The 55,059-nt window shown below is 62.3% G+C and carries 57 protein-coding genes (2 of these 57 running past the window's edge); 25 read left to right on the plus strand and 32 right to left on the minus strand.

Annotated elements, in window-relative coordinates; translation table 11 throughout:
* On the plus strand, positions 1 to 809 hold the 3' portion of the coding sequence (locus tag AC1DTQ_RS10390; protein WP_477849686.1) for a polyhydroxyalkanoate depolymerase. Its footprint begins 436 nt before the window's first position; the window shows 809 of its 1,245 coding nt (coding positions 437–1,245); its start codon lies off the left edge, out of view; the stop codon is at positions 807 to 809.
* 117 nt (positions 810 to 926) lie between these two features.
* On the opposite strand, the gene AC1DTQ_RS10395 is transcribed toward AC1DTQ_RS10390, so the two are convergent.
* Complete coding sequence (locus tag AC1DTQ_RS10395) at positions 927 to 1,850, minus strand: sensor domain-containing protein (RefSeq protein ID WP_477849504.1); 924 nt, start codon at positions 1,848 to 1,850, stop codon at positions 927 to 929.
* Positions 1,847 to 2,212, minus strand: a complete 366-nt coding sequence (locus tag AC1DTQ_RS10400; RefSeq protein ID WP_310094518.1) for a PadR family transcriptional regulator — start codon at positions 2,210 to 2,212, stop codon at positions 1,847 to 1,849. The genes AC1DTQ_RS10395 and AC1DTQ_RS10400 overlap by 4 nt, the downstream gene beginning before the upstream one ends.
* A gap of 146 nt (positions 2,213 to 2,358) precedes the next feature.
* On the opposite strand from AC1DTQ_RS10400, the gene AC1DTQ_RS10405 reads away from it, so the two are divergent.
* On the plus strand, positions 2,359 to 3,285 hold the full coding sequence (locus tag AC1DTQ_RS10405) for a peptidylprolyl isomerase (protein WP_477849506.1): 927 nt from the start codon (positions 2,359 to 2,361) through the stop codon (positions 3,283 to 3,285).
* Between the two features lie 118 nt (positions 3,286 to 3,403).
* Here AC1DTQ_RS10405 and AC1DTQ_RS10410 read toward each other — a convergent pair whose 3' ends face one another.
* On the minus strand, positions 3,404 to 3,631 hold the full coding sequence (locus AC1DTQ_RS10410; RefSeq protein WP_477849507.1) for a cyclase: 228 nt from the start codon (positions 3,629 to 3,631) through the stop codon (positions 3,404 to 3,406).
* The gene (locus AC1DTQ_RS10415) at positions 3,628 to 4,536 is read right to left on the minus strand and encodes a DMT family transporter (RefSeq protein WP_477849508.1); all 909 of its coding nucleotides are present in this window, start codon (positions 4,534 to 4,536) and stop codon (positions 3,628 to 3,630) included. The genes AC1DTQ_RS10410 and AC1DTQ_RS10415 overlap by 4 nt, the downstream gene beginning before the upstream one ends.
* A 115-nt stretch (positions 4,537 to 4,651) precedes the next feature.
* On the opposite strand from AC1DTQ_RS10415, the gene AC1DTQ_RS10420 reads away from it, so the two are divergent.
* Entirely contained in the window at positions 4,652 to 5,578 is a 927-nt protein-coding gene (locus AC1DTQ_RS10420) for a LysR substrate-binding domain-containing protein (RefSeq protein WP_477849509.1), read from the plus strand.
* Positions 5,579 to 5,634: 56 nt separating this feature from the next.
* On the opposite strand, the gene AC1DTQ_RS10425 is transcribed toward AC1DTQ_RS10420, so the two are convergent.
* A complete protein-coding gene (locus AC1DTQ_RS10425; protein ID WP_477849511.1) occupies positions 5,635 to 6,555 on the minus strand; it encodes a DUF2785 domain-containing protein in 921 nt (306 codons plus the stop codon).
* Positions 6,552 to 6,902: a GFA family protein gene (locus AC1DTQ_RS10430; RefSeq protein ID WP_477849512.1), complete on the minus strand. Its 351-nt coding sequence runs from the start codon at positions 6,900 to 6,902 to the stop codon at positions 6,552 to 6,554. Before AC1DTQ_RS10430 ends, AC1DTQ_RS10425 begins: the two co-directional genes overlap by 4 nt.
* Positions 6,903 to 7,025: 123 nt before the next feature.
* On the opposite strand from AC1DTQ_RS10430, the gene AC1DTQ_RS10435 reads away from it, so the two are divergent.
* Positions 7,026 to 8,837, plus strand: coding sequence for a DUF885 domain-containing protein (locus AC1DTQ_RS10435; RefSeq protein ID WP_477849688.1), 1,812 nt, complete (start codon positions 7,026 to 7,028; stop codon positions 8,835 to 8,837).
* 170 nt (positions 8,838 to 9,007) lie between these two features.
* Here the strand turns inward: AC1DTQ_RS10435 and AC1DTQ_RS10440 are convergent, their stop codons facing one another.
* From AC1DTQ_RS10440 to AC1DTQ_RS10450, 3 genes are read right to left on the minus strand one after another with little or no spacing between them, the layout of a single operon-like run.
* Positions 9,008 to 10,843, minus strand: coding sequence for an ABC transporter ATP-binding protein (locus AC1DTQ_RS10440; RefSeq protein ID WP_477849513.1), 1,836 nt, complete (start codon positions 10,841 to 10,843; stop codon positions 9,008 to 9,010).
* Between the two features lie 10 nt (positions 10,844 to 10,853).
* Complete coding sequence (rraA, locus tag AC1DTQ_RS10445; RefSeq protein ID WP_477849514.1) at positions 10,854 to 11,336, minus strand: ribonuclease E activity regulator RraA; 483 nt, start codon at positions 11,334 to 11,336, stop codon at positions 10,854 to 10,856.
* A 30-nt stretch (positions 11,337 to 11,366) separates the two neighbouring features.
* Positions 11,367 to 12,398 carry a lipid A deacylase LpxR family protein gene (locus AC1DTQ_RS10450; protein WP_477849515.1) on the minus strand — a complete coding sequence of 344 codons (1,032 nt, stop codon included), beginning with the start codon at positions 12,396 to 12,398 and terminating at the stop codon, positions 11,367 to 11,369.
* 183 nt (positions 12,399 to 12,581) lie between these two features.
* On the opposite strand from AC1DTQ_RS10450, the gene AC1DTQ_RS10455 reads away from it, so the two are divergent.
* From AC1DTQ_RS10455 to AC1DTQ_RS10465, 3 genes are all read left to right on the plus strand, one after another.
* Complete coding sequence (locus AC1DTQ_RS10455) at positions 12,582 to 13,391, plus strand: helix-turn-helix domain-containing protein (protein WP_477849517.1); 810 nt, start codon at positions 12,582 to 12,584, stop codon at positions 13,389 to 13,391.
* 73 nt (positions 13,392 to 13,464) lie between these two features.
* Entirely contained in the window at positions 13,465 to 13,893 is a 429-nt protein-coding gene (locus AC1DTQ_RS10460) for a VOC family protein (protein ID WP_477849518.1), read from the plus strand.
* The gene (locus tag AC1DTQ_RS10465) at positions 13,890 to 14,762 is read left to right on the plus strand and encodes a DUF72 domain-containing protein (protein WP_477849520.1); all 873 of its coding nucleotides are present in this window, start codon (positions 13,890 to 13,892) and stop codon (positions 14,760 to 14,762) included. Before AC1DTQ_RS10460 ends, AC1DTQ_RS10465 begins: the two co-directional genes overlap by 4 nt.
* Here AC1DTQ_RS10465 and AC1DTQ_RS10470 read toward each other — a convergent pair.
* Positions 14,759 to 15,145: a TfoX/Sxy family protein gene (locus AC1DTQ_RS10470; protein WP_477849521.1), complete on the minus strand. Its 387-nt coding sequence runs from the start codon at positions 15,143 to 15,145 to the stop codon at positions 14,759 to 14,761. The genes AC1DTQ_RS10465 and AC1DTQ_RS10470 overlap by 4 nt on opposite strands.
* Positions 15,146 to 15,199: 54 nt before the next feature.
* Here AC1DTQ_RS10470 and AC1DTQ_RS10475 point away from each other — a divergent pair, with 54 nt between their 5' ends.
* A complete protein-coding gene (locus tag AC1DTQ_RS10475) occupies positions 15,200 to 16,147 on the plus strand; it encodes a DMT family transporter (RefSeq protein ID WP_477849523.1) in 948 nt (315 codons plus the stop codon).
* Between the two features lie 7 nt (positions 16,148 to 16,154).
* On the opposite strand, the gene AC1DTQ_RS10480 is transcribed toward AC1DTQ_RS10475, so the two are convergent.
* Genes AC1DTQ_RS10480 through AC1DTQ_RS10495 form a run of 4 tightly spaced genes read right to left on the minus strand, consistent with a single transcriptional unit; the run spans position 16,155 to position 18,174 of the window.
* Positions 16,155 to 16,877, minus strand: coding sequence for a pseudouridine synthase (locus tag AC1DTQ_RS10480; RefSeq protein WP_477849524.1), 723 nt, complete (start codon positions 16,875 to 16,877; stop codon positions 16,155 to 16,157).
* 48 nt (positions 16,878 to 16,925) lie between these two features.
* Positions 16,926 to 17,240 carry a metalloregulator ArsR/SmtB family transcription factor gene (locus tag AC1DTQ_RS10485; protein ID WP_477849525.1) on the minus strand — a complete coding sequence of 105 codons (315 nt, stop codon included), beginning with the start codon at positions 17,238 to 17,240 and terminating at the stop codon, positions 16,926 to 16,928.
* A complete protein-coding gene (locus tag AC1DTQ_RS10490; protein ID WP_477849526.1) occupies positions 17,237 to 17,761 on the minus strand; it encodes a hypothetical protein in 525 nt (174 codons plus the stop codon). The genes AC1DTQ_RS10485 and AC1DTQ_RS10490 overlap by 4 nt, the downstream gene beginning before the upstream one ends.
* Positions 17,758 to 18,174: a hypothetical protein gene (locus AC1DTQ_RS10495; protein ID WP_477849528.1), complete on the minus strand. Its 417-nt coding sequence runs from the start codon at positions 18,172 to 18,174 to the stop codon at positions 17,758 to 17,760. The genes AC1DTQ_RS10490 and AC1DTQ_RS10495 overlap by 4 nt, the downstream gene beginning before the upstream one ends.
* A 219-nt stretch (positions 18,175 to 18,393) precedes the next feature.
* Between AC1DTQ_RS10495 and AC1DTQ_RS10500 the strand changes: the two genes are divergently transcribed.
* Positions 18,394 to 19,221, plus strand: coding sequence for an acyl-CoA desaturase (locus AC1DTQ_RS10500; RefSeq protein WP_477849529.1), 828 nt, complete (start codon positions 18,394 to 18,396; stop codon positions 19,219 to 19,221).
* Between the two features lie 17 nt (positions 19,222 to 19,238).
* Here the strand turns inward: AC1DTQ_RS10500 and AC1DTQ_RS10505 are convergent, their stop codons facing one another.
* The 3 genes from AC1DTQ_RS10505 to AC1DTQ_RS10515 all read right to left on the minus strand — a co-directional run bounded on the left by AC1DTQ_RS10505 (position 19,239) and on the right by AC1DTQ_RS10515 (position 24,306).
* Positions 19,239 to 21,266 (minus strand): DEAD/DEAH box helicase, encoded by a 2,028-nt coding sequence (locus tag AC1DTQ_RS10505; RefSeq protein WP_477849530.1) that lies wholly within the window; start codon positions 21,264 to 21,266, stop codon positions 19,239 to 19,241.
* A gap of 255 nt (positions 21,267 to 21,521) precedes the next feature.
* Entirely contained in the window at positions 21,522 to 23,087 is a 1,566-nt protein-coding gene (locus tag AC1DTQ_RS10510; protein WP_477849531.1) for a methyltransferase regulatory domain-containing protein, read from the minus strand.
* A 193-nt stretch (positions 23,088 to 23,280) separates the two neighbouring features.
* Complete coding sequence (locus AC1DTQ_RS10515) at positions 23,281 to 24,306, minus strand: fatty acid desaturase family protein (RefSeq protein WP_477849532.1); 1,026 nt, start codon at positions 24,304 to 24,306, stop codon at positions 23,281 to 23,283.
* A gap of 207 nt (positions 24,307 to 24,513) precedes the next feature.
* Here AC1DTQ_RS10515 and AC1DTQ_RS10520 point away from each other — a divergent pair, with 207 nt between their 5' ends.
* Positions 24,514 to 25,014 (plus strand): RNA polymerase sigma factor, encoded by a 501-nt coding sequence (locus tag AC1DTQ_RS10520; RefSeq protein ID WP_477849534.1) that lies wholly within the window; start codon positions 24,514 to 24,516, stop codon positions 25,012 to 25,014.
* Positions 25,015 to 25,029: 15 nt separating this feature from the next.
* A complete protein-coding gene (locus AC1DTQ_RS10525; protein ID WP_477849535.1) occupies positions 25,030 to 25,698 on the plus strand; it encodes a serine/threonine protein kinase in 669 nt (222 codons plus the stop codon).
* 66 nt (positions 25,699 to 25,764) lie between these two features.
* On the opposite strand, the gene AC1DTQ_RS10530 is transcribed toward AC1DTQ_RS10525, so the two are convergent.
* The 3 genes from AC1DTQ_RS10530 to AC1DTQ_RS10540 form a co-directional block, all read right to left on the minus strand.
* The gene (locus AC1DTQ_RS10530; protein ID WP_477849537.1) at positions 25,765 to 26,262 is read right to left on the minus strand and encodes a DUF4019 domain-containing protein; all 498 of its coding nucleotides are present in this window, start codon (positions 26,260 to 26,262) and stop codon (positions 25,765 to 25,767) included.
* A gap of 93 nt (positions 26,263 to 26,355) precedes the next feature.
* Positions 26,356 to 27,174: an OmpA family protein gene (locus tag AC1DTQ_RS10535; RefSeq protein WP_477849539.1), complete on the minus strand. Its 819-nt coding sequence runs from the start codon at positions 27,172 to 27,174 to the stop codon at positions 26,356 to 26,358.
* A 55-nt stretch (positions 27,175 to 27,229) separates the two neighbouring features.
* Positions 27,230 to 32,245 (minus strand): ESPR-type extended signal peptide-containing protein, encoded by a 5,016-nt coding sequence (locus AC1DTQ_RS10540; protein WP_477849540.1) that lies wholly within the window; start codon positions 32,243 to 32,245, stop codon positions 27,230 to 27,232.
* 260 nt (positions 32,246 to 32,505) lie between these two features.
* Here AC1DTQ_RS10540 and AC1DTQ_RS10545 point away from each other — a divergent pair, with 260 nt between their 5' ends.
* The 4 genes from AC1DTQ_RS10545 (at position 32,506) to AC1DTQ_RS10560 (ending at position 35,386) form a co-directional block, all read left to right on the plus strand.
* Entirely contained in the window at positions 32,506 to 32,733 is a 228-nt protein-coding gene (locus AC1DTQ_RS10545) for an RNA-binding S4 domain-containing protein (RefSeq protein WP_477849542.1), read from the plus strand.
* Between the two features lie 72 nt (positions 32,734 to 32,805).
* Entirely contained in the window at positions 32,806 to 33,366 is a 561-nt protein-coding gene (locus tag AC1DTQ_RS10550; protein ID WP_477849543.1) for a LemA family protein, read from the plus strand.
* A complete protein-coding gene (locus AC1DTQ_RS10555; RefSeq protein ID WP_477849544.1) occupies positions 33,363 to 35,081 on the plus strand; it encodes a DUF2207 domain-containing protein in 1,719 nt (572 codons plus the stop codon). The genes AC1DTQ_RS10550 and AC1DTQ_RS10555 overlap by 4 nt, the downstream gene beginning before the upstream one ends.
* Entirely contained in the window at positions 35,078 to 35,386 is a 309-nt protein-coding gene (locus tag AC1DTQ_RS10560; protein WP_477849546.1) for a GIY-YIG nuclease family protein, read from the plus strand. The genes AC1DTQ_RS10555 and AC1DTQ_RS10560 overlap by 4 nt, the downstream gene beginning before the upstream one ends.
* Positions 35,387 to 35,529: 143 nt before the next feature.
* On the opposite strand, the gene AC1DTQ_RS10565 is transcribed toward AC1DTQ_RS10560, so the two are convergent.
* The 5 genes from AC1DTQ_RS10565 to AC1DTQ_RS10585 form a co-directional block, all read right to left on the minus strand.
* Positions 35,530 to 36,597, minus strand: coding sequence for a COG3904 family protein (locus tag AC1DTQ_RS10565; RefSeq protein ID WP_477849548.1), 1,068 nt, complete (start codon positions 36,595 to 36,597; stop codon positions 35,530 to 35,532).
* A 160-nt stretch (positions 36,598 to 36,757) separates the two neighbouring features.
* The gene (locus AC1DTQ_RS10570; protein ID WP_477849549.1) at positions 36,758 to 37,267 is read right to left on the minus strand and encodes a DUF1697 domain-containing protein; all 510 of its coding nucleotides are present in this window, start codon (positions 37,265 to 37,267) and stop codon (positions 36,758 to 36,760) included.
* A 91-nt stretch (positions 37,268 to 37,358) separates the two neighbouring features.
* On the minus strand, positions 37,359 to 38,048 hold the full coding sequence (locus AC1DTQ_RS10575) for a GNAT family N-acetyltransferase (RefSeq protein WP_477849550.1): 690 nt from the start codon (positions 38,046 to 38,048) through the stop codon (positions 37,359 to 37,361).
* A gap of 23 nt (positions 38,049 to 38,071) precedes the next feature.
* Entirely contained in the window at positions 38,072 to 38,959 is an 888-nt protein-coding gene (bla, locus tag AC1DTQ_RS10580) for a class A beta-lactamase (protein ID WP_477849551.1), read from the minus strand.
* A 149-nt stretch (positions 38,960 to 39,108) separates the two neighbouring features.
* Positions 39,109 to 39,804: a TetR/AcrR family transcriptional regulator gene (locus tag AC1DTQ_RS10585; RefSeq protein WP_477849553.1), complete on the minus strand. Its 696-nt coding sequence runs from the start codon at positions 39,802 to 39,804 to the stop codon at positions 39,109 to 39,111.
* On the opposite strand from AC1DTQ_RS10585, the gene AC1DTQ_RS10590 reads away from it, so the two are divergent.
* On the plus strand, positions 39,803 to 40,768 hold the full coding sequence (locus tag AC1DTQ_RS10590; protein ID WP_477849554.1) for an oxidoreductase: 966 nt from the start codon (positions 39,803 to 39,805) through the stop codon (positions 40,766 to 40,768). The genes AC1DTQ_RS10585 and AC1DTQ_RS10590 overlap by 2 nt on opposite strands.
* Positions 40,765 to 41,343, plus strand: coding sequence for a class I SAM-dependent methyltransferase (locus tag AC1DTQ_RS10595; protein WP_477849555.1), 579 nt, complete (start codon positions 40,765 to 40,767; stop codon positions 41,341 to 41,343). The genes AC1DTQ_RS10590 and AC1DTQ_RS10595 overlap by 4 nt, the downstream gene beginning before the upstream one ends.
* Positions 41,344 to 41,382: 39 nt before the next feature.
* Here AC1DTQ_RS10595 and AC1DTQ_RS10600 read toward each other — a convergent pair whose 3' ends face one another.
* On the minus strand, positions 41,383 to 42,177 hold the full coding sequence (locus tag AC1DTQ_RS10600) for an MOSC domain-containing protein (RefSeq protein ID WP_477849557.1): 795 nt from the start codon (positions 42,175 to 42,177) through the stop codon (positions 41,383 to 41,385).
* 211 nt (positions 42,178 to 42,388) lie between these two features.
* Between AC1DTQ_RS10600 and AC1DTQ_RS10605 the strand changes: the two genes are divergently transcribed.
* The gene (locus tag AC1DTQ_RS10605; RefSeq protein WP_477849558.1) at positions 42,389 to 42,760 is read left to right on the plus strand and encodes a DUF1428 domain-containing protein; all 372 of its coding nucleotides are present in this window, start codon (positions 42,389 to 42,391) and stop codon (positions 42,758 to 42,760) included.
* A gap of 124 nt (positions 42,761 to 42,884) precedes the next feature.
* Here AC1DTQ_RS10605 and AC1DTQ_RS10610 read toward each other — a convergent pair whose 3' ends face one another.
* The 4 genes from AC1DTQ_RS10610 to AC1DTQ_RS10625 all read right to left on the minus strand — a co-directional run bounded on the left by AC1DTQ_RS10610 (position 42,885) and on the right by AC1DTQ_RS10625 (position 46,594).
* The gene (locus AC1DTQ_RS10610) at positions 42,885 to 43,754 is read right to left on the minus strand and encodes a glycoside hydrolase family 16 protein (RefSeq protein ID WP_477849559.1); all 870 of its coding nucleotides are present in this window, start codon (positions 43,752 to 43,754) and stop codon (positions 42,885 to 42,887) included.
* Positions 43,755 to 43,794: 40 nt separating this feature from the next.
* A complete protein-coding gene (locus AC1DTQ_RS10615) occupies positions 43,795 to 44,706 on the minus strand; it encodes a hypothetical protein (protein WP_477849561.1) in 912 nt (303 codons plus the stop codon).
* 65 nt (positions 44,707 to 44,771) lie between these two features.
* A complete protein-coding gene (locus AC1DTQ_RS10620) occupies positions 44,772 to 45,386 on the minus strand; it encodes a hypothetical protein (protein WP_477849562.1) in 615 nt (204 codons plus the stop codon).
* A 338-nt stretch (positions 45,387 to 45,724) separates the two neighbouring features.
* Positions 45,725 to 46,594 carry a TolB family protein gene (locus AC1DTQ_RS10625; RefSeq protein WP_477849563.1) on the minus strand — a complete coding sequence of 290 codons (870 nt, stop codon included), beginning with the start codon at positions 46,592 to 46,594 and terminating at the stop codon, positions 45,725 to 45,727.
* A gap of 188 nt (positions 46,595 to 46,782) precedes the next feature.
* Here AC1DTQ_RS10625 and AC1DTQ_RS10630 point away from each other — a divergent pair, with 188 nt between their 5' ends.
* The 3 genes from AC1DTQ_RS10630 (at position 46,783) to AC1DTQ_RS10640 (ending at position 49,776) form a co-directional block, all read left to right on the plus strand.
* Entirely contained in the window at positions 46,783 to 47,229 is a 447-nt protein-coding gene (locus AC1DTQ_RS10630) for an SRPBCC family protein (RefSeq protein ID WP_477849564.1), read from the plus strand.
* 227 nt (positions 47,230 to 47,456) lie between these two features.
* Complete coding sequence (locus AC1DTQ_RS10635; RefSeq protein ID WP_477849565.1) at positions 47,457 to 48,590, plus strand: DUF1615 domain-containing protein; 1,134 nt, start codon at positions 47,457 to 47,459, stop codon at positions 48,588 to 48,590.
* A 121-nt stretch (positions 48,591 to 48,711) separates the two neighbouring features.
* Positions 48,712 to 49,776, plus strand: a complete 1,065-nt coding sequence (locus AC1DTQ_RS10640; protein WP_477849567.1) for a hypothetical protein — start codon at positions 48,712 to 48,714, stop codon at positions 49,774 to 49,776.
* A 48-nt stretch (positions 49,777 to 49,824) separates the two neighbouring features.
* On the opposite strand, the gene AC1DTQ_RS10645 is transcribed toward AC1DTQ_RS10640, so the two are convergent.
* Positions 49,825 to 51,273, minus strand: a complete 1,449-nt coding sequence (locus AC1DTQ_RS10645; protein ID WP_477849568.1) for an MATE family efflux transporter — start codon at positions 51,271 to 51,273, stop codon at positions 49,825 to 49,827.
* A gap of 352 nt (positions 51,274 to 51,625) precedes the next feature.
* Here AC1DTQ_RS10645 and AC1DTQ_RS10650 point away from each other — a divergent pair, with 352 nt between their 5' ends.
* From AC1DTQ_RS10650 to AC1DTQ_RS10665, 4 genes are all read left to right on the plus strand, one after another.
* Positions 51,626 to 53,263, plus strand: coding sequence for a trehalase family glycosidase (locus tag AC1DTQ_RS10650; protein WP_477849569.1), 1,638 nt, complete (start codon positions 51,626 to 51,628; stop codon positions 53,261 to 53,263).
* A 263-nt stretch (positions 53,264 to 53,526) separates the two neighbouring features.
* Entirely contained in the window at positions 53,527 to 53,955 is a 429-nt protein-coding gene (locus AC1DTQ_RS10655; protein WP_477849690.1) for a helix-turn-helix domain-containing protein, read from the plus strand.
* A complete protein-coding gene (locus AC1DTQ_RS10660) occupies positions 53,952 to 54,368 on the plus strand; it encodes a VOC family protein (protein WP_477849570.1) in 417 nt (138 codons plus the stop codon). Before AC1DTQ_RS10655 ends, AC1DTQ_RS10660 begins: the two co-directional genes overlap by 4 nt.
* Before the next feature lie 59 nt (positions 54,369 to 54,427).
* Complete coding sequence (locus tag AC1DTQ_RS10665; RefSeq protein ID WP_477849571.1) at positions 54,428 to 54,655, plus strand: hypothetical protein; 228 nt, start codon at positions 54,428 to 54,430, stop codon at positions 54,653 to 54,655.
* 15 nt (positions 54,656 to 54,670) lie between these two features.
* On the opposite strand, the gene AC1DTQ_RS10670 is transcribed toward AC1DTQ_RS10665, so the two are convergent.
* Positions 54,671 to 55,059: the 3' portion of a winged helix-turn-helix transcriptional regulator gene (locus AC1DTQ_RS10670; protein ID WP_477849573.1), read on the minus strand. 52 nt of this gene lie beyond the right edge of the window; only the last 389 of its 441 coding nucleotides appear in the window; the start codon falls outside the window, past its right edge; its stop codon occupies positions 54,671 to 54,673.

Here is a 55,059-nt window from a genome sequence, read left to right on the forward strand (position 1 = left end):
CGCGCCTGGTGCCTGCGGAAGAAGGCGAGTTCGGCCTGGACGATTACGTGGCGACGATAGAGGACTTTATCCGTCATATCGGCGCCGACAGCCTGCATGTGATCAGCGTCTGCCAGCCGACCGTGCCGGTGTTGGCGGCGGTATCGCTGATGGCCGCGCGCGGAGAAGCCACGCCACGTTCGCTGGTGATGATGGGCGGACCTATCGATGCGCGCCACAGCCCGACCCAGGTCAACGACCTGGCCACGAAGAATCCGCTGTCCTGGTTCAAGAACAACGTCATCCATACCGTGCCTTCGGCGTATCCCGGTCATGGCCGTTCGGTGTATCCCGGCTTCCTGCAACACGCAGGCTTCATCGCCATGAACCCCAGCCGGCATTTCATGTCGCACTGGGATTTCTATGCCGACCTAGTCAAGGGCGACCTGGAAGATGCCGACTCGCACCGCAGGTTTTACGACGAATACAACGCGGTGCTAGACATGCCGGCCGAGTACTACCTGGACACCATCCGCACCGTGTTCCAGGAATTCCTGCTGCCGCGCGGCAAGTGGAAGATCAAGGGCGAGCTGGTGAACCCTGCGGCGATCAAGAAGACCGCGCTGTTGAGCATCGAAGGCGAACTGGACGATATCTCCGGCTTGGGCCAGACCGCCGCCGCGCACGATCTGTGTACCGGTATTCCGAAGACCAAGCACCAGCACATGACAGTGAAGGGTGCGGGCCATTACGGCATTTTCAGCGGGCGCCGTTGGCGTGAAGTGGTTTATCCGGATGTTCGGGACTTTATCGCCAAGTACGCGGCGTAGATTCTTTCGCCGTAGGAGCTGCGCAAGCTGCGACCGAAAACTGAAAAGGCCTACGGATAATCTCCGTAGGCCTTTGTTTTTATGGTCGCAGCTTGCGCAGCTCCTACAGTTTCCAAATCAAACCACTGCGTTGCGCACCAGCAGATGCTTGGCCAGCAGCCCGTGCAGCTTGCCGATACCGCGCGCCAGATGCAGGGTGGCGAACAGCAGCAGGACTCCAGCCACGCATATCAGCGGCAATAACCAGGGCGCACTGGCGATCACGTTGTAATTGTCGATAGTGAAAGCGTAGTGCTCACCTGCGAAAAGGTACCCGATCGGAGCGCCGATGAAGGCCAAAGACACGCTCAGCAAGGTCACCGCTACCGTGAAATAAGCGGTGCCCAGCGGCAGCATCAACAGGAAGTACAGCATCGCGGTCCAGGTGCGGCCATCGGTGAACATCTCTTTGATGCGCTCCAGCCAGCCCTTGCCACGCTGCGTGTAAAGAGGCCTGCGCGGCATGCGTTCGCCCAACAGAACTTCTACGATGCGTCCTTCCACCAGCGACAGCACGCGGATCAGGCCCAGAAACAGCACCAGCAACGGGATGCCGATGATCAGGATCATCAGCCCGGCCGACAGACTGACGCCGGTCACCACGAAGGTGAAGTAGACGATGCCGGTAGCCAGCGACAGCAACATGTAGAACAACGCGCCGTAAGTATGCGGGTCGGCGATGACGCCGAAGAACTTGCCGATCGCGGACTTGCGTTTCTGCGGGACCGGTGCGCGCAAGGCGCGATTCACCGTCACCTCGGTGTCGCGGTAGATTTCAGCCACTTCCTCCGGCGCGCCGTAACTGCCAGCGACCGAGGCGATGACTTCGGCTTCGCTCTTACCGCTTTGTTCGGCGAGTTCTGAGCGCAGGTATTCTTCCGCGTCGTAGACCGCGTCCTGGATCATGGCCGGATCGGCGCCGCGCAACGCGGCGCGCAATTGCTCCAGGTATTCGGGAATCGTGGTGGGCAGGCGGCTTTCGGGAGGCATGGGAGCGTTCATTCGAGTATCCCCAACAGGACGGAATCTACGGAGTCGCGGGTGGCGCGCCAGGCGCTTACCCATTCGCGCAGGGTGTGCCGCCCTGCTTCGGTGATGCGGTAGTAACGACGTGGCGGACCGGACATGGAAGGCTCGACGAAGCTGTCCAGCAACCCCGCGCCCTCCAGATTGCGCAAGACCGGATACAGCGCGCTCTGCTTGCCGCTGAGCACGCCTTCCCCTACGCGCTCCAGCTGTTTGGCGATCAGATAGCCGTACATAGGCTCCTCCGCTTTTGACAGCACCGCCAGCAGAGCCAGCGACACGGTGCCGGCACTGAGCTCTTTCTGGAACTTTTTCAGATGGACATCGGAATCGTTCATGGCCTCCCCTTTCGGCAGAGGCCGCTAGGTTGGAGGGAATACTAGTATTGAGTTAGGTATAGCGAATGTGCCATTAGTCACCAGGCGCTTGGTCATGGGCTCCAAGTCCGGCGAGAATCGGGGTTCACCTCCTTCCGGCTATCCATATGACCCTGCGTCCCGCCCTGCTCGCCTGCGCCATCGCCCTGCTTTCGTCGCCGCTGGCGGCTGCGGAACAACCCAAAGGCGAGCCGCCCAAGTACAAGAGCGCGCAGGAAATCATCGACGCCTCGCCTGCCGATGCCTGGCGCGCCCTGGATCCCGCCAACACCCTGTATCTCGAATTGGAAACAGGCCGCGTAATCATCGAACTGGCACCACAGTTCGCGCCCGAGCATGTGGCCAATATCCGCACGATGGCTCGCGAGCATTTCTGGGACGGATTGAGCATCTATCGCTCGCAAGACAATTTCGTCGTGCAGTTCGGCGATCCGGACGGAGACGACCCTGCCAAGGCCCGTCCGCTGGGCACGGCGAAGAAGAAGCTGCCGGCCGAATTCCACCGCGCCTCCGCCGGCCTGAAATTCGACCGTCTACCCGACCCCGACGGCTGGGCGCCGCGGGTCGGATTCGTCGATGGCTTCCCTGTCGGGCACGATCCCAAGGCCAGCACGACCTGGCTGGCGCACTGCTACGGAACCTTGGGTGCGGGCCGCAACAACGACGCCGACAGCAGCATCGGCGCGGAACTGTACGTGGTCGATGGGCAATCGCCGCGCCAGCTGGACGACAACATCACGGTGGTGGGTCGTGTGGTCCAGGGTATGGAATTGCTCAGCGTCATCCCCCGCGGACCTGCGCCGATGGGCTTCTACGAGAAGCCCGAGCTGCGCACCACCATTAAGTCGATCAAGCTGGCCAGCGAGTTGCCGGAAGCCGAACGCGTCCCGCTGCAGCTGTTGCGCACCGACAGCAAGACCTTCGTGGAAGCCACCGAGGCGCGCCGCAACCGCCGTGATGATTTCTACAAGCGTCCCGCCGGGCATATCGACCTGTGCAATGTGCCGTTGCCGGTGCGAGTGGCTAAGAACTAATTCTCGCGGCTTGAAAACGTACAAGTAAGAATCGTCATCCCGGCGAAAGCCGGGACCCAACTCAAAGTTGTCGGATAGTTGGGTCCCGGCTTTCGCCGGGATGACGACCTTCAATACTTCAGATGCGTTTGTGTGCTTCTTCGATGATCCGCTTGTTGCGGATACGCACCGCGCCCACCATCAGCAAACGCATATCGCTGACGATGTAATCCGCCAGTTCGGCATCGGAAATATCCTCGCCTTCGATGTCCAGCCGGAATCCCTGCCCCTGCAACCCGCCGCCGTTGCTGAAGTCGATCTCGAAATCGAACACCACCCGCTTCTGCGTCGTCGCGACGGCGCTCATTTCTTGTTCCCTGCGCGTTGGCTCACCGCCACGCTGCCCAGGATCAGCAGGCCGGCGGCGATCATGGTGGGGGTGACCGGCTCGCTCAAGAACAGCCAGGCGAAGGCGGCGCCGAACAGCGGCACCAGATAGGTCACCACCGCCGTGCGAGTGGGGCCGATGCGCTGGATCAAGCGGTAATACATCAGGAAGGCGAAACCGGTGCACAGCACGCCCAGTGCGATGGCGCTGAACCAGGCCGCTGCCGAAATCGGTCCCGTCGGCCAATGAGTAGCCGCGAACGGCGCCAGCAACAAGGCCGAGCAACTCAAGGTGCTGCCTGCCGATGCCGCTGGCGGCAGATGCGCCATGTGCCGACGTACCAGGTTCAGACCCACGCCGTACAACAATGCCGCGCTGGCGCCGGCCACCACCGCCCAGCCCACGCTAAGGCCGGCCACTTTGCTGGTCGCCAGCACCACCACGCCCGCAAAACCCACCAGCAAAGCCAGAGCGCGGCGCACGCCGATCTTTTCGCCGAAGAACAGAAACGCCACCAATGCCGCGAACAACACAGTCATGGCATTGCAGATAGCGCCGATCGCTGCCGGCGAACGCTGCGCCGCCCAGGCGAACAGCAGGAAGGGAATCGCGGAATTGATCAGTGCGATCAGGGCCAGCTTCGGCCAGATTCCCAGAGTGAAGGCTGCCCGGTCGCGCCAGAGAAACGGCAGCATTACCAACGCGCCCAACGCCAGCCGGATATCCACTAGCGCGAATGCGCCGAACGGCTTGGCCGCTACCCGCATAAACAGGAACGAGCCGCCCCAGATGGCGCCCAGCAATAGCAACTCCAGCGGCGTGCGCCAGTCGCGCGTGGCTGCCACAGTCCCGCTGCTCGTCGCTACCACACCGTTGGCCGCCATCGCACTACTCCTGCTTTTTGTTGTCTGCCTCCATTTTCCTTGAACTACGCGGGCCCACAAGCGCGTACTATCCGGGTCAGTCACAAATCTGGCTTGTGTCTCCCAGGAGTTCAGAATGAACCTGCGCCCGGCCCTGCTGCCTGCCCTTGGCGTTTTCGCCGCCGCCGCGCGTCACCAGAATTTCGCCCATGCCGCCGAAGAGTTGCACCTGACCGCCAGCGCAGTCAGTCACCATGTGCGCAAGCTCGAAGCCAACCTCGGCGTGGTGCTGTTCCAGCGCAATGCTCGCGGGGTGACTTTGACCCCAGAAGGGCGCCAACTGGCCGATGCCGCCACCGCCGCGATGACCGACATCGCTGCCGTTGCCGCCAACCTGCACCACAGCGGCAGCATCACCTCACTACGTATTTCTACCCTGCATTCGCTGACTTATTGCTGGCTGCTGCCGCGCCTGCCGCGCTTCTGCGCCGCGCACCCCAACATCCGCATACATATCGACGCCAACATCGCTTTGACCCGTTTCGACGACGACGGCCCCGACTTGGCTGTCCGCCACGGTGCTGGGCAATGGACAGGCCTGACTTCCCATCACTTGATGGACGACGAACTATTTCCCGTGGCCTCGCCCGCGCTGGCAGGCGTCGACAGGATCAGCGAGCCACGCCAGATCGCCACACTACCGCTGGTAAGCGACATGGCCCTGCAGGGCTGGCGCGACTGGTTCCGCGCTGCCGGAGTGCGCGGTCTGAATCTGCCGCCCATGCACATCTTCAGCGACAGCACCGACGCCATGCGCGCGGCGGTGTACGGCATCGGCGCCGCCCTGGCGCGCAAGCAGATCGTGATGCCCTACCTGCAACGCTACGAACTGATCCGCTTACCGGGGCCGGCGTTGAAAGCGCGCTTCGGCTACTACGCGGTCTATCCCACTCATCGTCCGCTCAACCCCGCCGCCGCACTCTTCATCGACTGGATGAAACAAGAAGCGCCGGACGAACGCACGCCGATGCCGGCCATTCCTGCCGCGCTGCTAGGAAGATAAGGCCCGCACGGCTGCTGTAGATCCGAGCTTGCCCGGCTCAACATAAGCGAGAGTAATCAGGGAATGATCTTCAGCGCCAACACCGCCGGAGCTTTCAACGCCTTGATCTGAGCGTCGGCGGTCTGGTCGGCCTCCAGATAAATACTGGTCAGGAACGCGAGCAGATCGTGTCGGCGCGCTAGCCAGGCCGTGTCGGAATAGGCTTTTTCGCGCTCGCCGATGCGTTCTGGCAGACCCAGGAACCAGGCCGACCAGTCGGCGTCGACCAGCACGCCACGCTTGGCGATGTACAGCACCGGCCGGGCAAGCCGGCCCGGTTCGCCGAACACGTAGGCGTGCGCGCTTTCCGGTACCGCCTGGGCGGCGATCGCGGTGAGCATGCTCTCCAGCTGCGGACGCTCCAACGCGGGATTCAACGCGAGTTGCATCAACCAGTCGCTGCCGTGCGCCACGCCATGGCGCCAGCCCTGCGCATTGTCGAAACCGCGGTAGTCCTGCACCGAACGCAGATAGGCCACGGCGTGGTCCACCATGGCCACGCGTTCGGCCGACGTCATCCAGGGAGCGATGCGGTCGGTGCGCGCGACTTCGGAGAGCACCAGCGCCGCGAAGGGCCGCGAGAAGCCTTCCGCATCGGGAGTCTGCAACATCGCGTAAAGATCATCTCGCAATCGCACGCGCGTGTCGGCTTCCAGTCCATTGCCGCGCAGCCACGCAGTGATCGCCTCGTAAGCGATGCCGTCGCGCAGCGTCGGATCCGGGCTGGACAGGCAACCGAGCAGCCTGATCGCAAGCGTGTTGCGCGTGGTCGCATCAGCGACCACGAAATCCTGTTGCTTCAACAGCTGCAGCGACCCGGCATCGGTGCCCTCCGGTGGACAGGCGCCTTCGGCCCAGGCCGACAACGGCGACAGCAATGCGAAACCGAGCAGCGCGCGCGGCAGCCACCGGCATTGATCGACGCGCTCAGTACTCACAGGCTTGCGCCATCGAATTCGTTCACCTTGAGCGTCTTCAGGTCCACGTCCGGCAGACAGCGCACATTGACCGCGAGCATCTTCGTGCCGGTCTTGGGATTGTCGGCTTCACCGAACACGGCTACGCCACAGGCCGCGCAGAAACGATGCTGGATATGGTGCTTGTTGAAGGTATAGGTGGACAGATCGGATTCGGGCGTCTTCAGCGTCAACGCCTCGCGCGGGCCGAACCAGAGCAATCCGCCGCGGCGCCGGCATAGGGAGCAGTTGCAGTCGGTGACTTCCTGAATGTCGCCCTCGATGTCGAAGGCGACCTTGCCGCAATGGCAGCTGCCGGAGTGTTTCATGAGCGTCTTCCCCTCGCTGGTGTGGACGCGAGCATAAGCCATAGGCACATGCATCGGCTGGCGGGATTGCCTATGCTTTCGGTCTTCGTGCGATGCCGCACTGCAACGGGAACTATAGGAATGATGCGCCACAGCCTGCTCGCCCTCGCCCTGCTCTCCTCTCTCGCCGCCTGCCAGAAGGCCGACGCGCCCACCGCTCCGGCAGCGACCGAAACGGCCGCCGTCGCAACCGACACCGCCGAAGCCGATGCGAAGTTCGCCGACCTGTCCAAGCGCGCGCTGGACGGCTGGTTCCAGCTGTCGCCGGTTTCCGCCACCCAGATCGGTGAGCACAAGTACGACAGCGAGATCGATGATCTGAGCGCGGCCGGAAGGCAGAAAGCGTTCGACTTCGGCAAGAAGACCCTGGCCGAACTCGATACGCTCGACGTCAGCAAACTGTCGCGCGAAAACCAGGTGGATGCAGCGATCTTGCGCAACCAGTTGCAGTACGACATCTGGGGCAGCGAAACCCTGCAGAGCTGGGCCTGGGATCCGCAGGTGTACAGCGGCCTGACCGGCGGCGCCATCTACAACCTGATGGCACGCGAGTTCGCTCCCTTGCCCGACCGCATCCGTTCCGCTACCGCTCGCATGGAGAAGATCCCGGCCTTGCTGGCGCAGGCACGCGAGAACCTGGATCCGGCGCGCGTTCCTAAGATCCATGCCGAAACGGTGGCCAAGCAGAACAGCGGAATTCTCAGCATCGTCGACATGTTCATCACTCCACACTTGAAAGAGCTGCCCGAAGCGGATCGCGTGCGCACCGAGAATGCTGTCGAAGGCCTGAAGAAGGCGATCGCCGAACACCAGACGTGGCTGGACAAGACCCTGGTACCGAACGCCAAGGGCGACTTCCGCATCGGCCAGAAACTCTATGACCAGAAGCTGCAATTCGCGTTGCTGTCTTCGTTGTCGCGCGCCGACATCAAGCAACGCGCCGAAGCCGAGCTCAAGCGCGTGCGCGGGGAAATGTACGGCATCGCCCGCACCGTGCTGAAGGACAAGGCCGGTGCGCCGCAGATGCCGGACGCGCCCAGCGACGACCAACAGCAGAAAGCGATCGAAGCTGCGCTGGAACTGGCCTACGCCGACAAGCCTTCGCGCGACAAGGTGGTGGAAACCGCCGAGACCGCACTGAAATCGGCTACCGACTTCGTCCGCGAGAAGGACCTGGTCACCCTGCCCGATGCGCCGGTCAAGATCATCCTGATGCCGGAATTCCAGCGCGGCGTGGCCGTGGCTTACTGCGATTCCCCCGGTCCGCTGGACAAGGGCCTGGATACTTTTTATGCGGTGTCGCCGATTCCCGACGAATGGGACGCCAAGCAGGTCGATTCGTTCCTGCGCGAATACAACACCCGCATGATCCACCTGCTCAGCATCCACGAAGGCACGCCGGGCCATTACCTGGAAGGTTGGCATTCGGCCAAGTTCCCCTCGACCCTGCGCGGCGTACTGCGCTCGGGCATGTTCGCCGAAGGCTGGGCGGTGTACACCGAGAAGATGATGACCGACGCCGGTTACATGAATAACGATCCGCTGTTCCACCTGGTGCAACTGAAGTTCTACCTGCGCGCGATCTCCAACGCGATCCTGGACCAGGGCGTGCATGTGGATAACTGGACCAAGGAACAAGCCATGGACCTGATGGTGCGCCAGACCTTCCAGCAGGAACGCGAGGCCGATGGAAAGTGGAAACGCGTGCAGCTGACCTCGGCGCAGTTGCCCACCTACTTCGTCGGCGTGCAGGAACACTTCGACACCCGTAAGGCCGTGGAGGCGAAGCTGGGCGACAAGTTCAACCTGAAAGCCTACAACGACCAGATCCTGTCGTATGGCGCGCCGCCGGTGCGCTTCGCGCGTGAGCTGATGTTGGACCAGCCGATCGAGTAATGCGCTGTTCCTTCTCCCATTGGGAGAAGGTGGCGCGCAGCGACGGATGAGGGCATGAGAATGATGTGTTAGCGAAAGATTGCCAGCACGGATTTCCCTTCCTCATCCGTCCCCGTATTAAGTGCGGGCGCAGACTCTTCGGGCACTCTTCCCCGAAGAGAAAGGAAAAATCAAAGATTAGCTGCGACGAACCCACCCGTCTGCCGCTGCCACAAACGCGCATAAAGCCCTTCGCGCGCGATCAGCTCGGCATGCGTGCCGGTTTCCACCACTTCGCCGCGATCCATCACCACCAGCCGGTCCATACGCGCGATGGTGGACAGGCGATGGGCGATGGCGATCACCGTTTTGCCCTGCATCAGCGTATCCAGACTGTCCTGGATGGCGGCTTCCACTTCCGAATCCAGTGCGGAAGTCGCCTCGTCGAGCACCAGGATCGGCGCGTCCTTCAACAACACGCGCGCAATGGCGATGCGCTGCCGTTGCCCACCCGAAAGCTTCACGCCGCGCTCTCCGACTTGTGCGTCGTAGCCGCGTCGCCCCTGTCCATCCACCAGATCGGCGATGAATCCGTCGGCGCGCGCGCTGCGCACTGCGGCGATCACTTCGTCCTCGGTCGCTTCGGGGCGTCCGTACAGCAGGTTCTCGCGGATGGATCGGTGCAGCAGCGAAGTGTCCTGGGTGACCACGCCGATCTGCCCACGCAGACTTTCCTGGCTGACGGTCGCGATGTCCTGCCCATCGATGAGGATGCGTCCCGACTCCAGGTCGTACAAACGCAGCAGCACGTTGACCAGGGTCGACTTTCCCGCGCCCGAGGGACCGATCAGGCCGATCTTCTCGCCCGGCCGTACGTGCAGGTCCAGACCTGCGATCACGCCGCCCTGCTTGCCGTAATGGAAATGGATGTCCTGGAACTCCACCTCGCCGCGGGTTATCGCCAGATTGCCTGCTTCGGGCGCATCCATGACGGCATTCGGCTTGGCCACGGTCTCCATACCGTCCTGTACCGTTCCTATGTCTTCGAAGATGCCGTTCACCACCCACATGATCCAACCGGACATGTTCTCGATGCGAATCACCAGGCCGGTGGATAGCGCGATGTCACCTACCGTGATCAGCCCCTTCTGCCATAACCACAGGCCCAAACCCGCGGTGATCACCACCAGCAGTCCGTTGAGCACGGTCAGGGTGACATCCATGCCAGTGGTCATGCGGGTCATGGTGCGTACCTTGGCCACATTTTCCTGCACAGCCTCGGCCACGTACGCATCTTCCTGGCGCGTATGCGCGAACAACTTCAACGTGGAGATGTTCGTATAGCCGTCGACGATGCGGCCCATCAACTGCGAACGCGCTTCCGAAGCTTTCCAGGACCGCTCCTTCACTCGCGGCACGAAGAACGCCAGCGCGCCGATATACAGGAACACCCAGACGATCAGCGGCAGGGTCAAGCGCCAGTCCGCCTGCGCAAACAGGATCAACGCGCTGCCGGTGTAGACGCTGACGTACCACAGCGCATCCACGATCTGCACCGCCGATTCGCGTAGCGAGGCGCCAGTCTGCATGATGCGGTTGGCGATGCGGCCGGCATAGTCGTTCTGGAAGAACGAGAGGCTTTGCCGCACCACGTACTGGTGCTGCTGCCAGCGGATGCGCGCGGTCAGCCCCGGGGTCACCGCCTGGTGCATTAGCAGATCGCTCAGTCCGATCAGCATGGGCCGGGCGATCAGCGCGACGAAGGCCATGAACAGGAGTTCGCGCCCGTGGCGTGCGAAGAAATCGGGCGCAGGCACGTCTTTGGTCAGGTCGACCAACCGACCGAGGAAATCGAATAGCGCCACTTCCACCAGCGCGACCACGAAACCCAATGCGCACATCACCCCCAGCACAGGCCACGCCTGGCGTAGGTAGTGCACGTAGAAACGCCACACCCCACGTGGCGGCATGCGCAGGTCCGGTTTCCCGAACACATCGATCAGCGATTCGAACCAGCGGAAGATCATGCACGCATTATTACGTAGGAAGCAGATCCCTGTGCGCTACGATCACGCCATTGCCATCGGCGTACAGCCACTGCCCTGGCGAGAACGTGATGCCTGCGAAGCTCACTTCTACATCCACCTCGCCAGCGCCAAGCTTCTCGGTCTTCACCGGACAGGCCGCCAGCGCCTTTATGCCAAGAGGAAGTTCCGCCAGTGCTTCCACATCGCGCACGCAACCATTGATCACGAAACCGTTCCAGCCATTGGCGACGGCTTTTTCAGCCAGCATGTCGCCCAGCAAAGAGCGCCGCAACGAACCACCGCCCTGCACCACCAGTACCTTGCCCCGCCCATCGGTGGCGACCAGGTCGCGTACCCGCGAGTTGTCCTCGAAACAGTCGATGGTGACGATGCGTCCACAGAACGCCGGGGTGCCGCCGTAATCGCGGAAAATCGGATCGGCGACGGTGACTTCAGGGTGGCTATCGCACAGGTCGGGCGTGGTCCAGTTCATGGCGATTCCGAAACGTGGAGTCACCGCATTCTAGAGCGCCCGGCTGATGGTGAAACTGCCGAACACCGGCGCCTCCACCTGGCCCTCGAATTCACGGCTTCGGTTGTAACGGGCCAATGCGAACTTCCAACGCCCCTTGGTGAGCGCGAAACCGTAGCCCACCTCGCCCACCAGCGCCTTCTTGTCCACGCTGTGGCTGTGCCGGAAGGTGTTGCCGTCCAGGGTGATGTCGCGAAGCACCCAGCGCGCATCGAAGGTCAGGAACATGTGGATGCCGAAAGGACCTCCCACCTGCCGGCTATGCGTGGGCGCGGTGTTTTCGCCGGCCGGACGCAACGGCGTGCTGCCGAAGTCGTCGGGCAGATGGCGGCCGAAGCGCACTTCCGCGCCGGCATTGGCGTAGGTGGCCAGGTTTCCCAGGCTGCCGCCGTAGTGGGTGATGGCGTCCCAGCCCCAGTCTCCGTTTTCGGGCGAAAAGCGACGCATGCGTTCGTGCACGAGTCGGATCACTGGTTCGTCGTGGAGCTGATTGTCCCAACCTTCGAACCGCGGATCGCCAAGGATGCGGTGCACTTCGTTTTGGACCTGCTCGCCCAATGCCGAAGGACCCACGATGCCGAACTGCAGCTGGGTGGTGCGCAGGTGGTCGCCGTTGCGGGCGTTGTAGCCCAGGCCGACCAGCAAAGCCGCGGCATAAGGCCGATCCTCAACGATCAGGTCGCTGCGCGTGTAGTCGGTCGGGGTGAAGATGCCCTGAGCGAAGGTCACCACCATGTTCTGCTGCTCGAAGCCTTCCGGGGTCAAGGCGTCCAGATGACGGTTCATCCATCGCGCCAGTCGCGGCAGGCAGGGATCGTCGGTGTAGTCGACCAGATTGGGCGACACCAAGGTCAGCTGCACGCCGTTGCTGTAACCCTGGTCTTGTTTTCCGAACAAGTCGTTGTCGATACGGAAATTGACCGTGGGCGGCAAGTCGGTGCGTTTGTCGCATGTCTCTGCGTCGGCGGCCAGCGCGTTGCCGCAGGCGAGCGCGGCCAGGAACAGCCATCCTGTTCTCAGCATCGTGTTTACCATAGGGATGTGGGGGGTGCCGCCTACATGTAGATGGAAGCGGTTAAAAGCAATGTGAAGAACCCTCTTTTCTTAGCTTCCGCAAACGCGATCGCAGGCTCTGCGACCTCCATCACGAAAGATGGCAGCGGTCTCATTCCTGGACTATCCTGCAGCGAGGCCGAGGAGAAACACGTGCAATTCCTGTCGCTGATCCCGCAGGCACCGCTCAGCCATCTGGTCGAAATGATCTGGGACTGGGAAGCTGCGTTCCATTCCCACCGACTGGAACGGGTGCTGCCGGTCGCCAACGCCGGGCTCATCATCAATCTCGCCGAAGACCAGACCCGCGTCTACGACGAACAATACCGCTGCACCCGCTTCAGCGGATCGACGCTCGACGGCCCCCGTACCCGCAGCAACATCATCGATACCGAGGAGCAGGTCGCGGTCATGGGCGTGGTATTTCGTCCCGCCGGCGCGGCGAGGTTTTTCCGCGAAAGGATGGATCGGCTCGCCAACGATAGCGTCGATCTGGAAAACCTTGCGGGCAACAACGCCATTCTGCTCCGCGAGCGATTGCTGGAAGCCGATAGCCCGCGTCGCCGCTTGGCGTTGCTCATGCAGTGGCTGGAAAAACGCGCCTCGCCGGCTGCATCGACGAACCCTATCCAACATGCGCTCACCGTGCTCGATTCGGATCCGCGCATCGGCGCGTTGACTGCCGCAGCGCGCGATCTGGGCTGGTCGCCGCGCCAACTCGGCGAACGCTTCCGCCAACAGGTCGGCATCACCCCAAAGCGCTACCTGCGTCTCAGACGTTTCCATCGGGTCATCGCGACGACCGGAGCCCGCGAACGCATCGACTGGGCCGGCGTATCACTGGACTGCGGCTACCACGACCAGGCCCACATGGCCCACGAATTCCGTGAATTCGCCGGCCTCAGTCCCGCCGCTTTCAGCCGTCAGCGCGGCGCCTACGGCCACCATATCGCCTTGCCGTGACCGCGGAAATCTACAAGACCCGCGCTGCAGAATGACCCAGGATGCGCGCACACCAACACCAGGAGCCAATCCGATGTCGCTTGCCGCCGATACCACCAGCACCGTCATTCCCTGTCTGCGTTACCGGGACGCGCACGCCGCGATCGACTGGCTATGCAAGGCGTTCGGTTTCCGCAAGCATGCCGTCTACGCCGATGGCGATGTCGTCCATCATGCGCAACTGGTTTTCGGAAACGGCATGATCATGCTGGGTTCGGCCGACAATCGAAGCGAATGGGGAAAACAGATAGCGCAGCCGCAGGACGTCGGCCTGCGCGAAACCCAGAGTCCTTGCGTGATCGTCACCGATGCCGATGCGCATTACGCGCAAGCCAAGGCCGCCGGCGCGGTCATCGTCATGGAGATCGCCGACCAGGCTTACGGCGGCCGCGGTTATTCTTGCCGCGATCCGGAAGGACATCTCTGGTGGTTCGGCAGCTACGATCCCTGGAAGGCAGAATGAGTCCCCGCAACGACAAACCCACGGCCGATCTGTTTTCCTCGCTTCCGACGGCAATGCCGTCTCGCATCCGCGTCGGCATCGGCGGTTGGACCTATGTGCCTTGGCGCGGCGGCATGTTCTATCCGGTCGGACTGGTGCAGCGGCGCGAGCTGGAATACGCCAGCAGGCAGCTCACTTCCATCGAGGTCAACGGCACTTACTACGGCGCGCAGAAACCGGCCACCTACGCCAAATGGCGCGACGAAACGCCGGACGGTTTCGTTTTCTCGGCAAAAGCGCCGCAGCGGATCATGGAATCGAAGGCGCTGTCGAAAACCGGCCATCAGATCGAGGACTTCATCGGTGGGATCGTCGAGCTTGGCGACAAATTAGGGCCGTTGGTCTGGCAGTTCGACAAGGGCAAGCGCATCGACGCTGCGGAGTTCGAGGCATTCGTCGAACTGCTGCCCGCCGAACACGCCGGCCGCAAGCTACGGCATGTGCTGGATGTACGGGATCCGGCATTCGTGGACAAGGACTATCTCGCGTTGGCCCGCGAACACGGGATGGCCACAGTATTCACCGACTCGAAGGAGCACCCCTCCTTCGCCGACCTCACCGCCGACTTCGTCTATGCGCGCCTAATGCGTTCGCAAGCCCGCATCGAGACCGGTTATCCGAGCGTAGAACTCGACCAATGGGCCGAGCGCGCCGTGCTCTGGTCGGAAGGCGGCGATTCCGCCGATCTTCCACATATAGAGGCCGGCGCCCGGGCGAAGCGTCCACGCGACGTCTTCCTCTATTTCATCAGCAGCGCCAAGGAGCGCAATCCGGCCGCCGCGATGGCGCTGCTTGAGCGCCTGGGCGCTATCGCCAAGTCGGGCAGTTAACTCTTGCGCTTCGGCCCGGTCGTTTTCTTCGCGGATTTCTTGCTCACGGGCTTTTTCTCGGAATTCTTCCGCACCGCGGCTTCATAAGCCAGCTTCGCCCAGGGGCGCATCGCCTGCGCCGACTCCATTGCCTCGGCAGGCGGCAACCAATAACTCGTCGTCACCGGCTTGCCCTTGCCCTGATAGACGAAAGGATGCCCGCCCGCCTGCTCGAACGCGCCGACGGTGGCCGCATCGGTCTTGAGATAAAGCTCTTCACCGATGACAAGCCCGATGATCAGGCCATCGTGATAAAGCCCTTGTCCGCCGAACATCTTGCGCAGGACCACCGGTCCCAGCTCCGAAAACAGATCGCCCAAATAACTGGTGAAGGATTCGCTCATGGCACTCTTGGTTTCGTATCGCCAGCGCACGCCGGCTTCGGCGACAATAGTGGCATGCCTCTATCGTCTACCGCCAAAGCCCAGCTGCAGATCCACTTCTGCGTGCTGTTATGGGGCTTCACTGCCATCCTGGGAAAGATGATCACCCTGCCTGCCTTGCCGCTGGTGTGGTGGCGCATGTTGCTGGTAGTGGCGGTGCTGGCCGCACTGCCCGCTGTCTGGCGTGGCCTGCGGGCCATGCCCGCCAGGACGATGCTGGCTTATGCCGGCATAGGCGCGTTGGTGGCGCTGCATTGGCTGACCTTCTATGGCGCGGTCAAACTGGCCAATGCTTCGGTAGCCGCCACTTGCATTGCCCTGGCCCCCGCCTTCACCTCGGTGATCGAGCCCTGGCTGACGCGCAGGCCGTTTTCCATGCGCGAACTCGCCTTCGGTCTGGCCGTGCTGCCCGGCGTGGCGCTGGTGGTCGGTGGCGTGCCCGATGGCATGCGTATGGGAATCGCGGTGGGAGCATTGTCCGCGTTACTGGTCGCGATCTTCGGTTCGCTCAACAAGCATATGGTCGACGGAGGCGATCCGCTGACCGTTACCGGCGTGGAGCTGGGCGCCGGTACGCTGCTGTTGACTCTGCTCGCGCCGCTGATGCCGATGCTGTTTCCCGCCTTCGCCGGCGACCTGCTGATTGTTCCCAGCCTGCACGATGGCCTGCTGCTGTTGTTGCTGTCGCTAGCTTGCACGCTGCTGCCCTTCGCCTTGTCGCTGGTCGCGCTGCGGCACCTCAGCGCGTACGCGGTGCAACTGGTCACCAACCTGGAGCCGGTCTACGCCATCCTCCTGGCGATCGTGCTGCTGGGCGAACAGCGCGAACTCACGCCGCTGTTCTATCTGGGCGTGGCGATCATCCTGGTAGCGGTGTTCCTGCATCCGCTGCTGGACCGCAACAAGCGCGTCCAGCATCCCGAGGTGATCGGCATCTCCGAGGCCAAGGGCATCGTCGAATGAATGCCTCTCACCACTCGGTGCGCTGAGGCAGCAGTCCCCGCAATTCGATCTCGGTGAGGTTGCGCCACTGGCCGGGCTTCAAAGCGCCGAGTTTCAGATTGTCGATGCGCACCCGGCGCAGTTGCTTGACCCGGTAGTCGAACGCCGCCGACATCAGCCGGATCTGCCGGTTCAAACCCTGGGTCAGCACGATGCGGAAGCCGAATTTCGCGAGCTTCGCGGTCTTGCACGGCAGCGTCGTCTGGTTGTGCACGCGCACGCCGCGCGCCATGCCGCGCAGGAACTCGTCGGTGACCGGTTTGTTCACCGCGACGTGGTATTCCTTTTCGTGCTTATTTTCCGCACGCAGGATCTCGTTGACGATATCGCCATTACTGGTCAGCAGGATCAGGCCTTCGGACTCCTTGTCCAGGCGGCCGATCGGGAAGATGCGTTCCTGGTGATCGATGAAGTCGATGATATTGCCTTCCACCGCCTGCTCGGTGGTGCAGGTAATGCCCACCGGCTTGTTCAACATGATGTACACATGCTTGCGGCCGCCAGCCTTCTTTTGGCGCGTGCGCAGCTCCTGCCCGTCCACCTTGACCTCGTCGCCCTCGCCCACCACCGCACCCATGCCGGCGGGCATGCCGTTGACGGTGACGCGCCGATCCGCGATCAGACGATCGGCCTCGCGGCGCGAGCAGAAGCCGGTTTCGGCGATGTGTTTGTTGAGACGGGTGGTGGTCATAGCGTCATTATCCCGGATAAATCCTGGGACGCGGCCGGCACAGACCGATCAGGACGCCGCTTTCTTCGCTTTCTTGCTTTCGCGCTTGATCGGACCCGCCACCGGGCAGATCTCGAAGGCGAACTGGGTCAACGTATTGACCAGATTGTCCGGAATCAGCCTGTAGACCACGAACTGGCCACGCCTCTCGCCGACTATCAGACCCGCGTTCTCAAGTACCGCCAGATGACGCGAGATGGCCGGCGAACTCATGTCGAAGCGCGCGGCGATGTCGCCCGCCGGCAGCTCCTGCTCGGAGAGATAAGCCAGTATCTGGCGCCTTGGCAGGGAGGCCAGGGCTTCGAAGATCTTATCGGTGCTCATTTCACTAGTTGTTTTCGACCATGCTGGATCGGCCCCAGTACCTTGCAGGAATATACCCATGCATACCAGAACGCTAGCGCACTGATTACGCCAAATGCACCCCATATTGCCATGAACCCTGAAGTTCGAAGCCACTCGTCGGACGTAGGCCAACCTGCCTGCAGGTAGATCAGCAAACCGCCCAGCGGTACCAGCGCACCCGCGAAACCGGCAAGCGCCATTGTGAAGGGACTAGCGCGATCGGTGTGCCTGAGCAATGCGAATGCCGGCAAGCCAATCGCTAAGACATGCAACAACGAAACCATCGTGACCGCGATGAGCGTTCGTACGTCGCTAATCGCCGGCTCCCATCCACTGACCACCAATGTGATGACTGACAAGAGAACCGGCGCTATGAAAACCGAGGCCGCGGTCGCCGTCAGGAGAGGCCATATGCCGTACTTTGCGGAACGCGCGAACTCCTGGCCTGCCGAGGCAGGCACAGGAACAGGTGAATCTGCGGCGTGCATCTTCTTGCTCAACGATATGAACGCGGAATCGGCGGAATGCCTAACGCAACCTCAGCCTGCGCAGCGCGGTTATCCGCGGCCCAGGCGGCGACCGTGCGGCCATAGCGCGCGATCATCATCATGTTGAAGAAATGCATCGCGCCCAGCACCAACACCGACAATCCCACCTTGCTGCCGACGTAGGGAATCATCGACACCACGGCCTTCTGCGCATCCCAGCCATCCAGGCGCAGGGCGATGAAACCTATGTTGATGAGATAGAAACCCACCACCAGCAGATGGTTGGTCGACTTCGCCAGCACTTCGTTCTGTCCGAAACACATCACCAGGAAGACTTCCCCGTTCTTGGACAACGTGCGCGCCACCCAGATCGTCATGGCGATGGAAATGCCCAGGTAAAGCAGATAGCTCAGTTGCAGCGTCATGGTCTTGCCCTCTTTGTTGAATTAGGCTATTGCATATTTAACTATATTGTTAATATATTAAACGCACCTGTCAAGCCCCTAAGTAGCCGCGGAAAGGAAACCTCCATGAATTCGTTGCCAGCAAGCCTAAAACACCACCGGGTGCGATCCGATTCGATCCGAAACGCCAGCGAGGGCCGGGTTCTGTGGGAGCCAGTCCGCTCGATTTGGTTCGCTTCCATGACCCTGGGCGCAGCGGCAGGCGGCACGCTCGCTTTCAGCTGGAGTGGCGTGGCCTTGTTCCTGATTTCCACGGCCGTCGTGCTGTTGCTGGGGCACTCGCTGGGAATGCACCGAAAACTGATCCATGGCAGCTACGACTGCCCCCTATGGCTGGAATACCTGCTGGTGTACTGCGGCGTGCTGGTGGGTTTGAATGGACCTCTCGGCATGATCCGCGCGCACGAGTTGAGGGACTACGCTCAGCGCCTGCCGACCTGCCACGACTTTCTTCGCCATCAGAGCCCATTATTGAAAGACGCTTGGTGGCAGCTCAACTGCGAACTGCGATTGGAAAATCCGCCGCTGATTGCGATAGAGGAGCGCATCGCCAAGGATCGTTTCTACCGATTCATGCAAAGCACATGGATGGCGCAGCAGTTGCCGTGGGCATTGCTGTTCTTCGCTCTCGGAGGCTGGAGTTGGGTGCTCTGGGGCGTCTGCGCACGGGTCACGGCCGGCGTGTTCGGCCATTGGCTAGTCGGCTATTTCGCCCATAACCATGGTGGGCAACACTATGAGATACGCGACGCTGCGGTTCAGGGCCATAACGTGCGTATGACCTCACTGTTGACCATGGGCGAATGCTGGCACAACAACCATCATGCGTTTCCCGGCTCGGCCAGGCTGGGGCTGCATCTGGGCGAGTGGGATCCGGGCTGGTGGGTGCTGTTGGGCCTGCGGAAGGCCGGACTGGTGTGGAATATCCAGCTACCCGGCGACCTGCCGTATCGTGCGGAACTGCTGGCGCTGGAGCCGCCCCATCGCGCGCGGCAAGCCGCGCGCTGACAACTACTTCCCGCTACTCAAGGACGCGGCTTCGGTGGTCCCTTGCGATGCAGCTTGCCCGGCGGGCCCGGCTTGAAACCCGATGGTTTCCCGCCGGTGCGCGCGCCAGCCGGCTTGAACTTGCGCGGCGCCGTATCGCCACCGGCGTCGCCCTCGCCCACCTTGTGGATGCGGAGCTGCTGACCGGACACCCACACCTTCTTCAGGTGCATCAGCAGTTCCTTGGGCATGCCCTCAGGCAGGTCCAGCACGGTGTAGTCGTCCTGGATGTCGATGCGGCCGATGTACTTACTGTCCAGACCCGCCTCATTGGCGATGGCGCCGACGATGTTGGCCGGCTTCACGCCGTGCGCGTGGCCCACTTCGATGCGGAACGATTCCATGCCGACGTCGGGTTTCTCACGCGGCGGCGCCTTGTCGAAGCGCGGGCGTTCGCTGGCCGGAGCGTCGAAGCTGGGACGCTCGATGCGCGAAGTCTCGCGTGCGGGCTTATCGAAACTGCGCGGCGCGGGACGCTCGAACGGAGTTGCGCTTTCCTCGCGACGGGGCGCCGAACGCTCCTCGCGAGCAGGCCGCGCTGCAGGCGCAGGCCGCTCGCCATAGGCCGGGCGTTGTTCACCCTGCGAAGGACGTTCGCTGCGCTGCGGACGCATGGGACGTTCGCTGCGTTCATGACGCTCGTTGCGTTCGTACGCCTGCGGTGCCGCCGGCGTGCGGTCCGGTCCCAGCAGTAAAGGCGTATCGCCCTGCAGCAGACGCGCCAGCGCGGCGGCGATGTCGACCATCGGCACGTTGTTTTCCTGCTCATAGCGCTCCACCAACGAACGGTATTCGCCGGGTTCGCCGGTCGCCAGCGTGTCGGTGATGCGGCCCAGGAATTTCTCGACCCGCTTGTCGTTGACCGCTTCCACGCTGGGCAACTTCATTTCGTCGATCGGCTGGCGGGTGGCGCGCTCTATCGAGCGCAACATGCCCTTCTCGCGCGGAGTGACGAACAGGATCGCGTCGCCGCTGCGGCCGGCGCGGCCGGTGCGGCCGATACGGTGCACGTAGCTTTCGGTGTCGTAGGGAATGTCGTAGTTCAGCACGTGGCTGATGCGCTCGACGTCTAGGCCGCGGGCGGCCACATCGGTAGCCACCAGAATGTCCAGTTTGCCGTCCTTTAACTGCTGGATCGTGCGCTCGCGCTGCTGCTGCTGGATATCGCCGTTGATGGCGGCGGCGGCCAGCCCGCGCGCCTGCAGCTTCTGCGCCAGCTCTTCGGTGCCCAGCTTGGTGCGGGCGAACACGATCATGGCTTCGTACGGCTCGGCTTCCAGGATGCGGGTCAGCGCGTCCAGCTTGTGCATGCCGCTGACGAACCAGTAACGCTGGCGGATGTTGGTCGCCGTAGTGGTCTTGGAAGTGATGGTGACTTCCTGCGGATCGCGCAGATAGGTCTGGGCGATGCGGCGGATGACCGCCGGCATGGTCGCCGAGAACAACGCGACCTGGCGCTGGGGCGGAGTTTTCTTCAGTACGGCTTCGACGTCGTCGATGAAGCCCATGCGCAGCATTTCATCGGCTTCGTCCAGCACCAACGTGGTCAGCTCGGACAGGTCCAGGGTGCCGCGGTCCAGATGGTCGATGACCCGGCCCGGCGTTCCCACCACCACATGCACCCCGCGCTTCAGCGCGGTCAGCTGCGGCGCATAGCCCTGACCGCCGTAGATCGGCAGCACCACGAAGCCGGGAATCTTGTTGGCATAGCGCTGGAAGGCTTCGGCCACCTGGATAGCCAATTCGCGCGTCGGCGCCAGCACCAGCGCCTGCGGCTTCTTCTGGTCCAGCTTGAGCCGGGACAGGATCGGCAAGGCGAAGGCCGCGGTCTTGCCGGTGCCGGTCTGGGCCTGGCCCAGCACGTCCTTACCGGCCAGCAACGCCGGAATGGTGGCCGCCTGGATGGGCGAAGGGGACTCGTAACCCACCTCGGTGACCGACGCCATGACGGGCGCGGAAAGACCAAGATCGGCGAAAAGCAGTGGGGTATCGGATTCGTTGGACATGCAAAAAACTCCGGCGCGCCAAGGAAAATGGCCTACGCAAGGCGATATTGTGCGCTCTGCGGTAAGAGCTGTCGCCCTAAACCCAATCCGCCAGGGCTTGGCGGGGCGGTGTTTCCACCCTGCCAGCGGGCTATCCGCCCGGTTTTCGACCCCTGTTTGGCGGAACCGCGGGACCTCCGAGAAGGCCCGACCGGGCTGCGGCCAGGACCGAAATCCGGCGCCCGATTTAACATTCGGGCAGCCAGCCATTTTCAACTAGGGCAGAAGAACAGCTTGGCCCGGCAATCGCGCCAACATGCGATCGACGTCCGTGGACGCCTCACCTTTGCCGCTTCCAGAAGCACTTGTAAGGTTTTGTTGATCGACCAACAGGCGGATCAGACCCTCTCGATCGAGACTGCCGTCCATCGACGGGTACAGAGCCCGCTCCACTGGCGACAGTTCGATGCTTTCGTGCCAAGCGTTGGCAACGTACGAGTCCGCCCCTTCCAGTGCCGCCGTCATCCGCCGCACCAGCGGGTCCACGCAAGGATGGGACACCGAGACGTCGGCACTCGCAAGTACTGGAGCGAGCCGGATGCGTGCAATACCGCGCAGGATCAAAAACTCGAGCAACTCGTCGATAGCCGCTTCCACCAAAGTACGTGGTGCGCTGCCGGCATCGAGCGATGTTTCGACGCAGGCCACCAGTTCATTCCGGCCTATCGTCATCGGCCACGCCTGGGTAAGCAGATCCAGGGCCCGCTTCACCGCATCCGAGGAGGTGCTGACGCTGGGCTCGCCCTGCATTCCGTACTCCTGGGTGCTGCCGTCGAAACGAGTGCCGCCTGCGACACAGGGAAGCCTCGCCGCGAAATGAACGGATTGCAGACGTTGTCGATCTAGTCGATAGCGGATGTCGGCGGCACGGGAAGCGTGCACCAGCAGGGTCTGGCGGAATCCCCGGTTGATGGCGAAATCCAAATATTGCTCCATCCGCGCCTGATCGTGACCGAACGCTCTTAGCAATGGCTCGGCGATGTCGTTGCCGTAATTCCCCGGGATCATCATCGCCGGCTGCGCTTCGCCCAAGTACGACAGGCCATGGCCGCTTGCCCGTTCCAGGAATTGATGGAAGTAACAAGGCAGGTTGTAGGGCTCCAGGTATTCGTGAGCCAGATAATGGTCATCGCCCTTGCGCAGGTAAGGCAGGTTCTCCTCCAGCGCCCGAGCCAGCATCCCGTCTTTGCGCGCGACCTGCTGCAGGAACCCGACCATGCCGCGCGCATAAGCGATCTGCTCTTTGGGATCCGAACGCGTACTGCCATGCAGCAGCATGGCGTCTCGGATCATCTCCTTCGCTTTCCAACCCGGATAAGTGTTGTAGCTGACGTACGCCACGCCGTTGGGCGCAAGATTGCGGCTGCAAATGCGCAACAGCGCATCTTGTACGTGCGGCGGCACCCAACTGTAGACGCCATGGCAGACGATGTAATCGAACTCGCCGAGCGATTCGCTGTCGATCTCGGCGAGGTCCGCCTGACGCAGAACTATATTGTCCAGTCCCAGCCGGTCGGCCTGCCGCGTGCCTAAATCGATCTGTACCGGCGACAAATCCAGTTCCAGCGCTTTGAGTGCTGGATAACGCAGCGCCAACGGAATCAGGTTTCCGCCGGAAGCGCCTCCAAGCTCGAGCACCCGGGCCGTAGCCACCGGCGGCGCCGAAAGTCCGAAGATATGCGCCACCGCCGCCGATTGTTCGGGCGAGCTATGCATGTAGGCGTGCGAGGTGTAAGGCACGCTGTCGTAGTAGGCGCGGACATGCGCAAGAGTAGTGGTCATCAAGGGCCCGATTGCGAGCGCGTGACCCGTGTAGGCCAGACGATCCGGCCCTACTCCGCGCGCCGGCCGCCAGGGGCAGCTGGCCGTGCGCGATCTCTTCGGATGCAAACGCTTAGGGCTGGAATTCTCTCACAGCCCCGGATGACGGAGTGCCGACAGGTAAGCACGGCGTCCGAACAACGACGCGCCGAACTCAGGCGAGCGCTTTGGCCCGATAGCCGAAGCCGACCATACGCCGGGACTGCTCGTCCCACAGCTTGAGGCGGGCGCACTTCAGGCTGGACCACAAAGTCAGGCGCGGGGCCGATTGCAGCAGCTCGCTGGATTCGAACGCCTCGCGCAAGCGGTAGTTGGGAATGCGGCTGGCTAGGTGGTGGATGTGGTGGTAGCCGATGTTGCCGGTGAACCAATGCAGCACGGCAGGCAGGTCGAAGTACGAACTGCCGGAGACGGCGGCCTTGCCGGCGTCCCACTCTTCCTTGTTGGTCCAGTACGCGCCTTCGAAGGTGTGCTGCACATAGAACAGCCATACGCCAATGGCGCCGGCCATCAGCACGATGGGCAGGTGCACCAGCAGCACGGTGTGCCAGCCGATGGCGAAACCCAACGCGCCGCCCACGACCAGCAGCATCAGGTTGTTGAGCATCACGCTGGCCCATTCCTTCTTCCAGCTGAAAGGAAGGTCGAACGGGAAACGATGCTTGATGACGAACTGGTACAGCGGGCCGATGCCCAGCAGCACTGGTGTGCTGCGGTAGAAGCGGTAACAGAAGCGGCCGAACCACGAGCGCGATTCGTACTCGGCCACGGTCAGCGTCTCGATGTCGCCCATCTCGCGGCGATCCAGGTTGCCGGAGGTGCCGTGATGGATCGCGTGGGTCTTCTTCCAATAGCCGAACGGGAACAGAGTGATCAGTCCCAAGCTTGCGCCGACGATATGGTTGGCGCGCTCGCTGGCGAAGAAAGAACCATGCCCACAGTCGTGCTGGATGATGAAAAGACGCACATAGAAGCCGGCGGCGGGAAGAGCCATCAACAACGTCCAGCCATAGCCCCATTGATCGACCACGCTCCACGCCATCAACGCCCAGATCGCCAGCAACGGCGGCAAGGTATTGAGCAGCTGCCAGATGGCGCGGCTGAGGCGGGGTTTGGCGAAGTGCGAGCACAGCTTGCGCAGCTGAGCAGCCGTGGCGGATGCCTGAAGGTCGGAACTCAAGAAAATATCTCCCATGGGAGTCACGATTGTCAGGGACACGTGAAGTCAGCGCAATGACATGCGCTGGCGTATGGCCGGTTTTGTTCATCCCCGCCCACTTTCCGTCCGCATTGGGCACAACGGACCGTGATTATTCCCGTGCCGGCGCGAATCATGAGGGCAGACAAGCACAATCGCGTAGGCAGCTGAATGGGGCACACGGCAATCATGGCAAGGGATACGCAACCCCAGCAGCGCTTCGGCGAGCTGCTGGACCAGCATCGCGGGGTCGTATTCAAGGTCGCCAATACCTACGGTTTCCATGCGGAGGACCGCGCCGACCTTGCCCAGGAGATCGCCGCCCAGCTGTGGCGCGCTTTTCCCGCCTACGACGCCGAAAGGCCGTTCTCGACCTGGATGTATCGGATCGCGCTGAACGTGGCGATCTCGCATGTGCGTACTACCGTCCATCGGGATAAGCACTCGATTCAGCTGGACGAAGCCGTGCATGACATCGCCGACGACAACGGCGCCGACCAAGAAACCGACCAGCAGGTGCGCGCCCTGCACCGCTTCATCGCGCAGCTGGACAAGCTCAATCGCGCCTTGCTGCTGCTGTACCTGGAAGACCAGAGCTATCGCCAGATCGCCGAGATCCTGGGCATCAGCGAAACCAACGTAGCCACCAAGCTCAGCCGACTCAAGCAACGCATCCGCTGCGAAATCTGAACCGAAAAGACAATCATGGAAAACATCATGGAACTCGACGAACTGAAAGCCACCTGGCAGGCGCTCGACCGCCGCCTAGCCCGGCACGACCGCATCAATCTGGAACTGTTCAAGGAAAAGAAGCTGGAAAAGGCCCGCACCAACCTGCGTCCGTTGTTCTGGGGTCAGATGTTTCAGCTGCTGCTCGGCATTGGCCTGATCGTGCTGGGCGTCGCCTGCTGGACCCGCAACACCGGCGTTCCGGGCCTATTCGTGGCCGGCATCCTCGTCCATGCCTTCGGAGTCATCACCACCGGCGCCGCCGGGATCACACTGGGCTTGATGGGCAACATCGACTATTCCGCACCGGTACTGAAGATCCAGAAGCGGATGGCGATGCTGCTGCGCTTCTACACCATCAACTCCAATATCTGCGGCCTGCCGTGGTGGATCATGTGGGTGCTGGTGGTCGTTGCCTTCGCCGGACTGGGCCAGATCGATCCACAAGCGACCACGCCAGCGTGGATCTGGATCAGCCTGGTCATCGGCGTGGCGGGTCTGCTGGGTACCTGGTGTTTCCATCTATGGAAGCGGCGAACACCGGCGCAGCACGCGCGCGAGACCGTCTGCGTCGCCGATGGCGGGGACGGCATCCGCCGCAGCCAGCGAATCCTCGACGAGATCACGCAGTTCGAGAAGGAATAGCGCGGCGAACCCGCAATGATCGCGGCTACCCGAACAGCGTACGCCGCGACAGCTACACCCGGCCCCTCAACGCAAACTGTAGCCGGACACGCGCCAGGTCTTGTCTTCATCCAGGCGGAAGGACACCAATTCACGCACTGGTCCCGGCGCGTCGGTGAACTTGGTGGCGAAGACCACGTTGATGTAGTTGCCGGCAGGCACTTGGTTGCCCGCAGCGTAAACAGCACGGGTAACCGCGACTTGCGAGCGCGTCATCGGCGCGCCGAGCTTCTGGCGATCAGCGGATATCTGCTGGACGAAGCTGTCTTTGGTCACCACGCTCTTGGCTACGGAAGAGGCGCCCTCCCATACTTCGCCGCCCTTGTTCTGATCCACCCATTGAATGACCAGCCCCGCGGCCTTGGACATTTCCGCACTCTGGCGCGCGATCTGCACCCGCTGTTCTGAGGTGAGCTGCTGTTGCTGCAGGACTGTCGCGCGCGCGGGCGAGGCAGGTTGTTGCGCAAGGCCAACACCGGTGGATGCCAGCGAGGCAGCGAATAGAATGGAACGGCAAGTCTTCATGGGTCCTCCGGAGTTCTGAGGCGGTACGCGCCCGCGCCCTCAATCTATGGCGGGCGCCATAAGGTCGTGTTATTGCGGTTTTAAGTCGAGTTTTCAGCCGCGCGAATTGGCTGTCACCTGGATCTCGACACGACGATTGGGTGCCAGACACGCGATTAGAGCGTCCCGGGGTTGTTCGGCGCATTCCGTGACTGGCTCGCTTTCGCCGCGCCCTTCCGCGGCGATGCCCGCTGCAGCCACGCCATGCTGCACAAGGTATCCACGGACCGTCGCAGCGCGACGTTCCGAAAGCAGCTGGTTAGCCGCTACGCTGCCGATACGATCGGTATAGCCGATCACGGCGATCGAAGCGGTGTCGGCATCCTTCAGCTTTGCGGCGATGGCCGACAGCTGTTCGCGGCCTTGGGGAAGCATGTCGCCGGCTTCGTATTTTCCGAAGGCGAACAACGCATCGGCCGACAGATCGAAACGCGTTCCGGTGGCTAGGACGGCTGGGGCAGCGGGAGCCTGCTCGACCAGTAGATCGGCACACGACTGCGGCGACCAGTGAAAGCTCTGCGCACGGTAATCTTCGTCGAAGATGGACTTGTACTGGCAGGTGACGATCTTGCCGTTCTTGCGGAAATGGAAGAGATAATCCCACTCGCGCACGCCCGCATAGCCTTCACGGAAATGCGGGTGCCCCAGCAGCTGCGACAACTGATCTTTGGTCATGCCGGGTGCGATCAATCGCAGGTCGGCCGGATTGGGGAAAGTACCGTCCTTCAACGTGGCGCTATCGGCGGCCGGGAAGATCACCTCGCCCGCGATTCCCTGTGCGCTGATATCGCGGCTGACGTGGCGGGTGCCGCATGCCGCGAGCGCGGCGCTCAACGACAACAACAGAAATGCGGTTTTCGGATCGTGTTTCATCGTTTTGTTACCCCTAGATATGCATACGGAACGCGGCGCAAAGGTCGGCGGACCGTTACCACTGGATACCCGCGCCGACCGAGAAGCCCCAATCGCGTGCCGTGTTGCCGCTGGCCTGCGCCTTGTACACGTAGCGACCGTTCTCGGTGATGCCCGACAAACCCACCGCCATGCCGTACTCGCCCTGGTAGCCGCCCAAAGCCGCCGACAGCATGCTTTTGCCCGGCAGGTACGCCTGTGGCAAGCCGGCCATCGCCATCGCCGACGAAGTCGCACCGCGATAGCCGCGCTCCATCGTCCAGACGTCGCTTTGCAGTCCGGTGATGCGGCTATCGGTGTACTGGTTGGCCGTGTTGATGGCGTAGTTCACGCCTGAGTTCAACTGGCTGACGTTGACCGCATCGGTGCCGGCGATGCCCGGCGCCACGCCGGTGATCGTGCGACCGCCGACATTCACTTCACCAGTGGAGCTGCTGCTGCCCACATAGGCGGCGTTGTAGCCGCTCTGTGCGCCGACGGTGGTGGCCGAGCCCGCGCCTAGCGCCACGCTGTTGCCGTGAGTGGCCGAGGCGTTGTTACCCAGCGCGGTGCTGTTGGTGGCCGACGCAGTGGAACCAGTACCGATCGCGGTGCTGTTGTCGCCGCTGGCGGTGCTCTGGTTGCCCACGGCCAGTGCGTTGTCGCCGCTAGCGACGGCGCCGTTGCCGCCGGCGGAGGAGTTGGTGCCGGTCGGCAGTGGTTTGACAATCGCGCCTTCCTGGCTGACCTGGAACATGCCATCGGCGCCGTTCTGCACGTTGGCGATGTCGGTGGTGATGTTGTTGACGGTGTCGGTCAGGTTGGTGATATCGCCCTCGATGTCCACGATGTCGCTCTGGATGTCGGTGATATCGCCTTGAATATCGACAATGTCGCCTTCGATGCTGGTGACCCGGTTGTCCAGATTGGTAATAGCGGTGTTGACGGTGCTGATCTGGGTGTCGGTGTACTGGTTGGACGTCGCAGTTGCGGAGTTCACGCCAGCGGTCAGCTGATCGACATTGACGCTGTCGGTGCCGGCAATACCCGGCGCCACGCCGGTGATCGTACGGCCGCCGATGTTCACTTCGCCGGTCGAATTGCTGCTGCCCACATACGCGGCGTTATAGCCGGTCTGTGCGCCCACCGTAGTTGCAGAACCCGCGCCTAGCGCCACGCTGTTGGCATGCGTGACGGTGGCGCCGGCACCTAGAGCCGTGCCGTCGGCAGCGCTGGCCACCGCTCCGCTGCCCTGGGCGATGGCGTTGGCGCCTGTGGCCGAAGCGTTGGAACCTATCGCAACGGCGTTGATGCCCAGCGCCGAAGCGCCCAAGCCCGCGGCATAGGAAGCATCGCCCACGGCCACGCTGTTTACGCCGATCGCCACGGCGTTAACGCCGCTGGCACCGTCATTGACGTAGTTGCCTCCCGCGACGCCGTTGTCGTTGACGCTGTAGTAATGCACTGCTCCGGCTGCAGCCTGAGATGCCACGGCATACAGCTGCGAACCGTTGATGGCGTCGGTGGAGGTCGCGGTCACTTGACCGGCAGCCACGTTCTGGATCTGGCGTTCCGCGCCGATTGCGCCGACGCTGAAGGCGCTGGCCGGTGCATTGCCCGCAAAGGTGCCATAGGTTATGCCACCCACGGTAGCGGTGCTGGTCGGAACAACCGCAGAAGTCACACTGTCGCTGCCCAGGGCGACATCACCTGCCGCCGTGTTGGCCACGGCATTGGCCCCCATCGCGATGGCGCCGTTCTGGTTTGCCAACGAATTGGTTCCGAGGGCAATGACATCACTGGCGGTGGTAGCAATGCCTGCGATCAAGTCGGCACCGGCATTCTGGCCCATGAAAATATTGCTTTGCCCGGTATTCAGGGCACCGGCGAATCCGCCAATCGCAATGCTATTGCTGCTCGACATCGCAAGACCGGAGTTTTCGCCGATCGAGACATTGGAACTGCCTGTAACGTAAATTCCGGCGTTGGAACCCATCGCGACATTGGAGAGTCCGACCGTGTTCTGACCGGCTCCCGGGCCGACCGAGGAGTTCAGATCGCCCACAATATTGGAACCTGCGTTATTGCCCAAAGCCGCGTTGTTATTGCCCGCGACATTTGCACCCGCGCTCACGCCTACTGCCTGATTGGCGTTACCGACTACGTTAATTCCGGCAGCATCGCCAAGGGCCAAATTTTGCATGCCCGTGGTGCCCGTGCCTGCGCCGGATCCGAAGGCCGAGTTATTGACCCCCGTGACATCCCTCCCTGCAAAGGCGCCGAGAGCGGTATTAAACATTCCGGTGGAATTATCTCCGGCTCCGCTACCAATCGATGTCGACAGAAGACCATTGGCGGTTGCACCATTACCGATCGCGGTGCTTTGGTTACCTGTAGCCGTCGCGTTCGTTCCCGCCGCCAAGGCGTTGATGCCCGTCGCCCCATCGTTGTTGTAGTTGCCCCCAACCACGCCATTGTCATTGACGCTGTAGTAATGCGTGGTGGCTTCCGCTGCAGCCGCCTTCAACTGAGCCACATTCACCCCGTCGGTGTCCAGGGCGCCGGCGGCCACATTGTTGATCTGGCGGGTCTGGCCGTTGCCGCCCACGCTGACCGCGCCCAGGGTGCTTACCCAGGTGGACGACGTATCTGTCGACGGCAGGCCGGTCGTCGGGTCGTAGCCAGCTACGCCGGCTGCGGTGTCGGCGACCGAGCCGCTGCCCAGGGCTACCCCATCCTGCACGATAGTGACTGCGTTGGCGCCGAGTGCGGTCGAACCGGATACGTCCGCGCTGGCGTTATCACCTAGCGCCGCACCCGCAATGATGGCTGGATCGATGACGCCACCGTTGTACGTGGCGACCGCGCCGTCGCCGAATGCCGCACCGCCATTGCCGGCGCGCGTCGAAGCGCCCATCGCAACCGAGCCGGTAGCGATCGCGTCGTAGCCGATGGCGATGCTGCGCACACCCAGCGCCTGCGCTTCGGCGCCCACCGCTACCGCTTCACCGGCGCCCACGTGCGACCGATTTCCGATCGCAACGGCGTTGTTCAGAACCGGCAACGAAGCAGGATCGAAGGTGGACTGGTCGACGATGTTGCCGTCGCGGTCGTAGAGAGAGTCCGTATTGAAATCGTAGGTATAACCCAGGCCGGCTGCCTGCCCCATTACCACGTTGGCATCGCCGCGCAGGAGGACGCCAGCGTCCGTGCCGCTGATCAGATTGCTGTTGCCAGCAACGGCCATGCCTGCGTGCGAGCCGCTCAGGACATTGTCATTACCTGCCGCCCCCAAACCTGCGAATACACCCGTGATGCTGTTGTTGTTGCCGGATACCCCTTGGCCAGCGCTGACTCCTTGCACCAGGTTGTTGTCGCCCTGCAAGCTGTTGCCGGCAGAGAATCCTTGAACAAGATTGGCCGATCCATTCACCCCGGCGCCGGCGGCATGGCCGATGGCGGTGTTGTAGTCGCCCGTCGTCATTGCGCCAGCCAGCGTGCCTATGCCGGTGTTGTAGTCACCGGTCATAGTTATCCCGGCGCCACCGCCGACCGCGGTGTTTCCAGATCCGCTCGCGCTGGTACCCGCGCTATTGCCGAAAAAGGCATTCTGGTCACCGGACGACCCCATGCCTGCCGCGTTACCGACAGCGACATTCAGAGTGCCCGAACTGAATTGCCCTGCCTGCGAGCCGATAAAGGTTCCCTGGATGGCTGTCGATCCCACGCCGGCCGCGTTACCAATGGCTGTGGTCGCATTGCCATTGGCTTGCGCCCCTACACCAATGGCCATAGTCAAGTTGCCCGCAGCCGCCGTGTCGGCACCGATCGCCACGGCGTACAGCCCGGTAGCGCCATCGTTGTTGTAATTTCCCCGCTGCGTGCCCGCATCGGTGGTGCTGACGTAGTGGATCTGATCGGCTTCGACCTGAGTGGCCAGACTTTCGATGGCGGTATTGGTCGCATACAACTGCGAACCGTTGATGGCATCGGTGCTGGTGCCGCTGATCCGGCCCGCAGCAACATTGGTAACGGTGCGTTCGGCATCTGGACTGCCGACGCTGACGGTGCTGGTCGGCGAGGCACCGGCGAAGGTGTACGGCTTGCTGTTGATGATCGTACCGCTCGTCGCAATCACCGGCGCCGTCGTAGAACCCGAACCGAGAGCTACATCGAGATTGTTATTGGCGACGGCACCCTGCCCCAGCGCCGTACTATTGTCACCGGTGGCTGTCGCGTCCGCGCCCACCGCCGTTCCCCGGACGCCCGAGGCTGTCGAATTCGCACCAAACGTCGATGCGCCCAGACCAGTCGCCATCGCGCTGTTACCGACCGCGGTAGTGAACTGATCGGTGGCTTGAGCGTTCTGGCCTACCGCGGATGCAGCGAAATTGTTCGCAACACTGGAGTTGCCCAAGGCGACCGAATATTCGCCCGTGGCTTGGCTGTTCTGGCCGATCGCCGTGGTCGCCACCTGCGTGGCCTGACTGTTGGTGCCGATAGCGACGGCATAATCCGCACTGGCTGTGCTCGACTGGCCGATCGCCGTGCTGCTCAGATTCGAGGCCAGGCTTGCTTCGCCAATGGCGACCGATTTTTCCCCCGTTGCCTGGCTGAAGGTACCAATTGCTGTTGCGTCCACCGCACTCGCGTTGGCTGCATTACCGATCGCAATGGCGTTCTGCGCAGAAGCTTGCGCCCCCAGGCCCAACGCTACGCCGTTGTCGCCCGCGGCGATGGCATTGTTACCGATAGCGATGGCGTTGGCACCGCTGGCGACGGCTCCATCTCCGCATGCAACCTCATTTCCGGAACCCGCAGCGGCGCCGAGAGGCAGACCCGTAACCGGATCCAGACATACGGCATCCGCCGCCCAGGCACCGCCGGAAGCGCTCCCAAGCAAGACCACAAGGAGCAGCGACAGCACATCACGCTTGGGCGGTACGGCGCCCGCAGACCCCGTCGCCCCCTGGCTGTTACCACTTGCCAATTCCGAGGCCACCACCAGTTGCCCAAGTTCCTTGTTCCAAACCTTGCTGTGGATTTTGTTCATGAAATACTTCTCACGTATTGACGAATGGACGCCTTGGCGCGGCGACCAGTGCCTGACTCTTGAAGGCTGCGACGAGTGGGGGGCTTGACGAGCGCGGTATCGAAAACAATTGAATTGTGATCGTGCGCACAGTCTAGAATTAGTTGAAACTCGACTGCGGTCGATTCCGAGAACCACAAGTTTCCGTTTCACGAACAGGGCGATATCAATTCGCTGTACGTCTACCGGACAATGCCTGCCCTCACCGCCACCCCTTGCCCATGACAATCCTGGAATTCGAACTGGACCGCGAATACGTCGAACTCAACCAACTGTTGAAGCTGGCCGGGGTCTGCGACAGCGGTGGCGCAGGCAAGGCATTGGTAGCCAGCGGCGCGGTATCGGTGGATGGTGTGGTCGAACTTCGCAAGACCTGCAAGATCCGCGCAGGAAACACTGTGGAATTGGAAGGCTTGGCCATTCGGGTGATCGGCGCCCCGCCCGCCTGAAGTCCGCCGCCGGCCGACCGCAAGCGGCAAAGGCATAATCGGCGCTTCCCTGTTGTTCCAGGAGTGCGGTCCGTGACCCTTCTAGCAGTTGTTCTGTTCCTGGTGCTCTCGGGTTTGCTTGCGTGGAGCGTGTTCGCCTTCAACCGGTTGGTGCGTCTGCGCAACCAGGTGCGGACCGCCTGGGCCGATGTCGATGTGCAGTTGATCCGCCGCCACGATCTGGTGCCTTCGCTGGTGACGGCAGTCCAGGCCTACGCCGGACACGAACAGGCGGTCCTGGCCACTGTCACCGAGTTGCGCGGACAGGCCATGGCCGCACAAGCGCCGGGACCACTGGGCGCAATCGAATCGGCGCTGGAACAGGGCATCGGCCGGTTGCTGGCGCTGAAAGAAGCCTACCCCGACCTCAAGGCCAGCGAGAACTTCGCGCAGTTGCAACGCGATCTGGTGCAAGTGGAGGAGCAACTGCAATACGCGCGCCGCTTTTATAACGGCGCGGTCCGCGACCTGAACGATGCGGTGCAACGAGTGCCGGATCTATTCGTCGCCCGCGTTGGAAGGTTCGACAGCGCCGAGTTCTTCCAAGCCGACGACGCCGGCCGCGCTGCGGTGAAAGTGGAGCTTTCCCGATGAAAGGAATTTTCTTCGCATTGCTGCTACTGCTTGCGGTGCCGCTGGCTGCGCAGGAACGCATCCTTTCGTACGACAGCGAAGTGCAGGTCAGCGCCGACGGCAGTCTCGACGTCACCGAGCGCATCGCGGTGCGCGCCGAAGGCAACAACATCCGCCGTGGCATCTATCGCGACTTCCCGACACGCTACAAAGATCGCTATGGCAATCGGGTCGTGGTCGATCTGCAAGTGATCGACGTGCAGCGAGATGGCAAGCCCGAGCCGTGGTTCACCGAAAAGAAGTCCAATGGCGTGCGCATCAATACCGGCAATGACGATTTCCTGCCGGTTCCTACCGACTTCACCTACACCCTGCGCTATCGCACCACGCGCCAACTGGGGTTTTTCGCCGACCACGACGAGCTGTACTGGAACGCCATCGGCACCGGCTGGGACTTCCCCATCGAACGCGGCAGCGTGGAAGTTCGCTTGCCCTCCCCCGTTCCTATAGACCGCATCCAAGTGGAGGCCTACACCGGCGCGCAAGGTCAGAAGGGCGATGCCTACGACGCGAAGGTCACCAGCCCCGGCATTGCGCGCTGGTTGCTGACCCAACCGCTGGCGCCGCGCGAAGGCTTCACCATAGTGATGAGCTTTCCGAAAGGATTGGTGGCCCAACCCAGTTCCACGCAGCGCTGGCTGTGGTTGCTGAAGGACAATCGCGGCGTGTTGATCGCGCTTGCGGCGCTGATCACGCTGCTGGTCTTCTGTTTCCGCCGCTGGCACCGGCTGGGCCGCGACCCCAAGGCAGGCGTGATCATCGTCCTTTACGATCCGCCGACGGGCTACTCCCCCGCCGGCCTACGTTTCATGCAGCGCATGGCCTACGACACGCGGTGCTTCTCGGCGGATCTGCTCTCTCTGGCGGTGGCCGGAAACGTGCGCATCCATCGCGAGAAAGGCTTCCTGAGCGATGACTGGGAGTTGGAGAAAACGGCCGACGCGGCCCCGGTCGGGATCGAAGAGCAGAGGATCCTGCAATCGCACCTGTTCAAGAACGGCAACCTGAAACTGGAATTGAAGAACACCAATGCCAGCACGGTGTCTGGCGCGCAATCCGCCCACTCGGTGGCGCTGGAGAAGCGCTTCAAGCCCGCTTTTTTCGCGCGCAACGGCAGCAGTATCGCCATCGCGGTCCTCATCGCTATCGTCGGCGCTGCCGCCTCTTTGGTCTTAAGTGGCGGCGGCGGCATTCCTTTCATCCTGATCGTCGTCGGATTGATGCTGATTGCGGCGGTCGTCTTCGGCGTGCTGATCAAAGCGCCGACGCCCGCCGGACGCAAACTGTTGGATGAGATCGAAGGCCTGAAACGCTACCTCAGCGTCGCCGAACGCGATGAACTGAAGAGCCTTCCGGGCCCCGATGCACCTCCGGTACTGGACGCCAAGCGCTACGAAATGCTGCTGCCGTACGCGGTAGCGCTGGAGGTTGAGGACGCGTGGACCAACAAGTTCACCGTGGCCGCAGGCGCTGCCGCAGTAGCCGCAGCGACGGCGGGCATTTCCTGGTACCACGGCAGCAACATCGGCGACCTGAGCAGCTTCACCGAGGCCGTGGGCAGCAGCCTGAGTTCGCAGATCGCTTCTTCTTCAAGCGAGCCCGGCAGTTCTTCGGGTGGCGGAGGCGGAGGTTCCTCTGGCGGCGGCGGCGGCGGCGGTGGGGGCGGCGGCCGTTGAAACCGCCCTCGTCCTGGTACGTCTACCTGATCGAATGCCGCGATGGCAGCCTGTACACCGGCATCGCGGTCGACGTGGTTTTGCGCTATGCAAAGCATGTCGCCGGGAAAGGTGCGCGCTATACCCGTTCGCATCCGCCTTTGCGGCTACTGGGACAATGTGCTTTTGCGGACCGTTCCGAAGCCAGCCGCGCCGAATACCGCATCAAGCAGCTCGCACCCGCACAGAAGCGCGAACTGTGCGCTAGCTGGGCGCTGCCAGCACCAACGGAAACAGAACGAGCTCGGACACCCTTGTCCTTGTAGATCCGAGCTTGCTCGGATGCTCTTGCTCAAAAGCATCCGAGCCTAAAAGCATCCGAGCAAGCTCGGATCTACGAGGCCGAGATCACGTTGCTTGCCGACTCGGCCAAGGCTGTTAATCACCCATGCCGAGCTCCGCCTGGCGCCTATTCGCTGCCGGTCCGGCCTGCAGCGTGCGCGCCATCGGCGTCGCGGGCGGACAGCGGGCTTTCGATCGGACATTTCCGATCAGGAAAACCGTAGCTTTCCCTTAGCGCCAGTCCGCAGGCATCCACCACCTCGGTGCTGCTGTCGGGCAGCTGGCATTCGCGTTCGAAAGCGCGCATGAACTCGTCCTTGCGCCGCACGAAATCTTCGCCGCACTTGCGGGTCAGCCCGATGCGCTCCAGATCGTCCTGCACGGCGTTGGTGCCATCCAGCCCGTATTCCACCAGCTCGTCCGCGGAGAGCAGCCGCAGCTTGCGGTTGGGCACGGTCATCATCAGATCGGCCACGGCCACCGACGCGCCATTGCGCTCCAGATACTCCTTCATCTTCTCGTAGACCTCGCGCAGCTCCTGGCTGAGCTCCGCGCGCGTGGTCGCGGTCGAATCGACGCGCATCATCCGATGGATACCGACCTTGCCGGCGATCTGGCGGTCGTCTCCCGCGGCCAATATGAGCACGCAGGCGCTATGGCAGATGGCTTGGTCCCCTACGCGGATGGTCCATTTCGAGGCGCCGATGGCATCGCCCGCCTTCATGGCGTCTTCCACGTGGCCGCCACTGGAATCCAGATCCAGGACGCGTTGCTCGATCTTCAGGCGCTCGGCGACGTTGCCCACTCGCTCCACCAGCGCGGTGAAATCGGTGGCGATCTTGCCTTCGTAGTTCAGCCGCAGCATTCCAGCTTGCTTGCACTTCTCGACGGCCGCATTCACTCCGGCGTACGACAGATCGGTAAGCGGTTCGCCTCCCCTTGCCGCGATCGGATTGGATTCGCAGCTGATCGCAGCCTCTCCGGAAGTCAGCTCGACCGCCGGCCAATGCGTACCTTTCAATACATCGGCCTTGGACGCCACCGGCGCGGGCGTCGGAGAGCCGCCGCTGAGCGCACCGCTCTGTCCCGCGCTGGCGGGCACATCGACGATGGTGATCGGAGGCGCGACCGGCGCCTTTTGCTGACAGGCGGTAAGGCAGGCGACAAGTGCGAACAGAAACCATTGTTTGGACATGCTGCGTCGTTATCCGGAATAAGGAAACACTGCATCGCGATCTGCGACGAGCAGTCCTCAGTCTAGTGTGTGGCCGGGGAACGAACCAAATGAAGCGTGAATATCGCCGCCAGAGGCCGCATTTCACGAAACCAAAGCGTCGACAAAAGCCGCGCCGCGCTTACTCCGCCGCCATTGCCGCCAGCCGGACGACTGTATTCATGTTGCGCGCGGTTCCGCTCTTCGCCGCCGGAATCACCAGTTTCGAATCGGCCATGCCTTCGCCGTAATGCACATAGATCTCGCGCTTTCCTGGCACGATCCGCTCGTCCTTGAGATGCCTGACCGTTTCCAGCGTGTCCGCAGGTGGCGCGCCGTCGAGGAAGATCGTTACCACGCGGTTGGGTGCGGCCGTGGGAAAGGGATTGGCGGCAATGACCGCCGCCATCTCGGCGCCGGTGCGCACCAACACGCCCACGGGCTTGCCCGCGTACCGCGCCAATGCCTCCTCAAGCGCGGCTTTCACCTGCACCGCGCTGGTATCGCTGCGCAACAATACATTGCCGCTGGCGATATAGGTGCGCACACCTTGGAAGCCGGTGGATTCGCACATGGCGCGCAATTCGGCCATAGGCAATTTTCCGGTTCCGCCGACATTCACGGCGCGCAGCAGGGCGATATAGGTGTTCATGCGAACCTGATTGAGGCGAATCGACGCAGCGTCGGATCGGCAGGTTACCCCAATAGCGAAGCGCAGCCGGACTAGGACCCGCGAGTCGGGTTCAGGCGCCGCTATCGTCGCGCCGCAATGACCAGAAGGCGATGTCGCGACGGAGGCCGTAGCCGTTCTGCGCGTACAACTCCTTGGCCCTGCGGTTCTCATGGCTCACGTGCAGGAACGGCGTCAGTCCACGGCTAAGGACGTCGTTGGACAACCAGGCCAGCAGGCGTCGTGCATAGCTGCGGCCATTGAAATCGGGATGCGTGCAGACTGCGCTGATTTCCGTGTACTCGTCCATGCCCATGCGCTCGCCGATCATCGCGGCCAGCCGGCCGTCCTGGTAAATGCCGAAATAGCGGCCCAATTCCACGGTGCGCGGTCGGAAGTAATGCGGATAAACCAGCGTCGTCAGCGCCAGCACATCGGCTCGATGGACTTCCGTAAGTTCGATGAGGTCCGGGCCATCCACTTCGGGAATCCGGACGGAACAAACCATTTGCGCCAGCAAGGCCAGCTGCTGCATTCGCCAGCCTTCGGCTTCGGCCGGCGCCCGTCCCAACAACAACACGGTATCGCCATGCGGCACCAGCGATTCCAGCGATACGGCCGCATCGACGCCGTCGGCCGGTACGCCCAGAAAGGGCGCGACGTCCGGTGGATAGCGCGCCGCATAGTCTTCGCGTATCGCTAGGGAACGATGCCGGCTGGCCAGGGATTCCCAGATCGGATTGTCGAGCGGATGCGAACTCATATGAGCGCGAAGTCTGCCATCGGTTAAAGAAGGTCTGCGGCGATACGGCCGACTTCGGCTATGACCGAGTTGTTCGTTTCCTGCGGCGCTGTGGATTCCGCGTGATACGCCGTCACCAGCAGAGGTGCGCGGCCAGGCGGCCAAACGATGGCGATATCGTTGGTCTCGCCCTTGCCGCTGGTGCCGGTCTTGTCACCAGCCCGCCAGCCTTTCGGCAGGCCGCCACGAATACGCCTGTCGCCCGTAGTGGTGGCGATCAGCCAGTCGGCAAGCAGTTTGCGCGAGGCGGGCGACAGCGCATCGCCCAGCAGCAGCGAGCGCATGTCGTCGAGCATCGCCGCGGGAGAAGTGGTATCGCGCGGGTCTCCGGGAACCGCCTCGTTGAGTTCGGTTTCCCAACGATCCAGCCGGGTCACGCCGTCTCCCAGCGATCGCGCGAACGCGGTCAGTCCGGCCGGTCCGCCAAAGCTGGCCAGCAACAGGTTGCCGGCGGTGTTGTCGCTGAGAGTAATGGTGGCGTGGCACAACTCGGCCAGACTCATGCCGGGTTCGCCGACGTGTTTCTCGGTGACCGGCGAATACGCGACTAGATCGCCCTTCGAGTAGACGATGCGACGGTCCAGCCGCTCCTCGCCACGATCCACCCGTGCCAGCACCTGCGCCGCGGCGAGAAGCTTGAAGGTGCTGCACATCGGAAAGCGCTCATCGGCGCGATGGCCAACGCGCTTGCCGGTGCCCGTGTCGAGGATGGAAACGCCAAGACGACCGCCGTGGCGGCGTTCCAGTGCTTCGAGTTTGCCTTGCGCGTCGGCGTCGCGCTTCCCCGCCGCGAACGCGCGCCCGAAGGGCGCGAGCGAAGCGCTACAGGCGATGGCGAGCAGCAGCGAACGGCGTGAAGGATCGAGGGTCACGTAGGTCTATTCGAACCTGGGGGCAGGAGAAAATATCACTTCGTCTCGCCGCCCTCTACCGGCCACCGTTCCCCTCAAGACTCAAGGCGTGTCCTTGTTCGGCACCCACACCATCCACGACACGCCGAAGCGATCGTTGCACTGACCCGCTAAGGATCAGGCCACTGACTTTCCAATACCCGTATCAGCAGATCGTCCAGCGTCGCGCCCGCGTTCATATGCACGAGCTTGCCATCGAGCGCGAGATACGCGAAGCCGTGGACCGTCGACCAGGTAGCCAGCAGGGCTGCCTGTGCTTGCGGATCAAGTACTTGCTGCTCTGGTATGCAGCGGATCGCACGAATGGTTTCCTCCAGTTGCGCCAGGGTGCGGGCACCCGTTTCCTGCAGTGCGGCGTGATCGGGGCTCAGCAGATCGCGACGGAACATGAGCTGGAACCGTCCCGGGTAGGTCATGGCGAAACGCACGTACCCCATTCCCTGCAGCCGCAATCGCTGCGTGGGCGTTCCCTGGGAAACTTCGACGTGCAGGTTCTTGGCCAATTCCTCGAAACCAAGCAGGGCCACTTCCGAAAGCAGCCCGGCCGCGCCGCCGAAATGGTGGGCCGGCGCGGCCGCGGAAACGCCAGCGCGTCTGGCCGCTTCGCGCAGGCTGAAGCCCGCCAGGCCGTGCTCGGCCAGTATTTCGTCGGCGGCCCGAATCAAGGCGGTCCTCAGATCGCCGTGGTGATAGCGATCGGCAGGGCGTTCTTCAGGCGGCTGTTTTCTGTTCATTCCGGGTATCTTTACACTGTTCAAATTATGTTGTAGCTTCATGTTAACACCGTAAAGATTGAGCCGCGACATGAATAACACCTCGAGACGAGCGGATCCGCCGGCATGGACCGAGAAGGACCTGCCCGACCAGACAGGCCGCACGGTAGTGGTAACCGGGGCCAATAGCGGGCTTGGCTATCTGACCAGCCTGGAATTGGCCAAGCAGGGCGCGCACGTAATCATGGCTGCGCGGGATCTGGAAAAGGGATGCCTGGCCCAGGCCAGGATTCTGGCGCTGCGGCCAAGAGGAAGCATCGAGCTGCGACAACTCGACTTGGAGGATCTGGACCAGGTGAAGGCTTTCGCTCACCGCCTGCTCGACGAACACAAGCCCATCGACGTACTGGTCAACAACGCGGGCATCATGATGCCGCCCCGCTCGTTGACCGCGCAGGGCCACGAGTTGCAGTTCGGCGTGAACCACCTCGCGCATTTCGCCCTCACCGGCCTGCTGCTGCCGCTGTTGCTCGAAGGTCGCGACAGCCGCGTCGTCACCGTCAGCTCCGACCTCCACAAACGGGGCCATATCCACTTCGACGATCTGTCCGGCGACCGCAAATACGGACGCGTCGCCTTCTACGCCCAATCCAAATTCGCCAATGTCCTGTTCGCCCTGGAATTGGATCGCCGCCTGCGAGCCGCCGGACTGCCGATCAAGAGTCTGTTGGCGCACCCCGGTTATGCCGCAACGAATCTGCAGATGAGCGGACCCAGCGGCGCACTCAAGCTTTTCATGCGCTTCGGCAACCGTTTCCTTGCGCAATCGGCGCAGAGGGGCGTATTGCCCCAGCTTTACGCCGTCGCCGCACCGGAAGCGGGCGGCGGTCAATTCATCGGACCCGATGGTCCGAACGAAAAAAAAGGTTATCCCACCCAAGTGCAGCCCGTGGAGGCGGCGCGCGATCACAGTCTCGCCGAACGACTGTGGTTACTCTCCGAGGGGCTCACCGGCGTCCGCACTGATTTCGCGGACATGAGGAGCACTCCAGCATGACGACGATCGATACCCTCGCCTTCTTCCGCACCTGGCTATCAAAACCGTTGCAGGTAGCGGCGATCGCACCTTCCGGAAGCGCGCTCGCGGGCTTGATGACCAAGGAACTGTCCGTCGATAGCGGACCCGTTCTTGAACTCGGTCCCGGCACCGGCGTTTTTACCCGGGCATTGCTGGCGCAAGGCCTGCGCGAAAGCGATCTCACCCTGATCGAGCACGACCCGGGTTTCGCCAACCTGCTCCGGCGGCGATTTCCTGCGTCGCATATCCACCGATTGGACGCGGCTCGGCTGGCCAAGGCAGGACTTTTCGAAGACAAGCGCGTCGGTGGCGTGGTCAGCGGTCTGCCCTTGCTTTCCATGAAACCGAGGAAGGTGATGGCCATCCTTTCCGGTGCTTTCGATTCGATGCGGCCGGGCGCTTCGTTCTATCAATTCACCTACGGACCGAATTGTCCGGTGCCGCACCGCATTCTCGATCGGCTCGGCCTCAAGACCACACGCATCGGCCGTACCCTGTTGAACGTTCCGCCGGCTAGCGTGTATCGCATATCGAGGCGATCGCCACGGAAGTAAGCCCCCTGAGCCGACCCGATCGGCTCAGGCCAGTCCGGCTTAAGCCAGCACCTTCACCGCATCGCCGACGCGTACGCTGCCCGCAGAGCGCGGGATGAGGTTCTGACCGAAGGTCACGCCGTCGGCAGTGCGGCGGTAGCCGATCAGGGTGCGCAAGGGCTCGCCGTCGGGATCGCGCTCGCCACGCATCGGATCGATCGTGGTGAAGACGCAGCGCGTACAGGCCTTGGCTACATCGAACTCCACCTCGCCGATGCGGACGCGTTTCCAACCATCCTCCGCATGCGCGGCCACGCCCTCCACCACCAGGTTGGGGCGGAACTGCAGCATGGAAACGGGCCTCGCCAGCCGGGCGTTCAGGCCGTCCAGCGCGGCGCGTGAGATCAGCAATAACGGGAAGGCGTCGGCAAAGCTGACCTCGTCGCCCACTTGCGAATGCGGGTCGGTCATCGCCCGGCTGACGCCAGCATCCATGTGCACCAATCGCGCGGACTGTTGCAGGAATTCGCTTAGCCAAGCCTCGGCCGCCGCGCCGGCGGGTTTCGCGGCGACCTCGTTCTTCCACACGTTGACCGAGACGGTGGTTTCGGTTTGCGGAAACGGCACGGACAGCGATGGCATGCCGGGCGCGGCAAGCGAAAGCCCTGTGGGCACGGGCTGCGCTCGCACCAAGGTCAGCCGCGGCAGCTCCCTCCCGGTGAGGAAGCGATTCCCGGCATCCACCACCATCCAGCGCCGGTCGTACCGCAAGCCGCGCGGCTCCACCACCGCCGTTTGCGTCTCGAGCGGTGCGGAAGATTTGATTGGGTACAGGTAAAGGTCGGAGAGGCGCATGCGCGTTCAGTCTGAAGGCCGGTGCGTGCATGGTAGTGCAAGCCAAGGAGACGGACCGCTGGCGGTTTGGTCGGTGATTCTCGCCGCTACCGGCGACGCTCCGCCTCCCCGCAGCAAAGAACACGAAGCGAATGCCTTTATGACCGGACATTAACCTCGGCGGGCGCACCGTGGGCGTTGCGGTCTCTTGACCGCGCGAAGGAGACCAGCGATGTCCTATATCGACGGATTCGTAATTGCAGTACCCACGGCCAACAAAGAGAAATTCATTCAACATGCCAACGACGGTGACTCGGTCTTCGTCGAGCATGGCGCCACCCGCATCCTCGAATGCTGGGGCGACGACGTTCAGGACGGCAAACAAACCGATTTCCGTCGCGCCGTGAACGCGAAAGAGGATGAAACGGTGGTTTTCTCCTGGATCGAGTGGCCCGACAAGGCGACGCGCGATGTCGGAATGGAAAAGGCCATGAAAGATCCCAGACTGTCGCCGCAGTCGAACCCCATGCCGTTCGACGGCATGCGCATGATCTTCGGCGGCTTCGCACCGGTGGTCGAACTCGGGTCCGACACCAAGCACTGATTGAACGAATGCTCTTCGGCAGAAACTTCGTGCAGAGATTTCGTGCACAAACGGGGGCGGGCCAAAGCGGCTCGCCCTGCAGCGGCCAAACTGCAAGGCTTGAGCTGCGAGTCTAGGATCGTTCCTATTTTTCGATCAACCTGTAAACCCTGACGTAATCGACCTGCATGCTTGCGGGGAAAATGGTGTCGTCCACGCCTTCCTTCCCACCCCAATCGCCGCCGACCGCGATGTTCATCAACAGGTGGAAACGCTGGTCGAAGGGCCAGACCTTGTAGCCCTTGCCTTCATTGGGGAATTCCAGCACCAGCGCATCGTCGATGTAGCCGCGGATCGCGTCGGGCGTCCAGTCCACACGGTAGAGGTAGAACTGGCTCATGGCGCCGTCGATCACTTTCGTAGCGGTCTTCTGCGTGTTGATCTGGAAGTAGTAGGCCTGGGTGTGCGTGGTGATGTGCACACGGTTCGGGTCGTAGCCGACATGCTCCATGATGTCGATCTCGCCCGACTTGGGCCAGCCGCCATACGCCTGATCGGTGGGCAGCATCCACAACGCAGGCCAGGTGCCTTTCCCTGGGGGAAGCTTGGCCTTGATCTCGAAGCGGCCGTAAAGGAAATCGCCTTTTCCCTTCGAGATCACCCGGGCGGAGGTGTAGTCGCGGTCTTCCTTCTTTTCTTTTCGCGCGATGATAGTCAGCACGCCGTCGGCGACGGATGCGTTGTCGGTGCTGTCGGTGTAGTACTGCAACTCGTTATTGCCCCATCCCTGCCCGCCGATGTCGTAACCCCACTTGGCGGGATCGGGAGCGCCCGTGTAGTCGAACTCGTCCTGCCATGAAGGCCCCGCTTCGAACTTCCAATCGTTGTGTTGAGACGCTTGCATGGCATCGGCGGTGGAGACGCCATCGCTCTTCGACTGCTGGCCGAAGCAAGCAACGGCACGCGACGCGATCAACAGGGTCAAGCCAGCAAGCAGCGTTCGTGAGCGTTTCATCGGAAGGACTCCTCGGATTTGTGGACGTCGCCGACCGCGCTTAGAAAAAGTCGATACCCTGGCGCAGCAGCAACTGGAAAATCAAAAGCAGCGCGATCGCCGCCATCAACGGATAGACGAGCGAAGTGGTCGCAGGTAGCCCTGTAGCCCTGATCATACGCAGGCGCCAAGCGCCGGACTGGATCCAGAACATGCCGACCCCGGTGACGATCACCGGCAAAAACACCACTTCGATCCATTCGCGCGGCACGCGGAACGGCAGGATCAGCACCATCGCCACCAATGCCGGCAAGGTGGCCACCTGGAAGATGAAACGGCTGCGTGCGCCTGCGCCTGCCAATTGCGCCGGCTCGGAGGCCAGGCCCAGCAAGTGTCGCGAAAACTCGCGTGCGAACAGCGGGATGGCCGCAAGCGCCAGCAATGCAGCGATGTTCTTGGCGGTAGCGGTGAGCCGGAAGTAATCCATCGCCATGCCCACATCGCTGCCGGAACTCAGCGCGCCAACCACGACCTGCGGCAGCGCCATGAACACGCCGCAGTACGCCACCCAGATCAAGAACAGACGCACAGCCACAGTGCGCCCCACACCCCGCCGCAGCAGAAACAAGCAGCCCAGTCCCAGTACGAAGGTGGCCAATGCGCCGGTTCCCTGAAACAGACTGGCCAGTGCATGCTCGCCTTCCCAGCGATGGTTATTGTGGAACAAGGTCGGCCGCAGTCCGGGGGTGAACGCCTTGGGCAGTACCAGGAAAAGTTCCTGCACGAAAAACACCAGGTTGAAAGCCAGGGTATAGAGCAAGACCGATATCGCCGTCAGCTGCTTGTCCCAGGTCGCGACGGGTGCGGTGGGTTCGCTAGGCGCACGCACCCAACCCGCCAAGGCCAGCAATAGGGGACCGACGATGAGGACCAACGCGGCGGCGATCAGGATCATGCGCTTCGCTTCATGCATTCCGACGGATTTCGATGTTGCCACAGGCACGCACGGCAGCGCCCTGCCCTTCCCCACTCAAGCTGTCAGTTTCTGGTGGGAAACAGCGATTCCTGGTGCTTGGGGCGCCAATTCATACCCTTGTAGTCGACGGGCTTGGCCGCAGCGGGAGCCGGCTCGCCCGCCCGAGTCGCAGAAGCGGTAAGCGTTGCGCTTTTCAGCTTGGCGGCGATCCTTCCGAAGGCTTCGATGTCGCGGGAAGTGAATGCGTATTCGTCGCGGCAAACTCTGTAGCGCACCTCCTGCGCGTCGGCCACGGCGATCGCCCATTCCAGAGTGACGTCTTGTTCGATCAACTCGATCATTTCGCCATCGACGACGCTGCCGCGATGCGACGCGGGCCGGGCCGCCAGGGATCGACCATCCACGAACCAGTCGATGTTGTGGCATGCGGCGAAGCGCGGCGCTGGCACGCCCCCGCCGTCGCTCGCCGAAACGAAGGCCAGACTGATCGCCGCGGAAGACGCATCGCCGATGAAACTGCCGTCGAAAGTGAAAACTGGTCTAGTCGTATCCATGCTGCCATCGGCGGTATAGGCGATGGTGCGCTCGCCGCTGATCCGGTCGAAGGTCTCGTTGACGCTCTGGGCGGAAACAGGCGCAGCGATCGCCAGCGCGATCGCGAAGAAAGCGATGCGCATCAGCCAGCCGCCTGAACAGCGGCTGGTTTATCCAATTCTGGCTTCATCACACTCCCCAGTGTGTTGCGACGTCGAACGCTAAGCCCCTTCCGGCTTCCCCGCCCTGGCTTCGCATGTACAGCTTGCCATTCCTGGCGCATCGGCGCACCTACAAGGCGATCCGCTTAGCGCGATTGTGCGGACGGTCACGCTGGCGGCAGCGTCCGGCTGCGCTATTCGCGTCCCGGACTTCCTTTATCAGGATCGTGGCAGCGAACGATCGCCGTCGTTATCGCTACACCTATCCTGCGAGATCCGCGCCAACCGCGAGCCACTGCCAGGCCGATGTGGCCCTTGCCTCAGTCGCAGGCACGCGGCCACGCCGGATCCGCGCCGGCTTCCAGATCCACCAGGAACAGTTCGCCTGAGCGCTCACCATTGGCCTGCGCAAATAGCAGGCGCTTACCGTCGGGCGACAACAAGGGCCCGACCTGAAACACGTCCTGCCGCGCCGGCACTTGGCCGCGTTCGCGCCACGCGCCGTCGACCTGCTCGTAGCGGTACAGATGCGAACGTTCGCCGCGGTTGGCCACCACCACCATCACCCGCCCATCGCGCGAGATATCGGCCTCGTATTCGTCGCCTGCGGTGTTCGCCTCGCCCAACAAGGGTTGTACTTGCCATCCGCCGCCTTCTTGCGGCGTCGCCACATAAAGATCGCGACCGCCCGGTCCGCCCGGCCGATTCGATCCGAACAGCAGGCGTCCATCGGACAGTTCGCGCGGCAACAGCTCGCTATGCGTGGAATTGACCGGTTCCGGCAGACGCTTCGGCGCGCCCCACTGGCCATCGGCGTCGCGCTCCACTTTCCAGATATCCAGATCGTCCTTGCGATGACGCGAAGTGCCGTAATAGAGCGTCCGGCCATCGGCGCTGAAGGCCGGGTCCGTTTCCAACACACCCGGCGCAGCGGCGAACGAAGGCTCGACCGGCGCTGTCCAGCGTCCGTCCACGCAGCGCGTGAACAACAGGCGGTAGTTGTCGAACTGGCGATCGGCGCGGAAGAAGAAAAGTTCGCGTCCGTCGGGCGACAGCGTGGGTGAGGATTCGTACTGGTCTGTCGAAATCGCAGCCGGCGTCCAGCGTTCCGGCGTTGCCGTCGCCGTCGCCGTTGCCGTCAGCAGCAACCCCAGGCTCATCAATGAAGCGGTCATCGACTGCAGTAGCATGCGCTCACTTCCTTGAGAAACGAAAACGGCGATACTGGACGCGCATGCGGGAACCGGAAAGTGAATTTTCCACAAACCAGTGTTGAACGAAAATAAAGGCGGCGACCCTGGAACTCTTCGATGTCGATTCCAGGCGCGCTTGTTCGTCATAAGGACAGAGGGCTGTCCTCTGCCAACGAGATCCCACCATGTCCAGCAATACCGTAAGGCTTCACCGGGTCATCCGCACCACTCCCGAGCGACTCTATCGCGCCTTTCTCGATGCCGACGCGATAGCCAAGTGGCTTCCGCCGAATGGCTTCACCTGCAAGGTCCATCAACTGGATGCCCAGGTCGGCGGCACCCACAAGATGTCGTTCACCAATTTCTCCACAGGTCACAGCCATTCCTTCGGCGGAACTTACCTGGAGCTGACGCCCCATGAACGTATCCGCTATACCGACGGCTTCGACGATCCCAACCTTCCCGGCGAAATGCGGACCACCATCTCGTTGACCAAGGTTTCGTGCGGCACCGAACTGAACATCGTCCAGGAAAATATTCCCGATGTGATTCCGGCCGAGCAGTGCTATCTGGGCTGGCAGGAGTCGCTGGTGCTGCTGATCAAACTGGTGGAGGCCGATATTCCGGAGTGAAGCGGCAAGATTTTTTTCGTGTCGTCGGAAGCCGACCGTCCACGCTTGCCCCCTTGAAAAAGGGGCGACAAGATGCGAAAGCGGCTTGTGGGGGATTCGCTCTTCGTGCCAAGAGCAAATCCCCCGTCGGCCGCTTCGCGGCCGCCTGCCCCCTTTTGCAAAGGGGGCACTGGCATGGAACGAAGATAAGGCCGATCGTATGCTGCCGGCATGAGCAGAGTTACTTGATGACGCAGTTACACCCCCTGCCCTCACACGCGGACACACCCAGCCCACCGCGCAAACGCTTACGGTCCGTCGCCTGCCTGCTGCCCGTTTTGCTGGCCGCTTGCGTCACGCAAGGGCCAGTGCAGCCGGGACAACGCCCGACCGACGTGCGCGCAGAGATAGTGCGACGGATGCCCGCGAGCACGGACCGGAACGGCTGGGCGGCCGACATCCAGGCGGCCTTCGCCGCCCAACGCATCGAGCCCAGCACCGAAAACATCTGCGCGGTGCTTGCGGTCGCCGAACAAGAATCCGGCTATCAGGCCGATCCCATCGTGGCCGGTCTGCCGAAAATCGCGCGGGGAGAAATCGACCGTCGCGCAGCTTCCAAGCACATTCCGAAGTTCCTGGTCGACGCCGCACTCAGTATCAAGTCGTCGAACGGAAGCTCGTACGCACAGCGCCTGCAGGGCGCGCGCAGCGAGCGCCAACTCAGCGAGATCTATGAAGACATGATCGGTCGCGTGCCGCTGGGCAAGCGCCTGTTCGCCGACATGAATCCGGTGCAAACCGCCGGCCCCATGCAGGTCAGCATCGCGTTCGCCGAATCCCATGCCGACCATTACCCATACCCCATCGAGGGCTCGGTTCGGGACGAAGCTTTTACTCGTCGCGGCGGCTTGTATTTCGGCATCGCCCATCTGCTGGGCTACCGCACGCCGTACACGCGCAAGCTGCACCGTTTCGCCGACTACAACGCCGGCTGGTACGCCAGCCGCAATGCGGCGTTCCAGAACGCGGTCAGCCTGGCTTCGGGGATTCCGCTGGCGCTGGATGGCGACCTGCTGCAACCAGGAGCGCGCATGGACAAACCAGGCAAGACCGAACTGGCGGTGCGTGCGCTCAGCGGGCAGCTCGGATTGGACGAGGGCGCCATCCGCAACGCGCTGGAACGCGGCGACCGGCTGGATTTCGACGACACCGATCTCTACGCGAAAGCGTTTGCGCTCGCCGAAGCCCACGAGCGCAAGCCGCTGCCGCGCGCGATGATCCCGGGTATCAAACTGGAAAGCCCCAAGATCACCCGCGATCTGACCACGGCGTGGTTCGCCACCCGGGTGGACGAGCGTTACCAGCGCTGCATGCGGCAGTAGCGGGAATACGTCTCTTATATCTCACCAAAACCGCAAACATTTCGATTCTTAGCGCATTCACTGCGTAATGAGTCAACCGTGTTCGAATCGAAGTCGCCCTCCACGAAGAAGCGGAAGGAATATGAAAAACCCAATACTTCTGTGTTTTATTTTTCTTCTTTCCGCAAACACAACCCTCTTCGCCGCAGAGAACCCGCCGAAGCACTATATTTACATTTATCAACGAGGAGAGAATGGCGCCGACATCAAGACAGACAAGGCACTGCGCGATCCACGCTTCAGCGGGGCTCAAATTGTTTATACATGGCGCCAACTTGAGCCTTCCAAAGACCAGTATGATTTCAGCGCGATAGAAGAAGACCTTGCCTACCTCGATTCGATAGACAAGCGACTCTGGATTCAAATCCAAGAGAAATCGTTTACCCCACGTCGCAATGTGCCTGATTACCTGTTGAATGACCCGCTCTATCGGGGCGGTGTGATTAAGCAGAGCATGCTTAGCGCGCCCGAGCGGGATCCGGACAAACCGCTATCCGACGATGAATACGGGTGGTCAGCCAGGATGTGGGAACCTCCCGTCCGCGAACGCTACCAGAAGCTGATCCGGCAACTGGGCGCCAAGTTCGATGGAAAGATCGTTGGAATCAACTTCAGCGAGAGCTCCATGGATATCGGCACCGAGAACGCCGATGGCAGCACCACCTTTCCCATCGATTTCGATCCCCAAGCCTATGTGGATGCGATTCGGGACAACATGCGGGTGCTTGCCGATTCCTTTAAACAATCCATTCCAATGGTTTACCTGAATTTCGTGCCCGGCGAATGGTTGCCATGGAACGACAAAGGCTACATGCGCAGTCTTTTCGCCGAAGCCAGGAAGCTGAAAATTGGAGTAGGCGGGCCCGATCTCATGCCGTACCGCAAAAGCCACATGTCGCAAACTTACGGTTTTTTCAAGGACTATCCCGACGATCTCGTAAAAGGCATGGCAGTGCAGGATGGAAATCTGCGCCAAATCAATCCTAGAACCGGCAAAAAGAACACGGTGCAGGACCTGCTTTCTTTTGCAGAGGGGTACCTTGGGTTGGATTATGTTTTCTGGGTAGAGGAAGAACCCTACTTCAGCAACGAAGTGCTTGAGCAGCTGCCGCCCTCAGATCACTTGGGAATCCAGGATCGTGAATAGGGCGGGCTCAAGCCCGCCGCATGGCAAGCAGGGCCCACCCCTCGTGGCCTACACCTGCGCCGTTTTCCACTTACCGCGCGAAAACAGCCAAAGGGTGAACAACCCCACCGAAGTTTCGGAAACGAACACAGCCCAGAACACGCCGGTGTGCTGCCAGTCCAGATTGATGGCCAATACATACGACAACGGAATCTGGATCAGCCAGAAGAACACCAGATTGATCTTGGTCGGCGTGACCGTATCGCCGGCGCCGTTGAAGGCCTGTACCGAGACCATCCACCAGCCGTAGACGAAATAGGAATACGACAGGATCCGCAGCCATTCGCCGCCGATCGCGATCACCGCCGGATCGTCGGTGAAGATGGCGATCAAACGGTCGTGGAGGAAGAAGAACAGCACCGAGATCAAGACGGTGAACGCCATGTTGTACCAGCCGATCCGCCATACCGACGCTTCCGCGCGGCCCGGCTCGCCGGCGCCCAGGTTCTGCCCGACCAGCGTCGCCGCGGCGTTGGACATGCCCCAGGCCGGCATCAGCGTGAACATCATGATCCGGATCGCGATGGTCGCGGCGGCCACCGCCTCGCTGCCGAGGTTGGCCAGAATGCGCATCAGGAAGATCCACGAGGTCATCGCCACGATCATCTGGCCGACACCGCCCAACGAAGTGCGCACGATGTTCCACATGATCGCGCCGTGCACGGCCAACTGCGAAGCCACCACGCGGATGTGCTGGCCGCCGCGGAACAGCGACCACAACTGGTACAGCACGCCGGTGCCGCGGCCGATGACGGTGGCCAGCGCCGCACCTTCGATGCCCATCTCCGGGAATGGGCCGATGCCGAAGATCAGCAGTGGGCACAGCACGATGTTCAGGCCGTTGGCCAGCCATAGCACGCGCATGGCGATGGCGGCATCGCCGGCGCCGCGGAAGATCGCGTTGATTACGAACAGCAAGATGATCACCGCGTTGCAGCCCAGCATCCACTGCATGTAGGGATAGCCGTGCTCCAGCGTCCAGGCGTCCGCGCCCATCAGACGCAATAGATCCTGCGCATAGACGATGCCGGCCACCGCGAACGGTACCGACACCAATAGCGCGACGAGGATCGCCTGCACCGCCGTGACTGCGGCCTCCTCGCGCTTGCCTTCGCCGATGCGCCGCGCGATGACCGCCGTCACCGCCATCGCCAGCCCCATGCCCATCGCATACAGCAGGAACAGCAGGCTCTCGGTCAGCCCCACCGTCGCCACCGCGGACGGGCCCAGCTTGGCGACGAAGAAGATATCCACCACCGCGAACGTGGACTCCAGCACCAGCTCCAGCACCATCGGCACCGCGAGCAGGAACACCGCCTTGCGCAGTGGGATCTTGGTGTAGTCCGCGCCGGTACCGCGAATCGCGTCGCGCAGTTCAGCCCAGAGCGATTGCGCCGGCGCGGGCATGACCGTCGCACCTGCTTTGATCTGGTCGGTGGATTGCGGTTCGGTACTCATGCGCGCAGGCCTCCGTGGTTGGCGAAAACGCCGATGGTAACCGCAGAACGGGCCCTATTCCGCCACCGACTGCTGCTTGCACGTGTTGCGCTGCCTCGAATGCTTTCGGTGAACATGCCATAGCCGACTATCGACGCGACCAACACACTACTTTCGTTGTGGAACATGACTCCTCCTATGGATCGGCGAAAACGTCATCGCCATTGCCCATCGCCTTTCTAGGTGCGACGAACGGACTGGCCCGGAATCGACAACCCGAACAGCGCGCTTCGTCTTACAAGCGTCGTTGGCACATGGGTTAAAGTCGAAACCCCGGCTTATACAGTCAGGACCTGATCACAGGAAACCTCCCATGCCCACCCTGCCTCACGCTACCGCGCTCTGTCTTTCGCTCGTCTTCGCCTTCGGCGCCACCGCCGCCGAGCCGAATCCGGCGAAAACCCGCGCCTACATCGACAAGGCCTGGACCACGCTGACGCGTTCGATGGACGATTGTTCCTCACTCCATGACGACAAGGTCAAGACCCGGCCGGTTCTCTATCTGCCCGCGGATCTGAACCGTACCGCCGACATCGACGCGATCGGCAAGCGTTGCAACGTCGATGTGCGCGCGCTGCCGCAGACCGTCCGTCAGGTCGGCGAACTCGATCCTTCGCTGCTGCCGCAACAAGGGCTGCTCTACCTGCCCAAACCCTATGTGGTTCCGGGCGGATTCTTCAACGAGATGTACGGTTGGGACAGCTATTTCATCGTGCTGGGCCTGGTCGCGGACAAGCGCGAAAAGCTGGCCCGCGACATGGTCGACAACTTCTTGTTCGAGGCGGAGCACTACGGCGGCGTGCTCAACGCCAACCGAACCTACTATCTCACCCGCTCGCAGCCGCCGTTCCTGGGCGAAATGATCCGCGAAGTGCTGAACGCACCCGGCAGTTTCGCCGACCCGCGCGACGCGGACGCCTGGCTAGCGCACGCGTATCCGCTGGCGCTGCGCGACTATGCGGTCTGGAACCGCGCGGAGCATCGCGCCGGCGATACCGGCCTGGCGCGCTACTTCGATTACGGAAACGGCCCGGTGCTGGAAATGCGCGACGCCAAGTACCTACGCGGCGTGATCGAATGGCTGCTCGCCCATCCGCAGCAGAATCCCGGCTATCTACTGGAGGCTTCCGAGCATCCGGACGATGCCGAAGCGCAACGGCTGAAGACGACCAGTTGCGATGTGCGCGCTTCCGAGGTCTGCGCGCAGGCTTGGGCGAAAGGCCGCCGGCTCAGTGCCGACTATTATCTCGGCGACCGTGCGATGCGCGAATCGGGCTTCGACGTCAACTTCCATTTCGGCCCCTTCGCCGGTTCCACCCATCACTACGCGCCGGTCTGTTTGAACAGCCTGCTCTACCGCTACGAAATCGCCTTGCGCGATTTCGCCCTGCGCCTGGGCAAGAAGGAGGATGCGCAGCGCTTCGCGCAAGCCGCCGCGGCGCGCAAGGCGGCCATGGACAAGTACCTGTGGCAGCCGGGCCCCGGCATGTATCAGGACTACGACTTCGTCGCCGGCAAATCCGCACCCGATCCTTACATCACCACCTTCTACCCGCTGTGGGCCGGCGCCGCCTCGCCGCAACAGGCGCAAGCGGTGCGCGAAAAACTGCCATTATTCGAACGCAAGGGCGGCCTGGCGATGAGCGCGAACGAAAGCGGTGCGCAGTGGGACGCGCCCTTCGGCTGGGCGCCGACCAATTGGCTGGCCGCAGCCGGTCTGGAGGCTTACGGCTTCCACAAAGACGCCAAGCGCGTCGGCGGCAAGTTCGCCGCCACCATCGACCGCAGCCTGGCCCACGACGGCACTATCCGCGAGAAATACAACATGGTCAGCGGCAATGCCGACGTGAAAGTCAGCGCCGGCTACAGCGAGAACGTGATCGGTTTCGGTTGGAGCAATGGCGTGTACCTGAAGCTTCAGGACCTGCTGAAGAATCAAGGAATACCGTAGCCTGGGTAGAGCGCAGCGGTTTTCAACAGCGAAGCTGGTCAACCCAGGGAACCGAAGTGGGACACTCAGCCGGTGATCGTACACGGCCCGAAACACGCGATGCAGGTAGTCCAGAACAACACAGATCAAGAGCCCCGGGTTTCGCTGCGCTCTACCCGGGCTACGTCACTCCTCATGGAATACGGCTCGTGAGCAAACCAGAACCAGGACGCACAAGCCAGGACCCCGAGCTGCTGCGTCGCCTGCTGCGCGCGAAGGATCGGATGGACGCCGTCTCGCACGAGGCGTGGCCCGTGCAACGGCTGGCGCGCGTGAGCAGCGTTTCGGAGGCTCACTTCGCGCGATCGTTTAAAGAAGCTTTCGGCCTTCCGCCGCATCGGTATCTGCTTACGCGTCGGATCGAACGGGCCAAGGCGCTGCTGCGCGACACGGATCTGCCCATCCTGGAGATCGCGCTGCAGACCGGGTGGAACAGTCTGGGCACGTTCGGACGTACGTTCCATGACGTCACCGGCGAGAGTCCCAGCGAATTGCGCACGCGCGAACGAGCCGCGCGACACGAATTGGAGCGGGTACCGCACTGCTATATCAGCGCTGCGTACCGTCCCGGCCTCACAACCGCAGTTTCGGAGAAGCGGCGGCAGGAGGCAGGTGCTACAAAGAGCACCCCACAGAAACCGGAGGTGATATGAGTCAGGGTATTGGAGTAGTCGGGCTATACGTTCGCGATCAGGACGAAGCCCTTGAGTTCTATGTCGAGAAGCTCGGATTCCGCGTGCATACCGACGCGCGCAACGGCGACTATCGTTGGCTTACGGTGCAGCACCCGGAGCAGCCGTCCTTGCAGCTCGGCCTGTTCAAACCGCAGGCGCCGGAGCTGGACGCGTCGACGGCGCAGACGGTAAGCGAAATCGTAGCGAAGGGCGCGATGCCGCCGCTGGTGCTCAACGTGGACGACTGCCGCGCCGCCTACGAACGGATGCAGGCCCGCGGCGTGGAATTCACCCAGGCGCCGGAGGAACGCTATGGCAACGTGGACGCCAATTTTCGCGATCCTTCGGGGAACGGCTGGAAGATGATCGAGTCCCGGCGCGCACCGCACTGAGCGCCAGCGCAGTCACCCTGAGCCCGACTCCTTCGGGCTCGTCTTCAGAGGAGGTCGCAATGAACTGGAACAAAGGGATTCGACAGTTCCACCGCTGGGTGGCCATCATTTTCACGCTGACCGTCATCGCCAACTTCGTCGCACTGGCGCAGAGCGGTGGTGCGATGCCGCCTCCCTGGATCACCTACTCGCCGCTGCTGCCGCTCGCCTTGCTTATGCTCACCGGCCTGTACATGTTCGTGCTGCCGTATGCGACCAAGTGGCGCAAGCCCTCGCAGGCCTCATAGGGCGGGCTCAAGGGACTAACCCCTGCTACGTATATCGGTCGCGAGCGTCTCCGCACAGCCCAGCGCGGCCGTCGGTGACGCCATGTCCGCGCCGCGTGTGCGTTGCAGATGCGCCAAGCCCCAGACTCGGGCGTTCTCCACCAGCGGCAGGACCGTGCGGCCGTAATCGCTCAGGTGGTAATGCACCGGCGCGGGCGCCGGCCCGGTCTCCAGGCGCCCGATCAATCCGTCGGCTTCCAGTTCCCGCAACTGCTCGGTCAACACCTTGTGCGAGATCGGTGCGACACGGCGCAGCAGCGCGGAGAAGTGATGGGTTTCGCGTGCGAGCCAATACAAGATCGTGAGTTTCCATTTGCCACCGACCGCGCTGAAAGCCGCGTGCAGCGGGCACTCGGCGAGTGGAT

It is taken from the genome of Pseudoxanthomonas sp. P4_B2 (assembly GCF_056402315.1).

Coding starts and splice junctions, on each gene's coding strand:
- AC1DTQ_RS10395 (WP_477849504.1), bottom strand. CDS start 1,850: ATGAACGCTCCCATGCCTCCCGAAAGCCGCCTGCCCACCACGATTCCC.
- AC1DTQ_RS10400 (WP_310094518.1), bottom strand. CDS start 2,212: ATGAACGATTCCGATGTCCATCTGAAAAAGTTCCAGAAAGAGCTCAGT.
- AC1DTQ_RS10405 (WP_477849506.1), top strand. CDS start 2,359: ATGACCCTGCGTCCCGCCCTGCTCGCCTGCGCCATCGCCCTGCTTTCG.
- AC1DTQ_RS10410 (WP_477849507.1), bottom strand. CDS start 3,631: ATGAGCGCCGTCGCGACGACGCAGAAGCGGGTGGTGTTCGATTTCGAG.
- AC1DTQ_RS10415 (WP_477849508.1), bottom strand. CDS start 4,536: ATGGCGGCCAACGGTGTGGTAGCGACGAGCAGCGGGACTGTGGCAGCC.
- AC1DTQ_RS10420 (WP_477849509.1), top strand. CDS start 4,652: ATGAACCTGCGCCCGGCCCTGCTGCCTGCCCTTGGCGTTTTCGCCGCC.
- AC1DTQ_RS10430 (WP_477849512.1), bottom strand. CDS start 6,902: ATGAAACACTCCGGCAGCTGCCATTGCGGCAAGGTCGCCTTCGACATC.
- AC1DTQ_RS10435 (WP_477849688.1), top strand. CDS start 7,026: ATGCGCCACAGCCTGCTCGCCCTCGCCCTGCTCTCCTCTCTCGCCGCC.
- AC1DTQ_RS10440 (WP_477849513.1), bottom strand. CDS start 10,843: ATGATCTTCCGCTGGTTCGAATCGCTGATCGATGTGTTCGGGAAACCG.
- rraA (WP_477849514.1), bottom strand. CDS start 11,336: ATGAACTGGACCACGCCCGACCTGTGCGATAGCCACCCTGAAGTCACC.
- AC1DTQ_RS10450 (WP_477849515.1), bottom strand. CDS start 12,398: ATGCTGAGAACAGGATGGCTGTTCCTGGCCGCGCTCGCCTGCGGCAAC.
- AC1DTQ_RS10460 (WP_477849518.1), top strand. CDS start 13,465: ATGTCGCTTGCCGCCGATACCACCAGCACCGTCATTCCCTGTCTGCGT.
- AC1DTQ_RS10465 (WP_477849520.1), top strand. CDS start 13,890: ATGAGTCCCCGCAACGACAAACCCACGGCCGATCTGTTTTCCTCGCTT.
- AC1DTQ_RS10470 (WP_477849521.1), bottom strand. CDS start 15,145: ATGAGCGAATCCTTCACCAGTTATTTGGGCGATCTGTTTTCGGAGCTG.
- AC1DTQ_RS10475 (WP_477849523.1), top strand. CDS start 15,200: ATGCCTCTATCGTCTACCGCCAAAGCCCAGCTGCAGATCCACTTCTGC.
- AC1DTQ_RS10480 (WP_477849524.1), bottom strand. CDS start 16,877: ATGACCACCACCCGTCTCAACAAACACATCGCCGAAACCGGCTTCTGC.
- AC1DTQ_RS10485 (WP_477849525.1), bottom strand. CDS start 17,240: ATGAGCACCGATAAGATCTTCGAAGCCCTGGCCTCCCTGCCAAGGCGC.
- AC1DTQ_RS10495 (WP_477849528.1), bottom strand. CDS start 18,174: ATGACGCTGCAACTGAGCTATCTGCTTTACCTGGGCATTTCCATCGCC.
- AC1DTQ_RS10500 (WP_477849529.1), top strand. CDS start 18,394: ATGACCCTGGGCGCAGCGGCAGGCGGCACGCTCGCTTTCAGCTGGAGT.
- AC1DTQ_RS10505 (WP_477849530.1), bottom strand. CDS start 21,266: ATGTCCAACGAATCCGATACCCCACTGCTTTTCGCCGATCTTGGTCTT.
- AC1DTQ_RS10510 (WP_477849531.1), bottom strand. CDS start 23,087: ATGACCACTACTCTTGCGCATGTCCGCGCCTACTACGACAGCGTGCCT.
- AC1DTQ_RS10520 (WP_477849534.1), top strand. CDS start 24,514: ATGGCAAGGGATACGCAACCCCAGCAGCGCTTCGGCGAGCTGCTGGAC.
- AC1DTQ_RS10525 (WP_477849535.1), top strand. CDS start 25,030: ATGGAAAACATCATGGAACTCGACGAACTGAAAGCCACCTGGCAGGCG.
- AC1DTQ_RS10530 (WP_477849537.1), bottom strand. CDS start 26,262: ATGAAGACTTGCCGTTCCATTCTATTCGCTGCCTCGCTGGCATCCACC.
- AC1DTQ_RS10535 (WP_477849539.1), bottom strand. CDS start 27,174: ATGAAACACGATCCGAAAACCGCATTTCTGTTGTTGTCGTTGAGCGCC.
- AC1DTQ_RS10540 (WP_477849540.1), bottom strand. CDS start 32,245: ATGAACAAAATCCACAGCAAGGTTTGGAACAAGGAACTTGGGCAACTG.
- AC1DTQ_RS10545 (WP_477849542.1), top strand. CDS start 32,506: ATGACAATCCTGGAATTCGAACTGGACCGCGAATACGTCGAACTCAAC.
- AC1DTQ_RS10555 (WP_477849544.1), top strand. CDS start 33,363: ATGAAAGGAATTTTCTTCGCATTGCTGCTACTGCTTGCGGTGCCGCTG.
- AC1DTQ_RS10565 (WP_477849548.1), bottom strand. CDS start 36,597: ATGTCCAAACAATGGTTTCTGTTCGCACTTGTCGCCTGCCTTACCGCC.
- AC1DTQ_RS10570 (WP_477849549.1), bottom strand. CDS start 37,267: ATGAACACCTATATCGCCCTGCTGCGCGCCGTGAATGTCGGCGGAACC.
- AC1DTQ_RS10575 (WP_477849550.1), bottom strand. CDS start 38,048: ATGAGTTCGCATCCGCTCGACAATCCGATCTGGGAATCCCTGGCCAGC.
- AC1DTQ_RS10590 (WP_477849554.1), top strand. CDS start 39,803: ATGAATAACACCTCGAGACGAGCGGATCCGCCGGCATGGACCGAGAAG.
- AC1DTQ_RS10585 (WP_477849553.1), bottom strand. CDS start 39,804: ATGTCGCGGCTCAATCTTTACGGTGTTAACATGAAGCTACAACATAAT.
- AC1DTQ_RS10595 (WP_477849555.1), top strand. CDS start 40,765: ATGACGACGATCGATACCCTCGCCTTCTTCCGCACCTGGCTATCAAAA.
- AC1DTQ_RS10600 (WP_477849557.1), bottom strand. CDS start 42,177: ATGCGCCTCTCCGACCTTTACCTGTACCCAATCAAATCTTCCGCACCG.
- AC1DTQ_RS10605 (WP_477849558.1), top strand. CDS start 42,389: ATGTCCTATATCGACGGATTCGTAATTGCAGTACCCACGGCCAACAAA.
- AC1DTQ_RS10610 (WP_477849559.1), bottom strand. CDS start 43,754: ATGAAACGCTCACGAACGCTGCTTGCTGGCTTGACCCTGTTGATCGCG.
- AC1DTQ_RS10615 (WP_477849561.1), bottom strand. CDS start 44,706: ATGCATGAAGCGAAGCGCATGATCCTGATCGCCGCCGCGTTGGTCCTC.
- AC1DTQ_RS10620 (WP_477849562.1), bottom strand. CDS start 45,386: ATGCGCATCGCTTTCTTCGCGATCGCGCTGGCGATCGCTGCGCCTGTT.
- AC1DTQ_RS10625 (WP_477849563.1), bottom strand. CDS start 46,594: ATGCTACTGCAGTCGATGACCGCTTCATTGATGAGCCTGGGGTTGCTG.
- AC1DTQ_RS10630 (WP_477849564.1), top strand. CDS start 46,783: ATGTCCAGCAATACCGTAAGGCTTCACCGGGTCATCCGCACCACTCCC.
- AC1DTQ_RS10635 (WP_477849565.1), top strand. CDS start 47,457: ATGACGCAGTTACACCCCCTGCCCTCACACGCGGACACACCCAGCCCA.
- AC1DTQ_RS10640 (WP_477849567.1), top strand. CDS start 48,712: ATGAAAAACCCAATACTTCTGTGTTTTATTTTTCTTCTTTCCGCAAAC.
- AC1DTQ_RS10645 (WP_477849568.1), bottom strand. CDS start 51,273: ATGAGTACCGAACCGCAATCCACCGACCAGATCAAAGCAGGTGCGACG.
- AC1DTQ_RS10650 (WP_477849569.1), top strand. CDS start 51,626: ATGCCCACCCTGCCTCACGCTACCGCGCTCTGTCTTTCGCTCGTCTTC.
- AC1DTQ_RS10655 (WP_477849690.1), top strand. CDS start 53,527: ATGGACGCCGTCTCGCACGAGGCGTGGCCCGTGCAACGGCTGGCGCGC.
- AC1DTQ_RS10660 (WP_477849570.1), top strand. CDS start 53,952: ATGAGTCAGGGTATTGGAGTAGTCGGGCTATACGTTCGCGATCAGGAC.
- AC1DTQ_RS10665 (WP_477849571.1), top strand. CDS start 54,428: ATGAACTGGAACAAAGGGATTCGACAGTTCCACCGCTGGGTGGCCATC.